Raw genomic sequence first — 57,671 nt, 5'->3', positions numbered from 1 at the left:
AAAAGCAGAAGAGATCAAAAGAGAGGCAGATCTCTTTGTCCTTGTGGGAGTAGGAGGCTCCAACCAGGCTGCCAGGGCGATGATTGATGCTCTGGCAGACGGGAAGGGACCGGAGGTCCTTTATATGGGGAATACCTTGTCTTCCCATTCTGTCAGCAAAATGCTGAAACGGCTGGAAGGCAGGAACATCTATATCAATGTAATAGCAAAAAACTTTGAAACACTGGAGCCTGGAAGCCATTTCCGCATTCTGCGCCAGTGGATGAAGAAAAGGTATGACAGGGAAGAGATGGCAAAGCGGATCATTGTGACTGGGACAAAAGGTTCCCGTCTGGAGGAGATCGCAAAGGAAAACAGTTACCTGTTTCTTTCTTTTCCTTCATCAGTGGGAGGGCGGTATTCCGCATTCTCTCCGGTGTGCTTATTTCCCATTGGGGCAGCAGGGCTTGATTTAGACAAGTACCTTGCAGGGATGGAGAGGGCCGCTGAGGACTGCCGGGCCAATCCGTCTTCCAACCCGGCGGCAATTTATGGGGCGGTCAGAAACCTGTTATATGAAAAGGGATATGACATTGAGATGCTGGTGTCCTTTGAGCCTAAGTATTCTTATCTGACAAAATGGTGGGTGCAGCTTTTTGGAGAAAGCGAGGGAAAGGAGAAAAAAGGGATATTTCCTTCCTCAGCAATTTACTCGGAGGACTTGCACTCCATGGGCCAGTATATGCAGGAGGGAAGACGCAGCCTGATAGAAACATTTGTATCGGCAGAAGATCCCGGCGCAAAGGCAGTGATTGAGCCTGATCCGGAATTTGGGGACGGATTCGATTATCTGGATGGAATGGATTTTGACCAGATGAACAAGGCGGCTGAGGAGGCCACCTTAAACGCCCATTGGAGGGGCGGAGTACCCTGTATCCGTTTCCTGACAAAAGACATTTCAGAGGAGACCTTTGGAGAATTGTTTTACTATTTTATGATGGCATGCGCAGTGTCAGGAATCATGAGGAACATCAATCCCTTTGACCAGGAAGGAGTGGAGGAATATAAGAGGAGCATGTTTGCCGCCCTGGGAAAAAAGGTATGATAAAAAATCCCCCTCCCCAGACCTCTTTTTTAGGTGTAAACTACACATATTAAAACACTATGAAAAACAGAGAGGGAAATGGTAAGCATGAGCAGTAAAAAAAAGAACAGTATGTTAAACCGCGTTCCTGTAAAGCTGTGGATGCTGCTGTCGGTCCTGGCGGCATTTCTGCTGTGGGTCTTTATCGCATCTACGGATGCAGGCGGAGTCATCTTTGCAAAGCCCTGGGAGGTAGTATCCAAACTTGTGGGAAAGCTTCAGGACGGAACCCTGTGGCCCCATATTACCATCAGCCTCTTCCGGGTGATCGCAGGTTTTCTCTGCGGCTTCATCGCATCGATTCCTATTGCATTTCTCATGGGTTGGTACGCACCGTTTCGGAACCTGGTGGCACCCTGGATCCAGTTTGTGAGAAATATTCCGCCCCTGGCCTATATCCCCCTTGTCATTGCAGGAGCAGGAGTGGGAGAAAAGGCAAAGATCATCGTAATTTTTATCGCTTCGTTTCTCGTACTGGTGGTCACCATTTACCAGGGCGTCTGCAATGTGGATGTGACATTGATCAAGGCGGCAAAGGTACTGGGGGCGAATGACCGGGATATATTCTTCCAGGTGGTCATACCGGCTTCCACGCCCTTTATTCTGGTAGGTGCCAGGCTGGGGCTTTCCGCTTCTTTGACCACTCTGGTGGCAGCGGAGCTGACAGGGGCATCTAAGGGACTGGGAATGATGATCCAGAAAGCCCAGGGTTATTACGATATGGCAACCGTACTCATGGGAATTCTGATCATAGGCATCATTGGCCTTACCTTTGAACAGATTGTACGATACTTGGAAAGGAAGTTGACCGGATGGCAGGAGACAATGCAGCAGTAAAGGTAAAAATCGATCAGGTGGTAAAGACCTATAATACCCGCAAGGGAGAGATGACGGCTTTAAACGGAGTCAGCCTTGATATTAAGGAAAATGAATTCATCTGCGTGGTAGGTCCGTCAGGCTGCGGAAAGTCCACTCTGCTTAACATCATTGCCGGGCTTTTGGAGCCCACGTCGGGAAGCGTATACGTAGACGGCAAGGCGGTGGAGGGTCCGGGTCCGGAGCGGGGAGTGGTGTTTCAGCAGTACGCCTTATTTCCCTGGCTTACGGTATTAAAAAATGTGGAATTCGGCTTAAAGCTTAAGGGGATCAAGGGGGCGCAGGCCAGGGAAGAGGCCATGAAATATTTACGAATGGTGGATTTAGAACCCTTTGCAGGTTCCTATCCAAAGGAACTGTCCGGCGGTATGAAGCAGAGGGTTGCCATAGCCAGAGCCTATGCGGTAAATCCTCAGGTGCTTCTCATGGATGAGCCTTTTGGAGCCCTGGATGCCCAAACCAGGACCCAGCTTCAGTCAGAGCTTTTAGCCACATGGGAGAAGGAACGTAAAACCTGCTTTTTCATCACCCATGATGTGGACGAAGCCATTATTCTGGCCCAAAAGGTTATTATTATGAGTGCCAGGCCAGGACGGATTAAGGAGATTGTGGATATTGGGATCCCATATCCCAGAACCCAGGAAACAAAGATGATGCCGGAGTTTTTAGAATTAAAAAATTATATATGGTCCCAAGTGTATCAGGAATACTTAGAAATCAGGAAATAGGAGGAGAAAAGAGTGAAAAAAAAGATTTCGTTACTTATGGGGATGGCAATGGCAGCAGCAGTTCTGACCGCATGTTCAGGCAAAGCACAGACGCCTGGAACAACGGCGGCGGAGACAAAGGCAGAGGAGACGAAAGGGGAGGAAACAAAGGCAGAGGAAACAAAGGCAGCAGAAACAAAGGCTTCTGAGATCAAAAAGCTCCGGGTCGCCTATATGCCCAACATGGGAAGCGCTTCTCTGGCTGTTACGGCAAGGGATAAAGGCTATTTTAAAGAAATGGGCCTGGAAGTGGAGATGGTGGAATTCCAGGGAGGGCCTGCCGAAATCGCGGCCATGGCTTCCGGAGATATTGACATTTCCCAGATAGGACACGGGGCCCATGCGCTCTGCGCATCAGGGGAAGCGTTGATCTTCCAGATCGACTGTACCAGCCTGGCCGATGCCGTCATAGGCAACAAGTCAAAAGGGATCAGCACCATTGAGGATTTAAAGGGCAAGAGAGTAGCTGTTACCAGCGGAACATCTGCAGAAATCATTTTAGACCTGGCTCTTAAGTCTAAGGGAATGACAATGGAGGACGTGGAGCTGGTGGAAATGGATGCCAACGGCACCGTATCCGCTGTAATCAGCGGAAATGTTGATGCATGTGCCACCTGGTCTCCGGGAACCGGAACCATCATGAAAGCCCTTGGAGACAACGGGATCACTCTGGCCAATAATCAGGATTTTCTGGATCAGGTCACATTCCCTTCCAGCTTTATCACCACACAGAAATTTGTTGATTCCAACCGGGATGTTCTGGTACGCTTTGCAAGAGCCCTTCAAAAAGCCGGGGATTACCGGGCAGAGAATATTGATGAAATAGCAAAGCTGGTAGCAAAACAGTGTGAGGTTGACGAAGCCACCATGCTGGCCTCCACGGAAGAAGGAAACTGGCTGACAGGGGAATTCATGGGAAAGGCCCTGGGAGACGGAACTCTTAAATCCTATTACGAGAACCAGCAGAAGGTATTCTTAGATGCAGGCCGTCTGAGCCAGCCGGTAGATGTAGACAAATATGTTCTTTTTGATATCATGCAGGAAGCATATGACGAAAACCACAAATAATATAGCTTATCAGATTATTAGAATATGAAGTTTATTCTAATAATATAGATCTATGATTTTAAATGGAGGTATCCGGAATTAAGAGGACACCTCCATTTGCGGCGCTTAAAGATTAAGAACCATTAGGAGGAAAGATCATGCTGTTTGTTGTTTTGTTCTTTATTTTATCCTCCTCTATAGCGATTTTTTTCCTTAGAAGGGATAAACAGACCAGGCTGATGCTGGGACTTTGTGTCAGCTTTGTCTGCATGTTTATCGGAATTATCATTTACCTGTCAAAGACAGGAGGACTGCAGACCGGGCAGAAGTTTTTCCTGTTTTTTGATCTCAGGGTTCAAAGGAGGCTGTCCTATATGATATTTCCCTTAAGGAAGCTGGGGTATATGATCGCTATGGGAAGAACCCTGTTCCCGGGATTTCTGCTTATGCTGGCCTTTGATTATTCCATGATTCCCTGGATCCTGCGGAGCAAATCCAGGCATATCCTGATTATGGTACTGCCCTGTATGACCCTGATCCTTTACTATCCCTCCCTGTTTTTGGGACTGGCAAAATGGGGGAAATGGCTGCAGTTTCTGGCTATCAATTTTACGATTTTGTGGATCGCCTGCTATCTGATGGCGGCACTGTGGCTGCTGCTTTATGAATACAAAAGCATTACCATCCCTTACTGTAAAAGGCAGTTCCGCTATATTATGGTGTTTCTGATTTCCATGGGGGTCATGTACTGCTTTTATTTCCGTCAGGATCCCATCCAGGTATACCAGATGTATTCCGCAGAGTATATGCGCTATGGCGGGCTTCTTTATTCCACATCGGCAAGGGGAGCCGTCAGCCGGTGGATGGTGCTGTCAGTGCTTACCACCCTGTTTGGAATTATGGGATTTTTAAGCCTTAAATCCTATTCTGTTATGGAGCATGAGGAGACCAGGGGAGATGTGATCATACAGAAGAAAATGGACATGGCCAGCAAAGGTCTTTCCGTATTTGTCCATGGCATGAAAAACCAGCTTCTGTCCAACCGGGTCATCCAGGAAAGGCTGGGGGAGGAGCTTCAAAAGGAGGATTCTGATAAAGAGAAGCTTCTGGAATACGCCTGTATGCTTGAAACCATCAATCAGAATATGATAAGCCGCATGGAGGAATTATATAAGAGCATTAAGTCCAATTATATGACCCTGGTTCCCACGGAAACGTCAGAGGTGGTCCGCAGGGTTCTGGAACGCTTTCATGAGAAATATCCGGATGCAGCGGTGGAAACGGTAATCGAAGCAAGGACGCTGATCCTGGCAGATGCCGTTCATTTAAGCGAAGCCCTGTATAACCTGGCGATCAATGGGTATGAAAGCATTTTAGAATCCGGCAGGCAGGAAAAGAGCTTAAGCATTAAGGTGCAGCATGAGCGCCTGTATGTGACCTTTGAAATCAGGGATAACGGAAAAGGAATGTCCAGGCAGGTCCAGAAAAAGATATTTGATCCGTTTTATACCAGTAAAAACACCAATAATAACTGGGGCCTGGGACTGTATTATGTGAGACAGATCGTAAAGAACCACTTTGGAATGCTGAAGCTGGAGAGCACGGAGGGAGAGGGGACGACCTTTTTTGTCGCTATCCCCAAATGCAATAGCCAGGCGGAGTAAGGAAGGGGAATTGGAATAAGATGATAAAGGTGCTGATCGCAGAGGACTTTACCATACTTTGTGAGGATTTGAAAAATCAACTGGAAAGGGATGAGGAGATAAAGGTAATAGGCTGCGCTTCCACAGGAAGGGAAATCGTGGAAATGGCCCTGGAGATGGATGCGGACGTGATTTTAATGGACATTGAGATGGAAACCATGAATGCCGGGATCCTGGCTGCCGAACGCATCCGGGATGTAAAGCATGACCAGAAGATCATCTATCTGACGGTTCACGAGACAGAGGAAATCATCATTACTGCCATGGGAACCGGGGCCGTGGATTATGTTGTGAAGGGCGGACCAGTGGAACATGTAATCCAACATGTAAAAAATGCCCATATGGGAAAGCCGGTAATGGAAGCGAGGATACAGAAAACCATTATGAACGAATACAAAAGGCTGCAGCGTTCGGAGCGGAGCCTGCTGTATTTCATTAATAATGTTTCCCAACTGACCGCAGCGGAACGGGAGCTGGTGAAGCTCCTTCTGGAGGACAGGAAGGTAAAGGAAATTGCAGGAATCCGCTGTGTGGAGGTCATAACCGTCAAGACCCAGATAAAAAGCCTTTTGAGGAAATTCGGGTGCAGCAGGTCAAAGGAGATCGTCTCCATTATCAGGGAACTGAACTTATCCCACTTATTTGAGTAGCAAACGTTTGGTTAAATAAAATGGAATCTTTTCGCGAATTATGATATGATGAAAACAGAATATGCGAAAAAGACGGCGGTCTGAAGCGGAAGAAAGGAGAATTTTGATGAAAACGTTATTCAGAAACGGGCGGTTTTACCAGAACGGCGGCTTTGTTCTTGGGGACTTGCTGACCGAGGATGGAGTGATACGGGAAACAGGGGAAAACCAGAAAGAGGAAGGCGCCGTTGTTTATGATATGAAAGGAAAGCTGGTGGTTCCTGGTTTTATTGATATTCACACTCATGGAGCTGCAGGGGTGGACGTGAACACGGCGACAGCGGAGGATTATGAAACGGTCTGCCGCTTTTTTGCCGCCCAGGGAACCACGGCTTGGCTGGGGTCGGTGCTTACGGATACAAGGGAGCAGACCCTCTGGTGCATTGATGAATATAAAAAATGGAAAAAACAGAAGCATCAGGGAGCGGAGCTTATAGGACTCCACTTAGAAGGCCCGTTCCTTTCTCCGGAATATAAGGGAGCCATGCCTGAGCATTTGCTGCGGAAGGGGGACTTAGAGCTTATAAGGGAATACCAGAAAGCGGCAGAGGGTGATATCAGATATATCACATTGTCTCCTGAGGTAGAGGGCAATATTTCCATGATCCCGGAATTAAGGAAGCTTGGCATCCAGGTGGCCATCGGCCACTCAGGCGCTGATTATGATACGGCCAATGAGGCCATTCAGGCAGGAGCCCTGGGGGCTACCCACACGGGAAACGCCATGAAGCTTCTGCACCAGCATTTCCCGGCCATCTGGGGCTCTGTGTTGGAGTCTGACGATGTATTCTGTGAGATCATCTGTGACGGACGCCATCTCCATCCGGGAACGGTCCGGCTGATCATCAAAACCAAGGGCCTGGACCGGGTGGTGGCCGTTACGGACTCCATTATGGCAGCAGGGCTTCCTGACGGGAATTATAAGCTGGGAGTGAATGATGTGGTGGTAGAGCATGGAGATGCAAGGCTGGCTTTAGGCGGAAGCCGTGCGGGAAGCACCTTGACCACGGGAATGGCTTTGAAGAATATTCTGGAATATACAGGAAGGCCTCTTAACGAGGTCCTTGGGATTTTCACGGAAAATCCGGCAAGGCTGGTAGGCGTTTATGACCGGATGGGTTCCATTTTAGTGGGAAAAGAAGCCAACCTGGTGGTGCTTGATGAAGAATGCAATGTCCTTAAGACATTTGTACAGGGAAGAGAATGCCGCTGATGCGGGCGAGGAAGGGAACTTGAAAAAATGAGCGGTTATTTGTACATATTGTTTCTATTGATCAGCTTTGGGGCTTCCATTGCAGGGGCTATCTGCGGGATTGGCGGAGGCGTTATCATAAAGCCTACACTGGACGCATTTGGTGTGCTCAGCGTATCCGCCATAAGCTTCCTGTCTGGATCTACCGTGCTTGCAATGACCTGCTATTCCGTGATCAAGGGAAAAATCAGCGGGGAGTCCCTGGTGGATATGAAAACCGGGACTCCTCTTGCCATAGGGGCGGCCCTGGGCGGAGTTGTGGGAAAGTCCATGTTCCAGGCCGTTTCCTCTCTGTTTGCAGACAAGGATACCGTAGGAGCCGTCCAGGCGGCCTGTCTTCTGGTGATTACTCTGGGAACGCTGATCTACACCATAAAAAAGGACAAGATCCATACCTATCATGTAACTAACCCTGTGATCTGCGGGGTGATCGGGCTGGTGCTTGGGATATTATCTTCGTTTTTGGGAATCGGAGGAGGCCCCATCAATCTGGTGGTGCTGTTTTTCTTTTTTTCCATGGATACGAAAACGGCTGCCCAGAATTCCCTGTACATCATCCTGTTTTCCCAGATCACAGGGATTATGAACTCTCTGGTAACGAAAACAGTTCCGGAATTCTCCTTCTGGCTGCTGGCCCTTATGGTGGCAGGAGGGATCCTGGGGGGAATGAGCGGCCGGGCCATTAATAAAAGGATCCAGGAGAAGGTAGTAGATAAACTGTTCCTGGTCTTGATGGTATTCATCATTGGGATCAATCTGTATAATATTTATCAGTTTATGTAAGCTGTGGGTGCTGTTGCGAATATGGTCCGCTACAGCCCTTTTTACGGCCCTTGATCAGGAAAGGAGATCTGATGGAACGAATATTGGTTGTAGCTTTGTCCTCCTTACTTGGAGGTTTTGCCCAGGCTGTCACAGGCTTTGGAGGGGCTATTATTATCATGATTTTTCTTCCTTTCATCCTGTCTATGAATGCGGCTCCTGCCTTAAGCGATGTGATCACCATGGTGCTGTCCTTTTCCATGTTCTGGCGGTACCGGAGGTGGGTAAGGCTAAAGCCTCTCCTCCTTCCGGCCGTGGTCTATCTGGCAGCCAGTACGGCTGCCATTCACTGGTCCACATACTTTGACGGGGGGAAACGAAAGGAAATCTTTGGCCTGTTTCTCATAGGCCTGTCTCTTTATTTTTTCTTTTTTTCAGGGAAAGCAAGGGTAAAGCCGTCGCCTCCAATGGGAGCGGCCTGCGGATTTGCGGCCGGGATATGCGGCGGTTTTTTTGGTATCAGCGGGCCGCCTGTGAGTCTTTATTATCTGGCGGTTACGGAAACAAAGGAAGAATATTTGGGAACGTTGAATGCGTTTTTCTCCATTACCGTGGTTTTTAACATCATCGCCAGGATCTCCAACGGATTTTTAACAGGGGACTTACTTCCCTATATGGGCATTGGGATCGGGACGATCCTGATTGGAAGCGCCTGGGGCAGCAGGCTGGTAATGAGGATCGACCGGAGGACCATGAGCTTTTGCGTGTATGGGATTATGGCAGTTGCCGGAATTGTGGCTTTGCTGTAGAAACATAAAAAAGTGTAAGGGGGTATATTGACAAAGTTATTATAATATGGTAAAAACATATTATACACACGAGTTTACATTTGGAAGTATTGTGCAGTATTGCGGAGTATTGGAGGGGAAAGATGAAAACAAAACTGAATGTAGGGTTTGTCACCACCTATTCCGGCAGGTGGCCCAGGGAGGTTCCGGAACAGAGAAACCGGGAATATGGGGATTGGCTGGCTGAAAATCTGCCTATGGCCCGGATCGTTAAGGCTTCTGTCTTAGGCTGCAGCCGGGAAACCGTAGAACAGGTTACAAAGGAGTTTAAAGAACAGGATGTGGATGTGATTGTGCTGGTTTATGGGGCATTTACAGGGGATGACGTGGCCTCCTATCTGGCGGAGATGGTGAAGGTACCTCTTATTTTATGGGCACCCTATGAGATCTCCTTTGAAAAGGATGACAGGCTTTATTCCAATGCACTCTGTTCCATGACCATGAACGCGGCTGCCATCAGGAAACTGGGGGCCTCCTATCATACCGCATACGGAAGCCTGGAGGATGAAAGGGCATGGGAAAAGGTCAGGAATCTGATTCTGGCCTATGGCGTGGTCAAGGCCTTAAGGCATACCAGTCTGGGGCTTTTAGGATACCGGCCAACGGCCTTTTATAACTGCAGCTTTGATGAAAGCCTGATCCGCAGGACCTTTGGGGTCAAGATGGAAGAGACGGATTTAAAGGTAGTGTTTGACCGGATGGAAGGGATACCTGAGGAGCAATGGAAGGCTGATATGGAGAAAATTTCCTCCCAATATGATACGTCCCAGTTACCTGAGGGCCACTTGGAGAACCATTCCAGGCTGTATCTGGCTCTTAAGGAGGTCATGAAAGAGCAGAAATATGATTTTGCCGCCATCAAATGCTGGCCTGAAATGGGAAATCTCAATACAACGCCCTGCGCAGTCCTTGGACGCCTGGCAGATGAGGGGATCAACATCGGCTGCGAGGGAGATGTTGATGCAGAGCTGGCTCAGATGACGGAATACTATCTTACGGGAAAGCCCAGCTTTATTACAGACTTAATCAATATTGATGAAAAGGAAAATGTGATCACCTTCTGGCATTGCGGAAACGCAGCTCCATCCTTGTGCAATACGGATTATCAGGTTCAGATCAGAAACCATCCCCTGGCCGGACAGGGCACCGCATTTTACGGAGCCTTAAAGCCCGGAGAAGTGACCATAGCAAGATTCTGCAACCTTGAGGGAGGTTATAAGCTGTTTCTCATGAGAGGAGAGGCGGTGCCCATGGACCGTTATACAAAGGGAATCATGGCAAATATAAGGTTGAAACGCCCTGTGAGGGAGGTTATAGAGGGAATCATAGCAGAGGGAATCCCCCACCATTACAGCATTGTATGGGAGGATGTGGCGGAAGCAATGAAGCAGGTATGCGCTCTGCTTGGAATTCCCGTCATTGAGATGTAACCTGGAAATAACCGTTGACACCATTTGTACCGGCCGGGTATAATGAAAAATATACATACGAGTTTATAGTAAGGAGACAGGACAATGGGTCAGAACGGCGAACGGGTGACAAGATCGGATGTGGCCAAGGCGGCAGGAGTCAGCGAGACGATTGTATCCTACGTGATCAATAACAACCGCTATGTGGCGAAGGAAAAAAGGCAGAGGGTAGAGGAAGCTATTGCAGCCCTTCACTACAGGCCCAACAATGTGGCCAGGGCCTTAAAGGGCAAACGAAGCAATCAGCTTCTTTTTATTGCGGATCAGATCACCAACGAGTATTTCAGCCGGATCGTCAGCGAGATGGACAAGTACGCCTATGAAGCCGGATTCCTGATTTCCCTGTGTGCCAACCGGAATACGCCGGAATTTGTCTCTCAGGTCATCAGCCGCCAGTATGACGGCATCATCATCAGTTCCATCAGCTTTCCCATGGAGTATGTGGAGTCCTTCAGCAAGGCGGGAATACCGGTTCTGCTGTTTGAGCACAGAACCCATGGCAGGCTTCCTGGGAATGTGGCGACCCTTGCTTCCGGGCTTTATCCGGGAGCCAGAATGGCGGTCAGCCATCTGGTGGAAAAGGGAAGGAAGCACATTATTTACATTGACCGCATCAGCAAAAAGGGAAATGTAAGCGGGCCTACAGATCTTCGTCTCAGCGGATACCTTGATGAGATGAGGGAAAGCGGGCTTCAGGCAGGAGAAGATACGGTCATTGCAGGCTGTCACTCGGAAGAGGAGCTGGCAGAGGCTGTTGTAGGTTACTTAAAGAAGCATAAGGAAACGGACGGGATCGTGGGACGGAATGATATGGTTGCCTGCATCGCCATGTACGCTGCGATAGGCTGGGGAAAGAATGTTCCTCAGGATTTGGGAGTGGTGGGATTTGATAATTCCAGCATCAGCAGGTTTTGTTTTCCAAGGCTTACGACCCTGGAAATGCAGCGGGAGGCCATAAGTGAGACAGTCATCAATATGATGGTCCAGATGATCGGAGGAAAGCAGCCGGAGAATGGGAAGTTTGAAACAAAGCTGATCGTAAGGGAAAGCACGTAAATCTTATATTTTACGGAAAAACCCAGGTTTTTCCAGGCGGTATACACACGAGTGTATCGGGGAATACGGGGAAAATGCCGCCCTGAAAAATCTGGTTTTCATAGAACTAGAAGAGTCTGAAAGAAAGAGAGGGTATTTTATGAAAAAAAGAAAACTGGCAGCATTGGCACTGGCCGGCATGATGGCGCTCACAACCGGTTGCTCCGGCGGGGGAAAGACAGACGCGGTCACATCAGGCGGGGAGACAAAAACAGAGGCAAAGGCGGGGACGGAAACAAAGGCCCCTGATGGGGGAAGCAAGGAGCCCATCACCTTAAAGATTGCCAATTATGCAGTGCTGGAAAAGGGGTATGATGAGTTTTGGAAAAACGTGAAGGAAGGCTTTGAAGCCAAGTATCCCAATGTGACCATTGAATGGGTCACGGCTCCATACGGGGAAATCCTAAACCAGGTCATTAACATGGCCGGGGGCGGAGACCGGGTGGACTGTGTTTTCAGTGAGATGATCTGGATTCCTGCGTTGGTGGATGCAGGTCTTGCAGCACCTATGAAGGATGTTCTGGATGAAGACTTTTTAAAGGATTACTATCCCAATATTCTGGAGGCCCATAAGGTGGACGGAGAGGTTTACGGGGCCCCCCTTTACGTATCCCCTTCCCTTTTGTTCTACAACAAGAACTTATTTGAAAAGGCCGGCCTAGATCCCAATAAGCCGCCTAAGACTTATGAGGAAATGCTTTCCATGGCAGAAAAGCTGTCCGGGCTTACCACGGACGACGGAAATAAGGTGTATGCCTTCGGCCAGCCAACCGCATCGGTAATTGTCATCGGATCTTCCATTCAGGCCTTTGCCGCAAACTTCGGAGGCCATGTCTTTGACGAAAGCGGAAAGCTGGATGTGGAAAACCAAGGCCTTAAGGAAGCCCTTGGAATGTTAAAGCTCCTTGATGAAAAAGGCTATAATCCTCAGAATGCAAAGCCAAAGGATTTGAGGAATTTATTTGCCCTGGGCCAGCTTGCCATGTATTACGACAATTCATGGGGCTTTAACGGCGCCAGGTCCATCAACCCGGAGGTGGTGAATTTCGCGGCAGCATCAGAGCCTTTAAAGGGCGGAAGCGGGGATGGGGCCTCCACTTTGCAGTCCCATTGCTTTGTGGCCGTTGACAACGGACCAGAGCACATGGAGGCGGTAAAAGATTTCGTCCAGTACGTGATCACTCCGGAAATTTTAAATGACTATATTGCCAACATCGCCCCGGCCCTTCCGGCGAAAAACGCTATGAAGGATATGGAAGCCGTAAAGAACAGCCCGATTTTAAACGGAGCGGGAAATTCAGTGGAAAAAGCGGAACCTGTACTCATGTTCCCCACCTTATCTGATTTTAACTTAGAGCTGTGCGCATTGGCCCAGGCGGTGACGGTTGGAGGAGAAGATGTGGACACTGCCCTGAAAAACTTCCAGAATTCAGTGCAGCCCCTGGTTCCATAAGGGAAAGACCGTGATTTGATAAAAGGAGAGAAGATGGCAGGAAAAAGACCGAACATTGTATTTATTTTAACAGATGACCAGGGGATCTGGTCCCTGGGCTGCTATGGAAATCAGGAGATCAGGACTCCAAATTTGGACCGGCTGGCTCAAGGCGGCGTCCGTTTTGATAACTTTTTCTGTACCTCCCCGGTCTGTTCTCCTGCCAGGGCCTCTCTTCTGACAGGAAGGATTCCCTCCCAGCACGGCATCCATGACTATTTAAGCGGAGGCAACGGAGGCTGCGGGCAGGAGGCCATTGAATATCTGAAGGAATACCGGGGGTATACGGATGTTCTGGCGGAAAGCGGATATACCTGCGGGTTAAGCGGGAAGTGGCATTTAGGGGATGGAAGAAAGCCTCAGAAAGGTTTTTCCCACTGGTATTCCCATCAAAAGGGCGGAGGGCCTTATTATAATGCTCCCATGTTCCGGGAGGGGGAGCCTGTGTATGAGAAGGGGTATGTTACAGATGTGATCACGGATGAAGCCCTGGCCTTTATTGACCGGGAAAAAAACAGGGAAACTCCCTTTTATTTAAGCGTCCACTATACTGCCCCTCATTCCCCCTGGATCAACAGCCATCCGGAGGAATACACAAAGCTTTATGAGGATTGCCCATTTGAAACCTGCCCTCAGCCCGATCCCCATCCCTGGGCTAAGACAGAGGTGCTTGACGGGTATCAAAATTCCAGGGAATGCCTGATCGGATATTATGGGGCGGTCACTGCCATGGATTACAATGTGGGACGGATCCTTAAGAAGCTGGAAGAAGAACGGCTGTCAGAGGATACCATGATCATTTTTACCAGCGACAATGGCTTTAACTGCGGCCATCACGGGATATGGGGAAAGGGAAATGGAACGTTTCCCCTGAATTTTTACGATTCTTCCGTGAAGGTTCCTTTCCTTGTAAGCCATAAGGATCATATTCCGGGAAACCGGGTCTGCCATGCCATGTGCAGCGGCTATGATTTCATGCCCACTCTTTTGGAGTATCTGGGCCTTGGGAATGAGGAAGGGGATAAGCTGCCGGGAAAAAGCTTTTTCAATGACCTTATGGGGACAGAAGGAAAAGAGGAAAGTCCTGTGGTGGTGTTTGACGAATACGGCCCGGCCCGGATGATACGGGACAGACGGTATAAGCTGATCCACAGGTATCCATACGGTCCTGATGAATTCTATGATCTGGAATCAGATCCGGAAGAGACATGTAACCGGATTCAGGATGAGGGCTGCATGGAAGTGATGGGCCGGATGAAAAAACAGATGGAATTGTGGTTTCTTCAGTATGCAGATCCAAGAATCGACGGTTCAAGAGAACCGGTTATGGGCGGGGGACAGAGCCGTATGGCCGGAGTACTGGGGCCTGGAATCAATGTTTACGGAGAGAATAAATAGAAAGTGGGGAAAAAACCTTGAAGGAGAAGGCATTTAAGAGGTCGTATGTTAAGACTCAGACGGGAGACAGGATATTTGCTTTTGGATTGCTGCTTCCGGCCATTATTACAACCGTAGCGTTCATATTGATTCCGGTGGCGGATTCCATTTACAGAAGCTTTTTTGATTATAAGGTAAAGAATATTATTTCGGGAAAACCGGGAATGTGGAATGATTTTGCCAACTATACGAAGCTTTTTTCCAACGGAAAGCTGGTTCCTTCCATGACTAATACCCTGTTGTTTGTATTTGGCGTAGTTGCTGCCCAGTTTGTGCTGGGAATGGCCCTGGCCCTGATTTTAAACAGCAATATAAAATTTTCCCGCCTTATCCGCAGCATCATGATGGTGCCCTGGGTGGTGCCCACCCTCATATCAGGTCTTATATGGCTGTGGATGTTCCAGCCCCAGTATGGTCTGGTAAAGTATTTTGCAGGAATATTGACCGGGGGAAGAGTAACGGATCTGGCCGTTTTAAATAATCCGGCCACGGCTATGCTGGGCGTATCCGCAGCCGCCTTGTGGAAACAGATCCCCCTTGCGGCTCTCCTCCTTTTGGCAGGCTTGGCCAATGTGCCTGAGGAGATTCTGGAGGCGGCAAAAATTGACGGGGCAAACGGGGTTCAAAGATTTTTTAACATTGTGCTGCCTTACATGAAGAGTGTGATCAAGGTCACGGTTTCCATGTCCATTATTGAGAACTTCAAGCAGTTCCCCTTATTCTGGACCATGACAGGAGGCGGACCAAATAACTCCACCACCACCATGGCCATATTAAGCTACCGGGAAGCCTTTGTTTCCAACAACTTTGGTTCCGGTGCAGCGGTCACTACGGTATGGATGCTTCTGATGATTGTGGTGGTATTTATTTATAACCGCATCTTTCGGGCAGATGACATGTAAGGAGGAGGCAGAATATGAAACGAAACCGTATCTTAAATAACATTCTGAAGTATGTGGTTTTAGGCCTCATCCTTTTGTTTTTACTGTTCCCCCTCTTATGGGTTCTGATCACATCCTTTAAAACCAATATGGAGGCATATAAATTTCCTCCCACTTTTCTGGTGAGGAACCCTACGGTTCAAAGTTACATTAATTTATTTACTGTTGATAATGACTTTTTTACTTATTATAAAAACAACTTTATTGTGGCAGGAAGCGCCGCGCTTATCACCAGCTTTATGGCGGTCATTTCCGGCTATGCCTTATCCAGATTCCAGTTTAAATGGAACAAATGGATCGTGGCTGCATTTACTTCCGCACAGATGTTTCCTGTGGTTAGCCGTTTGATTTCCCTTTATAAAATCCTTGGGGATGTTAAACTGATAAATACGCACCCGGGGCTGATTCTGGCTGTTACGGCGGGAATGCTCCCCTTTACAATCATGCTCATGTCCAGCTTCTATGACGGGATTCCCAAGGAGCTGGAGGAAGCGGCCAGAGTGGATGGAGCAGGCAGATTCGGGACCCTTTTCAGGGTCGTTGTCCCTCTTGTAAAGCCGGGGATGCTGGCAGTGGGCATTTATGCATTCCTGCTTTCCTGGGATGATTATCTGCATGCTTCCACCCTGATTCAGACAGATTCCCTGCGGACTCTGTCGGCGGGTGTGGCACTCCGCTATTTAGGCGAGCTTTCCTATGACTGGTCCCTGATCAACACCATTTCCATTGTGGGCACCATCCCTATGGTAGTGATATTCTTCTTCTTTCAGAGATATATGGTCAAGGGCCTGGTAGCGGGTGCTGTAAAAGGATAAAAAAGGAGAAAAAACATGCTTGTAACGAACAAAGAGAATTTAATGAAAGCGGCAAAGTCAGGATATGCCATCCCGGCTCTCAATACACAGGGAGGAAATTATGACATCATATGGGCTGCCTGCCGGGCGGCGGAGGAAATGAAGTCTCCCATCATACTTGCCCATTACGTATCCACAGGGGCTTATTCCGGCCACGACTGGTTTGTACAGGTATGCAAATGGTGTGCGGACAAGGTTTCCGTTCCCGTGTCCATTCATCTGGATCATGGCGCTGATTTTGATATCTGCATGGAGGCATTAAAGCTGGGATTTACTTCTTTAATGATCGACGGCTCTACAAAGCCTGCAGAGGAAAATGCGGCTATGACCAATGAGGTATTAAAGGTGGCAAGGTGCTTTGGGGTACCGGTGGAGGCCGAGATCGGAGAGCTTTTACGCCTTGACGGCCAGGGAACTGTTATGGAAAATAAGAATATTGTGGATCCTGAGGAAGTAAAAGGGTTTTTAGAGCTGTGCCGGCCGGATTCCCTGGCAATCGGCATTGGAAATGCCCACGGATATTATAGGGGAGAGCCGGACATCCATCTGGAGGTTTTGGAGGCGGTAAGGAAGTTTACGGACATCCCCCTGGTCCTTCATGGCTGCACCGGAATGAAGGAGGACATCATCAGAGAGGCCATTAAGCTGGGAGTGGCGAAGATCAATTTCGGCACGGAGATCCGTTATAAATACGTGGAATACTATGAAGAAGGCTTAAAAGCCATGGATCATCAGGGGCACTCCTGGAAGCTGTCCCAGTATGCAAATGGCAGGCTGACAGAGGATATTAAGGACATCATCCGCCTGGCAGGAGCGGAAGGAAAGGCCTGATCTGTTTTAGAGAAAAGAACCGTTTGAGAGGAGTTTTGACATGGAAAAGAGAAACAGCCAGTTGACTTATGATGAGATTTACAAACAGCCGGAATCGTTTGAAGCGATCAATGGAACATTAGAGGATATTTACAGGGTTTTGGATCAGGTTTTTTCTGAGGAATACGATGAACTGATCTTTACCGGCTGCGGCACCAGTTTTTACTTAGCCCAGGCTGCCGCCCACGCCTTTTCCACTTACAATACAATACCGGCAAAGGCCATGTGCTGTTCCGAGCTTTACTACTTCCCGGAGACCTTTGTGAAAAACAGAAGGGTCCTGGTCCTTCCTATTACCAGAAAAAGCTATACCACTGAGGTCCGCATGGCCATTGAAAAAGTGAGAAGCTTTCCAGGGGTAAAAACCCTGGCAATTACCTGTGATAAGGACAGCGCTGCTTATAATGACTATATGATCCTGTCTCCTGATACTGCTGAGGACAGCGTGATCATGACCCGCTCCTTTACCAGCATGGTTTATCTGGCTGTTGTCATGGCCATGTATGTGGGAGGGAAGAAGGATGAAGTGGCTGCAATGGCGGACTACGGCAGCAGCGCAAGAGACGCCCTTAGGAAAATGGATGATCTGGCAAAGAAAATCGTGGGCGAAAATGAAAACCTGAATCTGTTCATCACCCTGGGTCAGGGGATTTATTACGGGGTAGCCAACGAGTGCATGAACAAAATAAAAGAAATGGGGATCTCTCATTCAGAGGCCTATTACAGCCTGGAATACCGTCATGGGCCCATGAGCCTGGTGGACGGGAATACGCTGGTTCTTTTCTTAAGCCATTCCGAAACCGTGAAAGAGGATGCAAAGCTTTTGACCCAGATGAAGGAATATGGTGCGGTGACTGCTGCAATGGGAAATACCGTTTCTGTGGATATGAAAGAGGCGGATTACTGCCTGGATCTGCCCTATGGGTACAATGACATGCAGAATGCCGCACTCATAGGATTTATGGGACAGTTTATGGGTTATTATATTGCTGAGAAAAAGGGCATTGATGGGGATAATCCAAGACATTTGTCCCAGGCCATTGTGATTTCGTGATGTTACTCTTCCAGGGCCGGTTTTGGAATGCCCCAAGCCCTTTGCTGATCCCATTGGGACTGGGCAGTCCGCCTCTGATTTTCATCGGAGGTTGGCTGCCCTGGTTTTTATAGATACCTATTCTTCGTTTATCAATTGCTCCAGAAGATCTTTCGCCATAAGAATATCCTCTTTTTGCTCCTGGCCGGATATTTCCCGTTCTATGGTGATATCACCGGCATATCCAATTTCTTTCAGCTTTGCCACAAAGGCGGGGTAATTGACCTTTCCCCTGCCAAGGGGCACCTCCTGGCCCAGCATATGGCCGTCGGTGGGATAGTTCCCATCCTTTCCGTGGATCCCCATCACGTATTCCCCGAACACCTCCAGGGCGTCTATGGGGTTGGCTTTGCCGTACATGATCAGATTGGCAGGATCTAAGTTGATTCCCACATTGCCTTTTCCTGTTTCCTTTTCTATGTCCTGTATGGCCCTTTTTAATGTGACCGGAGTCTCCTGCCCTGTTTCAAAAAGGAAGTTCTGCTGACTTTTTTTACACTGTCTTACCAGTGCTTTTAAGCAGACCAGGACGCCGGGATAATTGGGATCATAGGGGTTTTCCGGCATGTATCCTACGTGGGTCACCACATCCCGTACCTGGATCATGGCTGCGAAATCGATCCCTTTTTGAAGCATCTTCATCCGTTCAAAGCGGAAAGCCTCAGGCACAAGGCCCAGGGTAAGCTGCCCGTCATAGAAATCCCACACTTTGGGACCTTCCCAGCCGCACCAGAAGGCTGTAATGTCCACTTTGTGGCGGCTTTTGGCAGCATTTACCTTATCTGCGGTGCTTTGGTTCATCAGTTCCTGATCCCAGCACACCAACTGGCAGCTTTCCATCCCCATGGAGCGCAGCTCCGCAAATTTTTCATCCACATCCGTATCCTGGAAAAGTTCAACCATAACTCCAATTCTCATGGAAAATCCCTCTCTTTCTTTTTATTAACCCTTAACAGCCCCGGCTGTAATGCCTCCTACAATGTGCTTCTGCATGATAACAAAGAACACCAGGCTTGGGGCCATGGACATAACGATTCCCGGAAGAGCGTGCTCCCAGTCCGCCGTCTGTGCGGAAAACTGCATATAAAGGGCATTTTGAATGTTCATGGCTTTGGCATTGCCTCCGACGATCAGTTGGTTGGTGATGATGTCATTCCATATGGCAAGAGTGTCCAGAACCACCACAGTGGTCAGGATGGGCTTTAGGAGCGGAAGAACAATGGCAAAATAGGTCCTCACCTTTGATGCGCCGTCAATGCAGGCGCATTCTTCCAGCTCAATAGGAACATTTTTTACAAAACCGTGGATCATATAAACCGCTAAGGGCATGCACAGCCCTGTATTCACCAATATATATCCCAACCTGCGCCCCGTCATGCCCACACTGGCCACCAGCCTTGTGAGAGTGATCATGTAGGACTGGAAAGGTACCATCATGGGCATGATAATGAGTATAAAGCATACTGCGGACAATCGTCCCTTTGTCCTTGCCAGCTTATAAGCCGCCATAGGGGCCAGCAGTGCGATCACCAGCACCGTACACGCCGTATACAGCAGGGTATTGCTGATGAGCATGGGAAAGCGGAATTTTGTCCATGTCTCAATGTACATGTTTAAGCTCCAGCTTTCAGGCAGGGCCAGGAACCGTTGAAGCATGTCGTTGTAAGGCTTAAAGGAATTGATAAATATCAGAAGCAGGGGCATCAGCCAGAACACGGAACAGATAAACACAATAGCAGAAAACACGCTGATTTTTTTCAGTTTTTTCATTACGCCTCTATCTCCTTACCCTTAGTTACCTTAAGCTGTATTGCCGTGACCATGAGCACGAACACTACAAATACCAGGGACTTTGCGGTAGCCATTCCGTACCGGTTGCTGAAAAATGCTTCCTTATAGATATTGTAGGCCACGGAAACGGTGGAATTGGCCGGTCCTCCCTTGGTAAATACCATGATGACATCAAACAGCTTGAATGAGAATGTCAGGGAGGTAAGCATGCAGATGGAGATTGCGGGCATGATCAGGGGAATGGTTATTCTTCTCAGAACCTGGAATTTGTTGGCCCCATCTATTTTGGCAGCCTCGATCAGATCCCTTGGCACGGAAATGATGCCTGCAATATAGTTTACCATATAAAACCCCAGATTCTGCCACACAGTCATGATCAGCACTACAAAGAATGCCAGCTTCGCCGAGCCCAGCCAGCTCCAGTGAAATACCTCCCAGCCCGTGGTCTGATACAGAGCCTCAAATCCCGGGCCAAGAATGAATTTCCAGATCAGACTGATAGCCGTCAGGCTTATGATATAAGGTATGTAATAAAATGCCCGCCCCACGCCTGAGCTTTTCTTCTCCTCTGCCATGACAAGAGCCACTGTCAGGGACAGGATGTTCACCACCACTACATAAAACACTGAAAACTTCAGAGTAAATGCGGCGCCTTTCCAAAACAGAGCATCATTTGAGAATATATTAACGAAGTTTTGAAGCCCTACAAACTTCATGTCCTTGCTGATCCCATTCCAGTCAAAGACAGAGTAGTACAGGTTCATCAGAAACGGTATGTCTGTGGAAAAAAGCACAAGCCCTACCGCCGGAAATACAAACAATGCGAATATCAATAAATCTTTTGTTTTCCCTTTGTCTTTCACTTTCACGCCTCCCAATTTCCCGTTCCATCAGGCCCGGCCTTTTAAACCAGAGTTTAGTTTTTCTGGACCTGCCAGCCCTTCTGGAATTCTTCTGTCACCTGCTGCGGGGTCATGTCACCGATCATGTATGCCTGCATGGCAGGGCCTACGATATCAGAATACCCGTTAGGTGCGATGGTGTGGATCCAGCCGTTAGTCTCGCCTTTTTCTACGTAGGTTGCCGCATCGTTTGCCAGGGCGCCCTTTACTTCCATGGTGGTCTTGGCTCCGGGAACGCCTCCTACGCCATCGCACATCCATTTCTGGCCTTCTTCTGAGGTGAGGATATATTCCAGATATTCCTTTGCCAGATCTAAATGCTTGGAATCCTTGTTCACAATATAGGTCCAGTTACAGGAGGAGAGAAGGGTGGCATCTTCCGGATTATCACTGACCGGACAGGGGAGGAACGCCAGTCGGGCATTGGGGTTAAAGGAATCCAGGGTGGACTGGCACCAGTCGCCCATGTGGATCATGGCAGCCTGCCCGTTTGCCAGCATATTTTCACTTGTTTCCCAATCGACTTCCAGAGGCTTGTCAGGACCGTATTTTACAGCCAGGTCCAGGAAGCGGAAGAGGTTCTGAAAATTCTTCATATCCGCGAATTTTAAATCGCCGCTGTTTAATTTATCCACAACTCCCTTGGCATCTAAGGACTTATCCATCATGAAATGGGTGGAAAGGTGATGAAGGACCCATGTTTCCTTTCCTGCCAGGGCAAATGCCGTGATCCCCGCAGCAGACAGCTTCTCACAGGCAGCTTCAAGCTCATCCATAGTATCAGGAAGCTCTGTGATCCCGGCCTTTTCAAACAGGTCCTTGTTATAGATCAGGCCTAAATTCTCATAGGTCCAGGGCAGGGACATGATGTTTCCGTTCCCGTCTTTTCCGGTATCCAGGGCAGCTTCTTTGAATTTGCCCAATACTTCTTTGTCTTCCGTCCAGTTATAGGCATATTCATAATATTTCTGGGCTGCCGTGCCTGACTCCACATCGAATACATCGGGGATATCCCCTGAATTCACACGGGACTGAAGCAGGGTGCTGCTGTCGTTTGCGGCGTGCTGCACTTCGATCTTCACGCCAGGGTGGGCTTCTTCAAATTTTTTGGCCATCTCTGCATACTCCTCCAGACCGTATGCATGAGCGTCAAATACCTTTAAGGTGATTTCCTCCGCTGTTTTTGCCTGATCCTTGGAAACGCTTCCGCTGCATGCCGTAAGGCTGGGAACCGTTAATGCCGCTGTCATCAGGATTGCCAATGCTCTTGCTCTTTTCATCATAATTTTGCCTCCTAAAATATGAAAATTTTTATAGTTGCCTTTTATTTACATATTCCTTAGCCCTATTCCATTCCCTGATGGCTTGCCGCACCGACTGGATGCCTTCCTCAAGGGGAGCTACTTCCACAGACTTTCCTTCCTGCAGACATTGGATAAAATATTTTATTTCCGTATAATAGGGACCCAGATTGGAGATGTTGATCCCTGCTGAATCATCGTTTACATCGTATTCCCGGTGAAGCTGGGGATGCTGGATGCTGCCGTCATTTCCATAGACGGTCAGAGATGGTTTTTCTCTTCCCTTAAACACCACGCTGGCTTCCTCAAAACATGCGTGAAAGCTGGCCTCAAAAGGAAGTGCGGAGCTTACATCCCATATGCCTTCCGTTATGGCAAAAACCTTGCCGAATTCATAGGCGGTGAAGATCTGATTGATCATGCCGCTGGAAAAGGCTGTGGCCTTTACATCAAAGGAATCCGGCTCTCCCAGCATATACCTGAGGAAATCCAGGTCATGGACATGAAGGTCTAATACAACAGAACCGCTTTTTCCTTCCTGGTGGAACCAGTCCTCATATCCCCAGGCGGCATCTCCGCTGACTCTCTGCATGGTGATGGATTTCAGCTCCCCAAACCTGTTGGTATCGTAGCACTCTTTTAAATACCGGTATTCGTCAAAGGATCTCACCACCTGCCCTACCATTACCTGGACTCCGTTTCTTTTCCGGGCATCCATAAGCTTTTTGGCCTCTTCCTCTGTCAGGCACACAGGCTTCTCCACAAATACATGGATCCCCCTGTCCATGGCCGCCAAGGCATGTTCCGTATGGAGGTAGCTGGGAAGGCAGATATGTACACTGTCTAAGGTTTCTGCCTCCAAAAGCTCCATGCCTGTTTGATACAGCCTTGCCTTTGGCCATTGAATGGCCGCTTTTTCCAGAAATTCCGGCCTGCAGTCTGCCAGGGCCGTTACTTCCACATTCATTTTTCCTGACAGCGCTTTTAATGACAGATTATGAGTCGTGCCCATTCCTCCGCATCCAATCAGTCCCACTTTCATTTCATCATCCTCTTTCCTTAGTTTGTGCAGTGACCTTACTAATTAATTTTAAAATTAAAAGCCTTTGGGATAAAGTCTTTAAATCCCGGCTTTTAATTCGTGCAAATCTCATTTGTTTGTTGGTTTTACAATAGCATTAAGTGACATATATGTCAATATATTTTTGGAATACATAATATTTTAATGTTATTTATGTTGTTTATAACGGTAAATGGTTGTAAAAATTATGTAATATGTATATAATATATTTATTAATACTTTGGATTTACAATTTATTTATACTAATACAGTCTGATTTGTTGGAGGTGTATCATTGGAAAATAAGATCTTCTATTATTTATTATGAATTTTTCAAGTAATACAGCTTTTTCCTGTATTTTTAAGGGGATGATTGCAACTGATCATGATTTATGATAACATTATTTAATAATATGGCTTTACTAAATAAACCGTGAGGAGGTGGGCTTGAAGCGCTTCGCCATCATCGGATCATAAGACGCGAAAGGGGAAAACATCTGTGTTTTTCCGTCTGGAGAAAGCAAAGAAGATCTCCGGACAGGAAAAGAAACTGCCCAGGATGGGGCTTCCCAAAGCTTTGTGCATCCCTGTTTCACACAGGACAGGGAATATGTCAGGCAGTTGGATGGGTATTTTATCAAAATAAGCAAAGGACAGGCAGGATATTATGAAACTTGTGAACCAGCAGTTAATTAAAGATACAAATTTAAAGCAATTATACAATTCCATATACCGGAACCCGGGGATCTCAAGAGCGCAGCTTTCCAAGGACTCCCGGTTAAGCAAGACCGCAGTTTCCTCCCTGGTGGATGAATTGATCGCGCGCAAATTTGTATATGATTCCGGCATCAGCGGAAGTACCAATGTGGGGCGCAAGCCCAACAGCCTGATGCTTCGGACGGAACAGTATTATGTGGCTGTATTCTGTCTGGAGGAGAAGGGGTTGAACGCCGCCCTGGTGGACATCACCGGTTCTACTTCCCTTTATCAGCAGATGGATGTGCCATCCCCTGATAACTACATCCCTTTGTGCCAGGAATACATTCATCAGACTGTGCTGCAGCAGATCAATAAAGAGCAGTTTTTAGGCATCTGTGTGGTGGTTCCTGCCATGATCGATCCAGACAGGCGGGAGATATTTGCCACGACCCTGAACCTTCCGGAAAAGGATTTTATAGGAGAACTCCAGGGCGCCTTTTCCGGATTTCCGGTAGCTCTTTTAAATGATACGGCCTGCTTTGCCTATGGGGAAAAGGTCTACACCCAGATCACGGAAAAGGATTTCGCTTTTATCAACTTCGGGAAAGGGATCGGTGCTACTCTTTTTATTCACAATGAGATGCTGGGCCGTGCCAGTGCCTCTTATACCCAGTTCGGCCATTACTCCATTGATCCCAAGGGAGAGCTTTGCTCCTGCGGGAACCGGGGCTGCCTGGAGCTGATGATCGGAGAAGCTTCCTTAAAGGAGCGCATTTCCAAAGCAGGAGGCAGTCCTGCTTTTAGAAAAGCAGCGGCTGTTACTTATGGGAATCTGGGGCAGGCCAGCGTATATGGTGATGTGGTCTCCTGCAAGGTGGTGCGGGATATTGCAGATGAATTTTCTATGGCTTTGTGCAACTTAATCTGCATGGTCCACCCAAAGCTGATCATCATCGGAGGCAAGGGAAAAGACCTTGGACCCTTATTCCTCCAGGAGATCCAGGAATGCCTGCGCACCATGGGGTTTCGGCGTATGGTGAACTCTGTCAGCGTCCGGTACAGCCTTCTGGATTCCAGTGCCCTGTATAACGGCGCCATGAAATATTTTTTTGATATCCATTACAAGTTTACTCAGGATATGGCCGGAAGCTTTTTTATCGGTTAAATGAGGTTTTCCGGCAATATTGTTTTCTTATGAAACGGAGGTATGCCAATGGAAAAGTTAAGAGCTGCAATTATGGGCTGCGGAAGGATCTCTGCCTGCTATGAAGACGCCTTTCTCAGACTTTCGGATTATGTGGAATTAGTATGTGCCATCGACATTGATGAGGATAAGGCAAAAGCCTTTGGGGAAAAGTTCAACTGCCATTACTGTATGGATCTGGATTCTGCGCTGCAATACCGTATTGATGTGATCCATTTATGCCTTCCCCACTATCTGCACCCGGTCATGGCTATAAAAGCCATGGAGGCAGGGATCCATGTGCTGACGGAAAAACCTATTGCCATTACCTTGCAGGATGCGGACCGGATGATGGAGGTACAGAGGCTGACAGGGAAAAAGCTGGGGGTCATTTTCCAGACAAGATATACAAAGAGCGTGGAGAAATTAAAGCGGCTGATTGGAGAAGGGTATTTTGGTAAGATTTTAACTGCCCGGTCTTATCTTACCTGGGACCGTCCCGGTTCCTATTACCAGGGAAGCGGCTGGAAAGGGACCTGGGATAAGGAGGGCGGCGGCGTTTTAATTGACCAGGCCATTCACAGCATGGACAGGGTCCGGTACATGCTGGGCAGCGATGTTGAATGGATCGAGGGAAGTGTGCACAACCACTGCCATGAAATGGTGGATGTGGAGGATACCGCAGAAGCCGCTGTAAGGTTTAAAAACGGCTGTATCTACAGCCTTTACGCCTGCAATTCTTATGCATCCGATGCGCCCATTACGATAGAATTCCAGGGAGAGAAGGGGCGCTGCGGCCTGATACAGGATATGGGGTTTTACGAGGCGGAGGGATGCTATACGGAAATCCGGAATACTTATGAAACAACAAACGTTGGACCGGATTACTGGGGAAGCAGCCACCATCTTCAGATCAGGGATTTCTATGAATCGATTTTACATGACAGGCCTGTGGTTATAGACGGGCTGGAGGGCAGGAAGACTTTGGAGATGGTTAAGGGAATCTATTTGTCTTCTTTGGAAAAAAGGCGTATTTATTTACCCTTTGAGGATGTGTATTATAGGGATTTGAATACTGAAATGGTATGAGATACATAAAGCGTTTTTTGGTTCGTGTTTATGATAATGACACCGGCAGTTGGAGGGGTAATATTACTTTTCCAACTGTTTTTTTATGTGGTTTTCATACAGGTAAGATTCATTGATTATCCACGAGTCATCAGGTGAAAATTTCAGGTGGAAAGCTTTGCGATGATACGCTCACGGGCATTTATTATTATTTTAAAATCAACTGTCCGGAAACACTGTGCTTTGATTTTACCGGTTTGATTCTTTCATTTATGAACAAATTTTTTATTTTACTAAAATTATACCAAAAACTGTCGATATACATATAAATATAAAAACAAAAACAAGGGGTGCGGCTCGTATGAAAAAACAGGAAAAACAGAATTCAATTGCTCTAAACAAAAGGCTGACAATAGGATTCGGCATAGTGAACATTGTAACAGTTTTAATTTCTTTAATAAGCCTTTTCACCATTTTCGCATTATATTCCGCAGACAGTGTTTCATCGAGTTTTTTTGCTCTTTTTTCGGCTGCAATATTGCTGCTGACCGTTGTATGCGCTGTTGCAAGTTTCATAATATGCAGGGCCTTAAACGGAAGCATTGTGCGCCCTCTTAAAATACTCAACAATATTGCACAGCAGTTGTCTGTGGGAGATGCAAGCGCAAACGTCCGGGTCCTTACAAAGGACGAGGTGGGAGAAGTGATGAAATCCTTCAAGGCGATGGTGGAAAATACCAGGAATCAGGCTCAGACAGCCGAAGCAATAGCCGGCGGGGACTTAACCGTCCCTGTGAAAATAAATTCAGAAAAAGATGTTCTGGGCATTGCCTTGAGCAGCATCGTAGAGAAAAACAACTACATTCTGTCTCGGATATGCGATACGTCGGGGCAGGTTTTAAGTGGGGCAGGCCAGATTTCGGAAGCGAGCATACGCCTTTCGGAAGGGGCAAGCTGTCAGGCAGGTTCCCTTCAGGAGCTGGCCGCGGCCGTGACAGAGGTAAAAAACCAGATCAGTTTAAGCGCGGATCATGCGGCAATGGCCAGGACATGTGCAAATGATGTCAGGTACGGAGCCGTGGACGGCAACAGGCACATGGAGGAAATGCTCAAAGCAATGGATGAAATCAACCTATCCTCATCAAATATCTCAAAGGTAATAAAAGCCATCGAGGACATTGCCTTCCAGACAAATTTACTGTCATTAAACGCCTCGGTAGAGGCCGCAAGGGCAGGCCAGTACGGAAAGGGCTTTGCGGTTGTGGCAGATGAGGTGCGGAGCCTGGCGGCCCGTTCGGCAGAAGCTGCAAAAGAAACCGCAGACATGATAGAAAGCTCCATACAGAGAGCTGAACGTGGAATGGGGATTGCAAAGACCACCGCAGATGCTTTTAACAAAATCGTGGGAGGAATAGAGCAGGTCGCCGGTTTGGCGGAAAAGATCGCCGGCGCATCGTCAGAGCAAGCTTTTGGCATAGCCCGGATAAATGACGAAATCAGCCAGGTATCAGCCGTGGTGCAGGCAAATTCCGCAGCATCCGAGGAAAGTACCGCCGCAACGGCTCAGTTGTACAGGCAGGCGGAAGCGCTGAAAGAAATGGTACAAACCTTCAAGCTGAAAACACCCTGCTAAAGAGAAGGGGTAAACGGTACCCTGATAGTAAGACACAGAAGAAAGAAGCTGTGTTGAACGATCAGGGCCCGTTTACCCCTTTTTAATTTATCCTTTCAACCAAAGGAAGAGGCCCATCCAGCCTACAGAAGAAAGATGTTATGCTTCCTGCATTCCTCCCGCATTTCCTTTGGCCAGATGCTGGCCTGGACTTCTCCCACATGGGCTCTGTCCAGCAGAAGCATGCAGAGACGGGATTGTCCGATGCCGCCTCCGATGGTGTAGGGCAGTTCTCCGTTTAAAAGCATCTTGTGGTAAGGCAGGTTTTTCCGGTCAAGGCAGCCTGCTTTTTCCAACTGCTTTGCAAGGGATTCTTCATCCACCCGGATGCCCATGCTGGAGATTTCCAGGGCGCAGTTTAAATTCTCAAACCAGAACAGGATGTCCCCGTTTAACTGCCAGTCATCGTAGTCCGGAGCTCTTCCGTCGTGGGGGATTCCGCTGTCCAGCTTGTCCCCGATCTTCATGAGAAAGACACAGCCGTGTTCTTTTGTGATCAGGTTTTCCCGTTCCTTTGGTGTCTTGTCCGGATAGAGGTCCTCCAGCTCCTGGGAGGTGATAAAGGTAATGTCCTTTGGAAGGTGTTTCACAGCCTGGGGATATTTGTACCAGACCTCGTGCTGCATGTGCTTGATGATCTTAAAGATAGTGCGGACGGTTTCCTTTAAGGTTTCTTCATTCCGCTCCTCCCTGGTAATGACCTTTTCCCAATCCCACTGGTCCACATAGCAGGAATGGAGGTTGTCCAGGTCCTCATCCCTTCGGATGGCATTCATGTTGGTGTAAAGGCCTTCTCCCGGCAGAAAGCCGTATTCATGGAGAGCCATGCGCTTCCATTTGGCAAGAGAGTGCACGACTTCAATGGCTTCACCGGGAATGCCTGCAATGTCAAACCGCACCGGGCGCTCCACGCCGTTTAAATCATCATTTAAACCGCTGCTGTGCTCAACAAACAAGGGGGCAGAGATTCGTCCCAGGTTCATTTCCTTTCCAAGCTCTTTTTGAAACGTATCTCTAATGTATTTAATGGCTTCCTGGGTCTCACGTAAGTCGAGCCTGGGGTCATAGTTTTCCGGTATGATGAGTTCCATGTGGTATTCCTCCCAAATAAAATGTTTTTATTATGGTATCACTAATATGAAAAACGTGCAACCATTGTTTTACTTAAGGAACGGAAGGAACCCTTTTGCCTGCCTGCAAAAAAGTTGCATGGAGACTGGGCCTGTGATATGATAAATGGAAGTTAAAAGAAAAGAGCAAAGTGATATGAACACAGAACGAATTATTATAGAAGATAAAGAAAATCCAAAGGCAGAGCAGTTAAAGAAGCCTGGGGAAATCTTAAGAAAGGGCGGCCTGGTGGCATTTCCCACAGAAACCGTGTACGGGCTGGGGGCCAATGCCTTAAACGAAGAGGCGGCAGGAAAAATATATGCGGCAAAGGGAAGGCCATCGGATAACCCCCTGATTGCCCATATCGGGGATTTTGAGGATCTTTTGCCCCTGGTTTCTGCAATCCCGGAGGCAGGAAAAAAGCTGATGGAAGCATTCTGGCCAGGACCTTTGACCCTGATTTTTCCCAAAAGCGGCCTGGTGCCCTATGGAACCACAGGAGGGCTTGATACGGTGGCAGTGCGCATGCCAGTGGATCCGGTGGCAAGGGCTCTCATTCGTTTGGCAGGTGTGCCGGTGGCAGCACCCAGCGCCAACATTTCCGGGCGCCCCAGCCCCACGACAGCAGACCATGTGTGGCAGGACATGAACGGAAAGATCGATATGATCGTAGACGGAGGGGCCGTAGGGATCGGTGTGGAATCCACCATCATTGATGTATCAGGGGACGAACCTGTGATCTTAAGGCCGGGAGCCATCACCCAGGAAATGATTTCTGCTGTCCTTGGACAGGAGGTTCCTCTTGATCCGGCCATTGTGTCAGGGCCTATGAAGGCGGATGTAAGGCCAAAGGCCCCTGGCATGAAATATAAGCATTATGCTCCAAAGGCGGAACTGACCCTGGTGGAAGGAGATGCAGAGGCCGTCATAGGGACCATAAACCGGCTGGCAGAAGAAAAGCTTTCCCAGGGGTTTAAGGTGGGGATCATCTGTACGGAGGAAACAAAGGAAGCGTATCATGAGGGAATGATCCGAAGCATGGGAATCCGTGCCAGGGAGGAAACCATAGCCCATAACTTATATGGAGTGCTGCGGGAATTCGATGATCTGGAAGCCGATGTTATTTTTTCTGAAAGCTTTTCCAGGGATCATCTGGGACAGGCCATTATGAACCGCCTTACAAAGGCGGCCGGATATCATGTGATAAACGTTTAAAACCGAAAAGGAGGAAAGCAAATGGCTGGAAAAAGAGAAGATTATATTACATGGGACGAATATTTTATGGGAGTAGCGGCTCTTTCCTCAAAGCGCTCCAAGGATCCCAGCACCCAGGTAGGAGCCTGCATCGTAAGCCAGGACAACAAGATTTTGTCCATGGGCTACAACGGTTTTCCTATGGGATGCTCAGATGATGAATTTCCCTGGGACAGGGAAAATGAGCAGACGGATCCTTATAATGCCAAATATTTCTATTCCACTCACAGTGAATTAAATGCTATCCTGAATTACAGGGGTGGGAGCCTGGAAGGCAGCAAGCTTTATGTGACCTTGTTCCCCTGCAACGAATGTGCCAAGGCCATCATACAGGCTGGGATCAAGACCATTGTATACGGTTCGGACAAGTATGACGGCACTCCGGCGGTGGATGCCTCCAAACGTATGCTCAATGCGGCGGGGGTAAGGTATTACCAGTATCAGCCTACCGGAAGAAAGATAGAGATCGAGGTTTAACATGAAATTTTTACTGGTGGCGCTTAACGCCAAATACATCCATTCCAATCCCGCCATTTACAGCTTAAAGGCTTATGCAGAAGCCCATGTAAAAGAGCCGGAACTGGAGGATGGAAGATTCCGGATCGAGACCCAGGAATATACCATTAACAATCAGCCCCATGAGATCTTAAAGGATATTTTCTTAAGAAAACCGGATGCAGTGGGATTTTCCTGTTACATCTGGAATGTTTCCTATGTATTAGAACTGGTCCGGGACCTTCCGAAGGTTCTCCCTCATGTGGAGATCTGGCTGGGAGGTCCCGAGGTGTCTTATGATGCTTCTCAGATCCTTAACCGGGAACGGTCGGTTTATGGGATCATGATGGGAGAAGGGGAGGAAATCTTTTCTGAAGTAGTGCGGTGTTATCTGGAACGGAGCAGGGAGAGCCTTAAGGGCGGCGCCCCTTCCTTTGAAGCCATAGACGGCACAGCCCTAAGGGATGAGAAAGGAAATGGGGTGGAAAGGCCCCTAAAGACAGTGGTGGATATGGATTCCATTCCCTTCCTGTACAAGGATATAAAGGGCTTTGAAAACCGTATCATTTACTACGAAAGCAGCCGGGGCTGTCCGTTTTCCTGCAGCTACTGCCTTTCTTCCCTGGATAAGTCCGTGCGGCTGCGGGATACAAAACTGGTGTTAAAGGAACTGGACGTTTTCCTTAAAAACCGGGTTCCTCAGGTGAAATTTGTGGACAGGACTTTTAACTGCAATCGAAAGCATACCATGGAGATCTGGCGCCATATCATAGAACATGATAACGGTGTGACCAATTTTCATTTCGAGATCTCTGCGGATCTTATAAATGAAGAGGAGTTAAAGCTCATGTCCTCCATGAGGAAGGGGCTCATCCAGCTTGAGATCGGAGTTCAGAGCACCAATCAGTCAACCATTAAGGAGATCCGCAGGGCCATGGATTTAAACCGTTTAAAAGAAACGGTTGGAAAGATCAACAGCTTTGGAAACATCCATCAGCATCTGGACCTGATTGCGGGACTGCCGTGGGAGGATTACCAGAGCTTCCGCAATTCCTTTAATGAGGTTTACGAGATGAAGCCGGAGCAGCTTCAGCTTGGATTTTTAAAGGTGTTAAAAGGCTCTTTCCTGTCGGAAAAAGCGGAGGAATACGGGGTGAGGTTTAAGGAGAAGCCGCCCTATGAGGTGCTGTCAACCAGGTGGCTGGATTACGGCGGGATTCTGAAGCTGAAGGCTTTGGAGGAAATGCTGGAGGTTTACGGAAACAGCGGACAGTTCCGGACCACCTTACATGAACTTCTTAAGGAGTTTGAAACACCTTTTGATATGTTTGAGGCATTGGCTGAATATTATGATAAACAGGGGCTGTCAGAGATCAGCCACAGCCGGATGGCCAGATATGAGATACTGGAAGGGTTTATTTACAGTCTGGTACCAAAAAAACATTCCCTATACCAGGATCTTCTGGTATATGATCTTTACTTAAGGGAGAATTTAAAGAGCCGGCCTCCTTTTGCGGCTGACCAGGAGCCTTTTAAGGACCGGGTAAGGGCATTTTTCGAGGCAGAGGCAGCTTCCTTCCGGTACTTAAAGGAAGGATATGAGGGCTATGAGGCCAGACAGCTTATAAAGATGGCTCATGTGGAGGTGTTCCGGGATGGAAGGGCAATTCTTTTTGATTACAAAAACCGGGATGTCCTGTCCCATAATGCAGCAGCTCATGAGATCGGCGTATGGAGGAAGTAATGGCAAAGAAAGAGACAAAAGCAGAGCGGCAGGCCCGGGTATTAAAAGTGCTTGAGGCCCTTGACCGGGAGTATGGAAGGTCATATGTATGCTATTTAAACCACGAAAATCCATGGCAGCTTTTAATAGCGGTCATTTTAAGTGCCCAGTGTACCGATGCCAGGGTGAATATGGTGACGCCGGATTTGTTCCGGAAATATGATTCTCCAAAGAAATTTGCCAAGGCGGATTTAAAGGAACTTGAAAAGGATATCCATTCACTTGGCTTTTATCATATGAAAGCGAAAAACATCATATCCTGCTGTCAGGATCTGGTGGAAAAATTCGGGGGCGAGGTTCCGGGGACAATGGAAGAACTGCTCTCCCTTGCCGGAGTGGGGCGCAAAACAGCCAATGTGATCCTGGGAAATATCTACAACCAACCCAGCATTGTGGTGGATACCCACGTTAAGCGGATTTCCAGAAAGCTTGGCTTTGCAAAAGAAGAGGACCCGGAGAAAATTGAGTACGAACTGATGAAGATACTTCCAAAGGATCACTGGATCTTATGGAATATCCAGATCATTACTCTTGGCAGATCCATTTGTTCTGCGAGAAATCCCAAATGCTGCCAGTGTTTTCTGCAAACCCTCTGTCCCAGTGCCCAGGTGCAGTCATGTGAAAAGAAGGAGGCTTAATTTGGTATCGTCCTATATTGCCGTGGATTTGGAAACCACCGGTCTTGATCCAAAGCTGGATAAGATCATTGAAATAGGGGCGGTGAAGGTTGTGGAAGGGCAGGTAAGAGAGCGCTTTGAAACCTTTGTCAACCCTTACAGGAAGCTGGAGTCCCGGGTGATCATTCTTACGGGCATCAGTGACCGTCAGTTGGAAGCTTCTCCGGGGATCGGAGAGGTGATTGGGGGATTTTTGGAATTTGCTGGCGGCCTGCCGGTCCTGGGACATCATGTGATTTTTGATTACAGCTTTTTAAAACGCGCGGCAATCAATAAAGGCTACGGCTTTGAACGCCAGGGGATCGATACCCTGAAACTGGCAAGAAGATTTATGCCTTCTGATGAGAAGAAAAATTTAGGGGCTGCCTGCGGATATTTTGGGATCCCACAGACCTTGAGCCACCGGGCACTTGCAGATGCAAACGCAGCTCACGGGCTGTATCAGGAGATGGCAAAGCGGTACAGGAAGGAATTTCCGGAGTCTTTCGTCTCCCAGCCTTTGATTTATAAGACAAAAAAGGAGCAGTCGGCCTCAAAAAGGCAAAAAGAACACTTGCAGGATTTATTAAAATATCATAAAATAGTTTTATCTGTGCAAACGGAGCATTTGTCCAGAAATGAAATATCGAGAATTACGGATAAAATCATAGCACAGTATGGAAGAATATAAGAGAGGTGATACGATATGATTAACTTTAACAATAAAAACAACAGAAAATTTTTATCAGTAGTTTTGATCCTGGTAGTTATTTTACTGATTGTTGCTATGGTGCTTCCTATGATGCTTCAGTTTATGTAAGCAATGGAAGAGGTGTATTGGCAGCATACAGGCACAGCAACAGAGCATGAGGAATGAATATGAAAAAGAAGACTTTGTCCATGAGCCTGGCAGCGGTTGTATTTGCAGCGGGAATTGGATTTCTCTCCCCCACCTATGTCATGGCTGATACCCTTCCAGATGGGATATATGTGGGAGAATATAATCTGGGGGGCATGACGGAAGAAGAAGCCAGCCAAAAGATCCAGGGCCTGGTAAATGAAATGGAGAATCAGAAGATAACGTTGATCGTTGACGGACAGCCGGTGGAAACTGTGGCAAAAGAGCTGGGCTTTCACTGGAGCAATCCGGAGGCAGTGGCTCAGGCCGCATCTTCCTGGCAGGGAGGCAACCTGATCAAACGGTATCTGAATAAGAAGGATATCGAGCAGAACCATGTGATCATTCCTTTGGAAACGGCTCTTGACGATGGGAGAGTGGCGGCCTTTGTTGCGGAGAAATGCTCCCAGGCAATTGTGGAACCAAAGAATGCGACCATAGTCCGGGACAAAGGGGCATTTATTGTGACTCCCTCTGCCATTGGAAAAAACGTGGATGTGATGGCCACCAAACAGGCTCTTGATGCGGCCCTTGCCAATGGGCTTGGGGAGCCGGTAACGGCCACTGCAGTGGTTTCAGAGGTAAAGCCCGGGGTCGCCACGGAAGACTTATCTACTATAAATGATGTGCTTGGAAGCTTCTCCACCAGCTTTTCTTCCAGCGGTGCCTCCAGATCCAAAAATCTGCAAGTAGGCGTGGGCAAGATCAATGGCCGGGTGCTCATGCCGGGGGAAACCCTGTCCGGTTACGAATGTATGCATCCCTTTACCCTGGCCAATGGCTATGCTACGGCAGCGGCCTATGAGAACGGCCAGGTGGTGGACAGTGTAGGCGGAGGAGTATGTCAGATCGCAACCACTCTTTACAATGCAGTGCTTCGGGCAGAGCTGGCAGTCGGCCAGAGGCAGAACCACTCCATGGTTGTAGGCTATGTAAAGCCTTCTGAGGATGCGGCCATTGCAGGTACCTACAAGGACATTAAATTTTCCAACAATTACAGCACTCCTATTTATGTTGAGGGCTATACTTCCGGAAAAACCCTTACCTTTACCATCTACGGAAAAGAAACCAGGCCTGCAAACAGGACCTTTGAGTTTGTTTCTGAGACTTTAAGCGTAACGGATCCGGGCGCACCCAAGGAAGTGGTGGATCCTGCCATGCCTCCGGGAAGCAGAAAGCAGGTACAGTCCGCACACAGGGGGATGAAGTCCAGGTTGTGGAAGGTGATTTATGTGGATGGCGTAGAACAGAGCCGGGAGATCCTTCACACGGATACTTATAACCCTTCAAAGGCCATTATAAAGATCGGTCCTGCCGCTCCTGCGGTAGCTGTGCCTGAGACTCCCGGGGTTCCGGCAGAAACACCGCCGGCAGTAACGCCCCAGGAAACAGCTCCGGCAGAAACTGTGGCCCCAGGGCCGGGAGTGGCTCAGATGCCGGAAGACATCCAGCCTGAGGCAGGGCCGGGAGTGTAGGCAGGTAAGCATATGAGACGGATCGAAAGGGAAAATGCCGGAACCCTAAGGCCGGGGCAGGATCTTGTTGCAGCCGGATATGCCGGGCTTTGGGGAACGGTAGAAACCGTAAAAAATAAAAAAGAAGAACTGTATCAATGGTTTTCCAGGGACTATATAGAACAGATTTTGGAAAACAGAAATATTGCGCCGGAAGGCGGTTTGGAGAAGTGGAAGAAGTTTGGTGCGGCCGAATGTGAACCGGCAGGAGAGGGCGGGATTTTAAAGGCTCTTTGGGACTTGTCCGGTGCTTACATGACGGGAATCCGGTTTTCTCTTCACAGGATTCCGGTGAAACAGGAAACCATTGAGATTTGTGAGCGGTACGATTTAAATCCGTACCGCCTTTTCTCAACAGGCTGCCTGGTTTTTTCAGCGGATAACGGAGGGGATCTGGTACAGGCTCTAAAAGAGCAGGGGATCCACGCCGCTGTGATCGGGAAGGTGACGGGAGACATTAAACGGATCATCGACCATGGAGAAAATGCCGGTTATCTTGACCGGCCCTCAGAGGATGAGTTGTATAAGGTCTTACCACATAATTAGGAACGCCCTGCGGGCATACCTCTATGTCCAGAAAGCGTGGACAATAATTAGGAACGCCCTGTGGGCATACCTCTATGTCCAGAAAGCGTGGACAATAATTAGGAACGCCCTGTGGGCATACCTTTATGTCCAGAAAGCGTGGACAATAATTTGGAACGCCCTGCGGGCATACCTCTATGTCCAAAAAGCATGGACAATAATTAGGAAATCAGGAGGCAGGATATGAGAGAAAAGATATTGGCAATTATTGAGAAAAACAGCAGGATTGATTTAAAGGATCTGGCGATTCTTTTAGGAGAAAGTGAGACCGCCATTGCCAATGAGATCGCCGAAATGGAAAAAGAACATATCATATGCGGTTACCACACCCTGATTAACTGGGATAATACCAGTGATGAAAAGGTTATGGCATTAATTGAAGTCAAGGTCACTCCTCAGAGAGGTATGGGATTTGATAAGATCGCTGAACGCATTTACCAGTACAGCGAGGTGAATGCCGTTTATCTCATGTCCGGCGCCTTTGATTTTACGGTTTTCATAGAGGGAAAGACCATGAGACAGGTCGCCCAGTTTGTATCGGATAAGCTGTCTCCCATGGAATCGGTGCTTAGCACGGCCACTCATTTCGTTTTAAAGAAGTATAAGGACCACGGAACCGTTCTTGCTGAAGGGACAACCGATGAAAGGATGTTGATTACGCCGTGAGAAATCCATTATCAGATCGAATCGTAGAGATTCCGCCCTCAGGGATCCGCAAGTTTTTTGATATAGTCAGTGAAATGAAGGATGCCATCTCCCTGGGTGTGGGAGAGCCTGATTTTGACACGCCCTGGCATATCAGGGAGGAGGGAATCTATTCTCTGGAAAAAGGGCGGACGTTTTATACCTCCAATGCAGGTTTAAAAGAATTAAAGACGGAAATATGCAGTTATTTAAGCCGGCGCTTTGCTGTTACATATGACCCGGACCATGAAGTCATGGTGACAGTGGGCGGCAGTGAAGCCATTGACATTGCCCTCCGGGCCATGTTAAATCCGGGGGATGAGGTGCTGATTCCACAGCCCAGCTATGTTTCCTATGTTCCCTGCACCATTCTGGCAAACGGCGTTCCGGTTATTATCGACCTGGAAGCAAAGGACCAGTTTAAGCTGACCGGTGAAAAGCTGCTGGAAAAGATCACTCCAAAGACCAAGGTGCTGGTGCTTCCGTTCCCCAATAACCCTACGGGAGCTGTTATGAAAGCGGAGGAGCTGGAGGAGATCGTTAAAATCGTAACAGAGAAGGATTTATTTGTAATATCCGATGAGATCTATGCGGAGCTCACCTACGGAAGCGACCATACTACCATTGCCGCATTTCCCGGAATGAGGGACAGAACCGTGCTCATTAACGGCTTTTCCAAATCCTATGCAATGACCGGCTGGCGTCTTGGCTATGCCGCTGCTCCCAGGGGGATCCTGGAGCAGATGTTAAAGATTCACCAGTTTGCCATCATGTGTGCGCCTACCACCAGCCAGTATGCTGCGGTAGCTGCCCTGCGTGAAGGAGATAAGGATGTTCAGATGATGCGGGAATCCTATGACCAGAGACGCCGTTATCTGATGCATGCGTTTAAGGAAATGGGAATGGAGTGCTTTGAGCCTCATGGTGCATTTTATACGTTCCCATCCATCAAGCGGTTTGGTATGACCTCCGATGAATTTGCCACCAGGCTCCTTCGGGAAGAAAAGGTGGCAGTGGTGCCGGGGACTGCCTTTGGTGACTGCGGAGAAGGGTACCTGCGCATTTCTTATGCATACTCCCTGGAGAATCTTAAGGAGGCATTAAGCCGCATGGGCCGATTTATCAAGAGACTGGAGGAAAAAGCGTAAGCATATGAATATTGTATTATTGGAACCGGAGATGCCTGCCAATACAGGAAACATCGGACGGACCTGTGTGGCAACGGGTACAAAGCTGCATTTGATCGAGCCTCTGGGCTTTAAGCTCAATGACAAGCTGATCAAGCGCGCCGGGCTGGATTACTGGGATAAGCTTGATGTGACCGTGTACAGCGATTATCAGGACTTTCTGGACCGAAATCCAGGAGCCAGGATCTATATGGCTACAACAAAAGGGCTTCATGTGTATTCAGAGGTGGAATATGAACCGGACTGCTTCCTCATGTTTGGCAAGGAGAGCGCCGGAATTCCGGAAGAGATCCTTTTAAAGAATCAGGACCGCTGTGTCAGGATCCCTATGTGGGGGGATATCAGATCCTTAAATTTATCCAATTCTGTTTCCATTGTGCTGTATGAGGCTTTAAGGCAGAACGGCTTTGAACGTATGACCATGAAGGGGGAGCTTCACAACCTTCAGTGGAAGGAATAAAAAATTACCGGGCAGTCTTTTCTTGTTTGTTCATAAGAAAAGACTGCCCGGTTTTTATTACTGCTTTTTTCTTCGCTGCAGTCAGGAAAACGGCTCTCATCATGGGGTGCCGGCCTTTGGCAGGCTGAAGATGAATTCCGATCCAACCCCTTCCGTGCTGACCACATCGATATTTTCTCCGTGGGACTGGATGATCTCTCTGACAATGGCAAGGCCAAGGCCTGTCCCCTTCTTATCCTTTCCCCTGGATAAGTCTGTTTTATAGAACCGCTCCCAGATCTTTTTCAAGCTTTCCTTTGGGATGCCGATTCCCGTGTCCTTAATGGAAATAAAAATCTTCTCATACTTTCCAGAAGCCTGTATATAGATGGTGGAATCTGCATGGCTGAACTTTAAGGCATTGTCTATGAGATTATAGAGGACCTGCTGTATTTTTCCAAGATCCCCATAAACCATCTGAATACTTTCAGAAAAAGTTAAATCAAAGGTGATGTTTTTTTCATTGCAGGTTCCTTCAAAGGAAGCAGCCGTATCCTTAATGACCCGGTTGATGTCAAAGCTGGTGCGGTTCAAATACCCCTTGCTGTCAAGGGAATTAAGGGTCAGAAGCCCCTGGGTCAGCTTATTTAAACGGTCAGTTTCTGAAATGACCCTGTTTAAATACTTCTCATGCATTTCCGGCGGTATGGTTCCGTCAAGGATGGCTTCCAGATAGCCCTTGATGGAGGTCAGAGGGGAGCGGAAGTCATGGGAAACATTGGCGATAAAGGTTTTCTGATATTCCTCCATCTTGCCAAGTTCCGTGGACATATAGTTAAGGGTTGCGGCTAAATAGCCCATTTCATCTCTCGTATGCACCTCAATGTGGTGCTTTAAATTTCCCTGAGCGTATTCGTTTGCTCCGGCCGTGATTTTTTTAAGAGGAAAATAAACATTTTTTGTAAAGACCAGGAGGATGATCAGGGAAAGGCCGAACACCGCCGCCGATGTAACATAGACGATGTTTAAAATTCCATCTCTCTCCATTCTCAAATAGGATAAGGGCAGGTGGATCACCACGTAGCCGTGGGTGGTGTAGTTTCCCGTAATAGGCGCATGGACGCTTAAGACATCATAGGAGAACTGATGATAGTAGTCGCCGATGATGTAGGATTTGTTGCCCATAAAGGTAGGGTCAAAGTTTTCAATGACCTGTCCCTGCTTGTCAGACTGAGCGCTGTCCGATACCACCTTGCCCTGCCGGTCCACGATCCATATCTGGGCGTGAAGATAATTGGCCTCCTTAACAAGCTCCGGATAGGAGGAGGACAGGCTCATATCCCTGCCATAGTACATGCCGCTGTAGGAGGAGGCGATCTGAGTGGCCTCGTCATACAGGGATTCGGAACGGCGGCCAAGGAGGTATTGGTCCGTGATCTCAGAGGAAAAGGTGGCAATGGTCACAAATCCAAGGAGACCGAACAGCAGATAGCCCAGGATGAATTTATAATAGAGAGAATGTGTCATCTAGCGCTTCACCTCAAATTTGTAACCGATCCCCCAAACCGTTGTGAGAGCCCAGCCTGTATGGTCCTTGATCTTTTCCCGAAGCCGCTTGATGTGGACGTCAACAGTTCTGGTATCACCGATGTATTCATATCCCCAGATGTGGTCTAAAAGCTGCTCCCTGGTAAACACCTGGTTTGGGGAGGAGGCCAGGAAATAAAGAAGTTCCAGCTCCTTTGGGGGCATCTCGATGGAATGGCCCATATAGATGACGGAATAATTGGTAAGGTTGACAATAAGGTCCGGATATTCCACATAATCACCCTGATGGTCCGTATGAAGGGCGGCAGGAACAGGGGTCGTCTGGTAGCGCCTTAAAACAGCCTTTACACGGGCCACCAGCTCCTTGGAATCAAAGGGTTTGATCATATAGTCGTCGGCGCCCAGCTCCAGGCCAAGGACCTTGTCAAAGACCTCTCCCTTGGCGGACAGCATGATAATGGGAACCTGGGAGGAGGAGCGCATCTCCCGGCAGACCTGATAGCCATCCATGCCGGGAAGCATCAGGTCCAGGAGCACCAGGTGAGGCCGGAATTCCGGAAAGACCCGGAGTGCCTCCTCTCCGTCGCCTACGAGTTCTGTTTCATAGCATTCTTTTAACAAGTATAGGGAAATTAATTCTGCGATATTGCTGTCATCGTCTACGATCAATATCCGCTGTTTTTCTGCCATAATGGCCCCCTTTCTCAAATGATTCACATGAAGGCAGCAACCCAGGTGGATATGTCTGCATATCCATTTGGCAGCCGCCCATAAAACACCTTACAGCCTGCAGCCGGGTATTTTACTTGAATGAAACGATGGTTACGCCGGAATCTCCTTCGCCGAAGACCCCAAGCCGGAATTCTTTTACATATTTTAACCGCTTTAAGTGCTTGTGCACCGCATTTTTTAAGGCTCCCGTTCCCCGTCCGTGTACCACCCGCACCTGAGGAAGGTGGGCCAGGTAGGCATCGTCTAAGTATTTATCCAGTTGGGGAATGGCTTCATCAGTAGTCATTCCGATCAGGTTGATTTCCGGAGAGATGGAAAAGGATTTGGATATGCGGGCAGAACTGCTTCCGCTTCCGGCTTTTCTAGAATCGCTTCCGGAAGGGGGGGAAAACGACTCTTCGTGGAGCAGTTCCAGATCCGAAAGGTTGACCAGGGAACGAAGGATGCCCATCTGCACGTAAAGATCTCCCTTGGCATTGGGAAGAGAACTGACAATCCCGTTTAAGTTCATGCTTAAAACCTTTACGCCGTCTCCCAGCTTCAGTTTTTGAGGGTCGATCTGCTTTCCGGGCTGTTTTTTCTCGTTTTTTAAAGAAAGGGAGGAATCCACATCCTGCAGTTTGTTCCTTAATTTGCTTCGCTGGACCTCCAGCTCCTTGCTGACGCCAGAGTCTGCGGCCAGCTTGTTAATGCTCCGTATGGTCTGGTCTGCCGTTTCTTTGGCATCCCGGAGAATCCTCTGGGCTTCCTCTTTGGCTTCCCGTATCATATGATCCCGCCGTTCATCAAACCGTTCTTCTTTCTGGGTCAGACGGGCCTTTAGCTGTTCCACTTCCAGCTTATAAGAAGCGATCTGGGTCCGTTCCTTTTCAATGGTAACCCGGTTTTCTTCCAGGTGGGTCAAAAGGTCTTCAAAGGTTTCATCCTTTGCTTCCAGATTGGTCTTTGCATCCTCGATAATATAATCCGGAAGTCCCAGTTTTTTGGAGATGGCAAAGGCATTGCTTTTTCCGGGCACGCCGATTAAAAGGCGGTAGGTAGGTTTAAGGGTCTCCACGTTAAACTCGCAGGAGGCATTTTCCACTCCGGGAGTTGTAAGGGCAAACACCTTTAACTCGCTGTAGTGGGTAGTTGCCATGGTGCGGCATTTCATGTTGTGAAGGAATGTCAGGATGGAGATGGCAAGGGCCGCCCCCTCCGTAGGGTCGGTTCCTGCACCCAGCTCATCAAACAGGCAGAGAGAATTGCTGTCTGCCTGGCCCAGTATATGGACAATATTGGTCATATGGGCGGAAAAGGTGCTTAAGCTCTGTTCAATGCTCTGTTCATCTCCGATATCTGCAAACACCTCGTCAAACACTGCCAGTTCAGAACCGTCAAATGCCGGGATGTGAAGGCCGGACTGCCCCATAAGGGTGAATAAGCCCACTGTCTTTAAGGAAACTGTCTTTCCTCCCGTATTAGGGCCGGTTACGATTAACAGGTCAAAATCCCGGCCAAGATGGATGCTGATAGGAACCACTTTGGAAGGGTCCAAAAGGGGATGGCGTCCATCCTTGATGTTTATGATCCTTTTTGTGTTAAATGCCGGTTCGCTGGCATTGTAGTGTCTGGATAAGGCTGCTTTTGCGAAGATAAAGTCCAGTTTCGTCAGGATTTCAAAATCCGTTTCCAGCTCCTCAAGATAAGGGGCAAGCTGGTTGCTTAAATCGGCCAGGATCATTTCGATCTCTTTCTGCTCCTGGATTTCCAGAGCCCGAAGGTCATTGTTAAGCTTTACGATTGCCATTGGTTCGATAAAAAGCGTGGAGCCGGTGGAGGACTGGTCGTGAACCATGCCGGATACCTGGGATTTGTACTCGGATTTCACCGGGAGGCAGTAACGCCCATCCCTCATGGTGATCACCGCCTCCTGAAGGTAGGTCCGGTTGGAATTTAATATGGAGTTTAGCTGGGTATGGATCTTGTCGTTGATAGAGCGCATGGAGCGCCTTACATGATGAAGCCCCGGACTGGCATCATCGCTTACATCCTCTTCGGAGAGGATGCAGCGCTTGATTTCCGTGTTGACCGGGGTCAGGGGTTCCAACAGTCGGAAGAATTCCTCCAGAGAGTCCTCCGGCAGTTCCGAGTCTTCATGGCGTCCATAGGCTTTAACCCTGGCTGAGGTGGTAAGAAGGGAGCTGATGGAAAGAATCTCCACCATTCCCAGGGCACTTCCTACATCCAGGCGCTTTAAGGAAGGCCGGATGTCCCTCACGCCTCCAAAGGAAATGCTGCCCTTCTGACGCACTCTTGTGGCCGCATCGGTGGTTTCCTTCTGGGCCCTTACGATCTCATGAAAGTCCGTTGAAGGGACCAGGTTCCTGCACAGCTCCTTGCCGGAGTCGCAGGAGGCGTACTGGGCAAGCTGTGCGATGATTTTATGATATTCTAAAGTTTTTAATGCTTTCTGATTCATATATTATACCTTATTTATTCTGCTTTCTTTACACTGTGGTCCGGTGATGATAGTATCTGTTACAGTATAGCATATTTGGGACGAAAACTGCAATCCTCAGGTTACTTTTCCTGCCGGCTTCTGTGGGCGGGGCTGCAACAGGATCAATCAGCCGCCTTGCTTTCCTTAGTATGATTCATTTGGAATTGAAATATCATAGAAGGCCAATAATACAAAAATCTTGAAAGATCATTGGGCTGATGGGCCAAAGTTCTCATGTTTTTCTTGCATTAAGGGCCGAAGGACCTTATAATAGTATTTAGGTCTTCTGCAAAGGAGGGTTTGTATGCCGGAAAATAACGGGCCAGACGATAAAAAGTCCGAGCCTCGTCAGTTTATCAATGAAAAGATAGTGAGACAGCCCATGTCAAAAAGGGATATGCTAAAAAGGGCTTTGGGCCTTTTTGCGACTGCGGTTATTTTCGGAATCGTTGCAGCGGTTACTTTTGCCGTATCCCGGCCTGTAGCTGAAAGATTTTTTGCAAAAGGATCCACCAGCGAAAGCGTTCCTGTTACCATACCAAAAGATGACCCTGAACCGGTGCCTTCTGAGCCTGAGACCGGGTCTACGGTGGCGGAGACAGAACCCATTGAAGATATTTTAAAGTCTGCCATGGAGAAATATCCATTTTCAGTGGATGATTTAAATACCCTGTATGGAAACTTAAGATCTCTGGTCCAGAAGGCGGACAAGGGAATCGTCACAGTCCATTCCGTTAAGACCCAGACAGACTGGTTTAACAACCCTGTGGAAAACTCCGGCCTGTTTTCCGGAGTGATCATCGCTTCCGCAAATCAGGAGCTTCTGGTGCTGACACCGGATGGGGCGGTGGAGGATGCAGAGGCCATCCGCGTGGTATTTTCCGACGGGACAGAGGTCCAGGGAACCATTAAGCAGACCGACAAGCATTCCGGAATGGCCATCGTAAGCATTTCCACGGCGGATCTGGGCAGAGCTTTGCTGGAGGAGATTAAGGCCATTGAGTTGGGAAATTCCTATTCCGTGAGACAGGGGGATCTGGTTGTGGCCATCGGCGGCCCTGCCGGCATGGTTCATTCTGTTGGATATGGATTTATATCCTATATAACGAAAAATGTGCAGGTTACGGATGGAATAACGCGTATCCTGTATTCCGATGTGAAGGGGAATGCCAAGACAGGCACCTTCCTCATGAACACGGCCGGTCAGATCATCGGCTGGGTGACTGATGAACATAAGAATGACGGAAACAAGGATATGACGGCAGCCATGGCCATATCCGATTATAAGAGCATTCTGGAAAAGATGAGCAATGGGGTGTCATTCCCGTACTTTGGAATCAAGGGACAGGAGGTAAGCGCTGTCATGAACAGTAACGGTATGCCTCTCGGGGTGTATGTGGTTGATGTGAATGCGGACAGTCCTGCCTACAATGCCGGGATCCAGTGCGGTGATATCATAAAAACCATGGGAGATGAAACCATCATTACCATGAAGGACTTCCAGTCAGTGCTTGAAAGTTCCAATACCGGAGATGTGATTCCTGTGAGTGTTTCCCGCAATGGAAGGGAAGAATATAAAGAGATACAGTATCAGGTAACCATTGGAGCCAGGTAATCGTCCTGGCTTCCTTGTTGCCTTAGGTTGAAGGAATAACGTCTTTTAACCTTGAGTTTATGAAGCAACTGGATATGCAGGCATATCCGTTTGCTATGTTAGTGTTTAGAATGTGGAGGAAAACAATGAGGTATGTAGAATCATTCCGTGAAGGAATGCATGTTTCAGATGTGTATTTATGCAAAAATAAGCAGATTGCCCTAACAAAGTCAGGAAAAGAATATGGGAACCTGATTCTTCAGGACAAGACAGGGACCGTGGATGCCAAGATTTGGGATCTGGGTTCTCCGGGAATCGGGAATTTTGAAACTCTGGATTATGTATACATAGATGCAGATGTAACCGTTTTCCAGAATTCCAACCAGTTGAATATCAAGCGGGTCAGAAAGGCGGAAGATGGGGAATTTATCCCTGGCGATTACCTTCCTGTTTCCGGGAAAAATATCGGACTTATGTACGAGGAATTTTTAGGTTTTATCCGGACGGTTAAGAATCCTCATTTAAGAAAGCTTCTGGAAAGCTTTTTTGCGGAGGATGCTGCGTTTGCCAAGGCCTTTCAGTTCCATTCTGCGGCAAAAAGCGTTCACCACGGCTTTGTGGGCGGACTTTTGGAGCATACCTTAAGTGTTGTAAAGCTGTGTGATTATTATGCCGGCTACTACCCCCTCATTAACCGGGATCTGCTTATAGCCGCTGCCATGTTCCATGATATCGGCAAGACCCGGGAGCTTTCCACATTTCCGGAAAATGATTATACCGACGACGGCCAGCTTTTGGGCCACATCATCATTGGAACGGAAATGGTGGGAGAGAGGATCCGGACCATCCCAGGATTTCCGGAAAAGACGGCTACCGAGTTGAAGCACTGCATTCTGGCCCATCATGGAGAGCTGGAATACGGTTCTCCCAAAAAGCCTGCTTTGATCGAAGCCCTGGCCTTAAATTTCGCGGATAACACGGATGCCAAGATGGAGACAATGATTGAGGTGTTAAAGGGAGCGGGAGACAACAACGGCTGGCTGGGATTTAACCGGCTGATGGAGAGCAATATAAGGAAAACATCGGAATAATGAAGAGTGGCGCATCAGGGATTTTTGGAATCCTGGTGCGCTTTTTTCGTTTTCATGGAAATGCCTTATAGAAAGCATAAGCAAATTTTAGAATTTCTTTCGTTTTCTTTGACATTCCATTTAAGATTGCTTTCGTATCCTTTATATTGAAGTAAAAAGTGTGAAAATGTGGTATCATAAATGGGATGTTACAGACGGCAGCCCAATTATTTGTCAGGTAAGGAGAGAGAACATGGAAGCAAACCACATCTTGTTGGTAGAGGATGATAAAGAGATCAGAGAAGGGATTGAGATATATTTAAGGAGCCAGGGATACGAGGTGTTTCAGGCGGCGGATGGTGTGGAAGGCCTTAAGGTTTTACAGCGGGAAGAAATCCATCTGGCCATCGTTGATGTGATGATGCCCCGGATGGATGGCATCACTATGACTGTGAAATTAAGGGAAACCTATGATTTTCCTGTGATCATCCTGTCGGCAAAGTCTGAGGAAGTGGATAAGATCATGGGACTTAATATCGGCGCAGATGATTATGTATCAAAGCCCTTTACCCCTATGGAGCTGTTGGCAAGGGTGAATTCCCAGCTCAGGCGTTATAAAAAATACATGGATATGCTGGAAGAAAAAGAACAGAAGGAGAAAAGCAATGTTTATTCCATTGGAGGCCTGGAGCTGAACGAGGATACGGTAGAAGTGACCGTGGATGAAAAGCCGGCAAAGCTGACTCCCATTGAATTTAAAATACTCGCCCTTCTCATGAAAAATCCGGGAAGAGTGTTTTCGGCGGAAGAGATTTATGAACGGGTCTGGAATGAGCGGGCCATTAACACGGATACGATCATGGTTCATGTAAGGAAGATCCGGGAAAAGATCGAGATCAATCCGAAAGAGCCGAAATATTTAAAGGTGGTGTGGGGAGTTGGATACAAAATTGAGAAACAGGCATAGGATCAGCGTAGTTCTGGCAATGATTGTGGTTTTGCTGGCAGCATCGGTCATGGTGGGGCTTTACCCCTTTTTTAAAAATGAGTCAGCCAGATATGAGGAGCCTGTTTACGGACAAGATGAATTCCTTAGGCATCTGGTGCTTGGCAATTACGTGCTTTATCTGGAACAAGCCCAGTATGAACAGGGCAGTGTCATCTCTCCGTTCCAGTTTTATTTCCCACAGGCGGAGGAAGAATTAAAGGACGCCATGGCTGTCCAGGCGGTTCCAGGGGAAGTAGAAGCGGAGATCGCAGCAGGCGGGGAGATCTTGGCAGATGCTGTGGAAGAGCCCAATGAACGGACTGCACAGGAAGAGCGCTATGTGTATTTAAAAGAACTGCGCCAAAGCTGTGTCATGGAATATGAATCCTGGAGCCGGTATTTTGGCGGCATGAGAAATTTCGTGGATTATCAGATCCTTGATGCTGGCGGTAAAGTTTTGGCCGATCATGCGGGAGGCCGCTCCATAGCAGGCAGCAATGAGTATATATTTAAGGCAGTGCTCCGGTATGATGATCTGGGGCGCATGGAGGCAGGGGATGTAAGCGGAGCAAATGGAGTCAGGCTTTTGAACACTTTGGTGACGTTAGGCGGCAAGGATCCCATGAGCGATTACTATTGGGATCAGTATCGTTACGAGACGGATATGAAGCTGAAAAACCCAAGAAATGTTACGTTTGCTTATGGAATGAGGCCCCAGCAGATCACCGCCTTTGAAGAGGAGAGAGAAACTGTCTGGAACGCCTATAATTACTCCGGCAGCGTTTCCAGGATATTTATCGGCCTGGTCTGTGCCGTAGTGATCGCAGCCTTTTTCTTCTCCTGTCTTGACCCGGGCCTTCCGGATGTCAGCAGGCTTTTAAGAACGCCTTTGGAAATCGTTGCAGGAGTGGGCTGCGGCGCCATATTTTTTGGAACAGGGCTTACAAATCTTGTGGCAGTGACAAACAGGGGAGATTTATATGATGCTCTTTTACGGGCCAATTTCCTGCCACTGGTTGCCAGGATCATGGTGAAGTTCTGGAATCTGATGTGGTGGTCCATCCCCTTTGCAATTATCTATTGGGCGGTCATATGCAGCCGTGACGTCATCCGGATCGGCTTAAAGCGTTACATTCATGAACGGACTCTGTGCGGCTGGTTCTGGCAATGGGTGAAGGACCTTTGCCATAAGGCTTATACATTTGTAGGGAATATCAATCTGCAGGAGCGGTCGGACCGGACCATTTTCCGGATCGTGGGAGTGAACTTCATTATCCTGGCCGTTCTTTGCAGCCTGTGGTTTTTTGGGATCGGCGCCCTGATTCTTTATTCCATAGCCCTGTTTATTATCATGAGAAAATATTACAGGGATTTAAGTGAAAAATACAGCATCCTTTTAAAGGCCACAAACCAGATTGCAGAGGGAAATTTAGAGGTTTCCATAGAAGAAGACTTAAGCGTGTTTGAACCATTTAAAAAGGAGATACAAAAGATCCAAAGGGGATTTAAGGTGGCGGTCGGTGAAGAAGTGAAAAGCCAGAAGCTTAAGACCGACTTAATCAGCAACATGTCCCATGATCTGAAAACTCCCCTGACCGCGATCATAACTTATGTAAACTTACTAAGGGATGACCGTGTGACGCCGGAGCAGAGGAAGGCTTATATTGACATACTGGAACAGAAGTCCATGCGTTTGAAATCCCTCATAGAGGACCTGTTTGAGATCAGCAAGGCCAACAGCAACAATGTGACGCTGAATCTGGAGGATGTGGACATTGTCAGCCTGTTAAAAGAGGTCAGCCTGGAGCTGAGCGATATAATAGAGGAATCCACCATTGATTTCCGGTGGAATCTGCCGGATGAGAAAATCGTCCTTCCTCTGGACAGCCAGAAAACCTACCGGATATTTGATAATTTGCTGACCAATATCATAAAGTACGCCATGCCCCATACAAGGGCATACATTGGCATGAAGAAGGAAGGAGACTATGTGGTCACCACCTTGAAGAATGTTTCGGCTGCGGAGCTTACCTTTAATCCGGATGAAATAACCGAACGGTTTGTCAGAGGAGACCAGGCCCGGAATACGGAAGGGTCCGGCCTTGGAATGGCCATTGCAAAGAGTTTTGTGGAGCTGCAAAATGGAAAGCTTCAGATCGAAGTGGAGGCAGATTTATTCCGGGTGACCATCCGCTGGCCTATTTTACAGGATTGATGTTTATGATATAAAAGAATGGAAACTGGTTTAAAACTTCTTGAAAACGGGGAGGGAACTGTTTATACTATAGATAAGCACAAGCCCATGAACAAACGGGTTTAAGAAAGAGGGAATACCCTTGGGATACCCTTTTAAACCCGGTAAGGCGGGGCTGGCTCTGCCTGCAAGGCGCGGGCAGAAAATCAGGAAAGAGAGGGTTACGGTTATGATAATACAGAGCAGACGGGTCTGGATTGCAGGACAGTTTATCCCGGCACAGCTACAGGTGGAAGATGGAAAGATTAAGCTGGTCCGTGACTACGGAGAGATGGAAGCAGACCAGGATTATGGCGATGACAGGATCGTTCCGGGGTTTATTGATATCCATACCCACGGGGCGTATGGATATGATACCAATGACGGGGAACCGGAAGGACTGCGGGAATGGATGAGGCGGATACCGGAAGAGGGGGTCACCTCCATTCTGCCAACAACTGTCACCCAGATGCCGGATGTGCTGACTAAGGCAGTTGCCAACGTGGCGGCTGTGGCGGAAAGCGGATACGAAGGGGCGGAGATCCTTGGAATCCATTTTGAAGGGCCTTATCTGGATATGAAGTATAAGGGGGCCCAGCCGCCGGAAGCAATAGCGTCCGCCTCTGTAACGCAGTTTCAGGAGTATCAGGAAGCGGCAAAGGGCATGATTAAATATATTACCCTTGCTCCGGAGCATGATGAGGATTTTACCCTGACAAGGTATTGCAGGGATACCGGAGTGGTGGTGAGCATGGGCCACTCGTCTGCTACCTATGAGCAGGCGCTTATGGGGATTGCAAATGGGGCGACTTCTATGACTCATGTGTATAATGGTATGACGGCTTACCATCACCGGAATCCGGGACTGGTAGGGACTGCATTCAGGGTGAGGGATATATACGGCGAGATCATTTGTGATGGGTGTCATTCTCATTTGGCGGCGCTTAATAATTATTATACTATAAAGGGGAGAGATCATGCCATTATGATTACGGATTCTCTTTGCCCAAAGCATTGCCCTGCGGGAAGTGATTATCAGTTAGGTGGTCATAGCATTGAGATCAGGGAAAATGGCCTGGCTTATTTGAAAGGGACGGATACGATTTCTGGTAGTACGCTGAAGGCGAATAAGGGGTTGAAGATTTTGGTGGAAGAGGCTATGGTGCCTTTTGACTCGGCACTGAATTCTTGTACGATTAATCCGGCCAGGTGTCTTGGGGTGGATGATAGGAAGGGAAGGCTGGTTGCCGGATGTGATGCGGATATGGTGGTTTTAAGGGATGATTATGAGGTGGTTCAGACTTATTGTAGAGGGAGGGGGATGTTGTAGAAGTGGTGGAGGGAGGAGATAAGATGGGGAATAAAAAAAGTTTGATGGTGTGGCCCGTGGGGGCGCAGTGCTCAAGCTCGAATCCGCTGCGCTCCTTCTCGCTTGACGGCTGTCGCCGTATGTCTATAAAATCAAAAACGGCCATAAGAATGCTTGCATTCTTATGGCCGCTTTCGTTTTTATAGACGCACTGCTCGTAGCTTTACAATATCCGTACATTTTTTAAAGCTCCTGTTTTGGAGAATTCTGTCCATTCGCATACGTTTACGGCGTGATCGCCGATACGTTCTAAATACTTTGCTACCATCAGTAAATCAATGCACTGATCTATATGCTCATTGGAGTTTTTTAACAGATCCACTACATCATTTTTTACCTTATCGAATAATTCGTCTACCACATCATCCTGTTGTTCTATTTTTTGTGCAATCTCTAGATCCTGATTGATGAAGGCTTCGATGGAGCAGCGGACCATTTCTCTGGCGGCGGAGGCCATGGAAGGGATGTGGCGGACTACGTGGTAGACGTGTTCGCCTTTAATGCGTAGGATGAGCTCGGCGATGTCGGAAGCGTGGTCGCCGATGCGCTCTAGATCTGTAACTACCTTCAGGGCGCTGGAAACTACACGTAAGTCTCCGGCAACAGGCTGCTGGCGGAGGATGATGGACAGGCAGCGGGCTTCGATGGAGCGTTCCAGATCGTTGATGGTACGGTCCCCTTTTATGATATCTTCCGCTTTTTCAAAATCCTGATCTTCAAATGCTATAAAGCACTGTTCAATGGAGGTTTCAACCATACGCCCCATTTCTTTTATGTCATAGTTTAAGAGGTTTAACTCATGTTCGTAATTAACTCTTGTTGTCATTTTCTGTTCTCCTTTTTTGTTCTATATATAAAATGGATCATCCGAAGCGTCCCGTGATATAGTCTTCGGTTCTTTTGTCCTTTGGAACCGTGAACAGCTCCGTGGTGGAAGCGTATTCCACTACCTCTCCCACAAGGAAAAAGGCGGTATAATCGGCGATTCGGGTTGCCTGCTGCATGTTGTGGGTGACGATGGCAACCGTGTATTTTTCCTTCAGTTCATCCATCAGGTCCTCGATCTTTAAGGTGGAGATTGGATCTAAGGCAGAGGTTGGTTCATCCATAAGCAGCACCTCCGGTTCAACGGCCAGGGCACGGGCGATGCAAAGGCGCTGCTGCTGGCCGCCGGAAAGGCCAAGGGCCGATTTTTTTAAACGGCTGGATACTTCATCCCAAAGGGCTGCTCCTTTCAGGCTTTTTTCCACAATTTCATCAAGCTCGGTTTTGTTTTTTATTCCATGGATTCTCGGGCCATAAGCCACATTGTCATAAATACTCATTGGAAATGGATTGGGCTGCTGGAATACCATGCCGATCTTTTTACGCAGCAAAGTGGTATCCACCCGGGGATCGTAGATGTTTTCCCCGTCTAAAAGAACTTCCCCTTCAATTTTTACGCTTGGTATCAGGTCATTCATCCGGTTTAATGTTTTTAAATAGGTGGATTTCCCGCATCCGGAAGGGCCGATAAAGGCCGTTATTTTATTCGTATAGAGATTTAAGTTCACATCCTTTAATGCGTGATTTGTCCCATAATATAAATTTAAATGGCTGGTAGTAATTTTGACTGTATTGGTATTCACGATTCTTTAACCTCCGTATTGAATTTATGAGACAGAAATTTTGCAAGTCCGTTTATTGCCAGTACGATGACCAGAAGGACAACGGCAATTGCGAAGGCCTGACCGTATTTTGCCTTTTGCATGCACAAGTAAAGCTGAATGGTCAGGGTGCCGCCTGATTCAAATACCTTTCCGAAGAAGTCCTTGGGAAGAAGATAACCGCTTCCAGCCGTAAAGAGAAGGGCGGCAGACTCTCCCACGATACGGCCGATAGCCAGGATGATCCCTGTCACAATGCCCGGCATGGCGCTGGGAAGGAGGATGGTACGGATCATGTACCATTTGGTGGCGCCGATGCCCAGAGCGCCGGAACGGTAGCTTTCCGGAACTGTTTTTAAGGCTTCCTGGGTGGTTCTGGTGATGAGAGGAAGGACCATAATGGACAAGGTCAAAGCGCCGGTGAGAATGGAATAGCCAAGGCCAAGGGTGATCCCGAAAAATACATAGCCAAAAAGACCGAAGATGATGGAAGGGATCCCTGATAAGGTCTCTGTGGTGAACTCGATCATGCGGACCACTTTTCCGCCCTTTGCATATTCGTTGAGATAAATAGCCGCGCCAACGCCTAAAGGGGTGGCGATCAGCAGGGTAATGATCACAACATACAGGGTGTTTACAATGTTTCCTATGATGCCGAAGGTGCCTCTGATGGTGCTGGGAACGGTGGTCAGGAATTCCACACTGATATAGGGAATGCCCCGGACAAAGACATAGCCCATAATTCCGATCAGTACCAGAATGGAGATGGAAGCGCATAAGTAAATGAGAACCGTTAAGACAGAATCAGAGATCCGGTTTTTCCGGTTATAAATGCTTTTTGTTGCAGCAGAATTTTTATGAACAGGGATTGCAATATCATTTGTCATGACGTTCCTCTCCTTTCTTTAACAGGTTGTTAAGGGTGATGTTAATCATCATGATGAAAGCAAACAGAATAAGACCGATGGTAAAAAGCACCTGCTTGTGAAGTCCGGCGGAATAGGACATCTCCGAAACAATGGCCGTGGTCAGAAAGCGGACCGAACTGAAGGGGAGAGGGAGATTTACTGAGCTTCCGGACACCAGGCTGATGGCCATTGCCTCACCGATGGCCCGCCCTGTTCCAAGGACGACTGCGGTGATGATACCAGATTTTGCTGCCGGCAGGACCGCGTTGAAGATGGTCTGGATCTTGGTGGCACCAAGGGCCAGGGAAGCGCTCCGCAAATGATTGGGCACAGCCCGGAGTGCAGTTTCACTGATATTGATAACCGTAGGAAGGATCATTAAGGCCAGCACTAAAACGGCGGAGATTAAATTGGCGCCTCCGGTAAACTGGTGGGTGGTGGAGCCTTCAAATATTTTTAATTCCAGTTTATACATGAAAGGGTTTAAAATCAGGATTCCAAGCAAACCATAAATAACAGAAGGAATGCCGGCTAACAGCTCCACTGCCGGACGTACCATATTGGTAAGCCTGACAGGAGCTACTTCAGCCAGGAAAACGGCAGTCATGACTCCAATGGGAACGCCGATCAAAATCGCCATGGCTGTTCCCACGATGGAGGTCAGAATGACATAGAGGATGCCAAAGCTTGGAACAGCGGCTTCCGGCTTCCATATGGTTCCGAAAAGAATATCCAGAATACCCACCTTAAAAAGTGCAGGAGTTCCGCTTATGATCATGTACAGACTGATTGAGGCCACGGCCAGAACGGCAAAGAAGCCGCAGACGGTAAAGATAACCTCTGCAGCGCGTTCTACCCCTGATTTACTTCCTTGGCCACTAAATATGGAATAAGATTTTGGTCGCATACAACAGCTCCTTTCAAAAACGGGGACGTAGCATAATCTTCTGGCCGCGTCCCCTGTAAAATATTATCCTTATGCAGTATGAGAAGAGTTCCTTTTTAATTAGTTTGCCGGGATCAAACCAACGGATTTTACTAACTCCGTTCCTTCATCAGAATGGATATAGTCAAACAATGCTTTTACCAGATCATTCTGCTCAGAGATCTCTCCCTTGGTAGCCATAACGAACGGGCGGCTTAAGAAATAGGAACCGGCCTTGATGTTTTCCGGAGTAGGCTCTGTGTCTTCCAGCTTCAGTGTCTTAACGGTATCGTCAAGAACGTCCAGGGAAACATAACCGATGGAACCTGGAGTAGAGGCGACCTTTGCCATAACTGCGCCGGTGCTGTCCAGCTCATTGCTGTATTTGCAGGCATCTTCCAGTTTTAACAGCTCTTCAAAGGCAGTTCTTGTACCGGACCCGGACTCACGTCCAATGACAACGATGGGCTGGTCCGCTCCGCCTAAATCCTTCCAGTTGGAGGTTGTACCATTGTAAATGCTGATCAGTTGGTCTTTTGTTAAGTTTGCGGTAGTGTTGGCCGGGTCAGAGATAACAGCGATACCGTCGATTGCAACGATGTTTTCAACAACGCCTTTTGCTTTTTCTTCATCTTTTAAATTACGGGAAGAATTACCGATATTGGCAGAACCATTGCTGACTGCTTCGATTCCTGCGCCGGAGCCTACGAACTCGGCCTGTACGGTAACATCCGGATATTTTTCCATAAAAATTTCACTTAAAGCGGTTGCGAACTTCTCCATAGAGGTAGAACCAACCATGCTGATAGAGCCTTTTAAATCGGCAGATGCCTCCCCCTTGGCGGTTGTGGATCCGGCAGAGGTTGTTTCATTGGAAGCGCCAGCCGCAGTGGTTGTATCAGGAGCCTGTGTTTCTGCATTTTTGCTGCCGCAGCCAGCTAAGGTTCCCATTGTCAGAACGGCCAATCCAGCAAATGCAAGTGCTTTAACAATATTTTTTTTCATAAATTACTTTCTCCTCTTTTCTTTTTAAAATTGCTTTCGCTTACATTATGGAGTATATCAGCCCTCAAATTTTTCTGATATCATGTTTTAGTATAGAAAATGTAAAGGTTGTGTAAAGGCTGTTTGCGCTCTTTTATTCTTACATTAGTATTTGCAGAATGGGAAAGCGAAATTCCCTTATTTCCGCCAGAAGACAAAGTCAGAGGGAAAAAGGCTGCCATAATTACAAAAAACAGCCTTTTTCGTGGAAAAATTAACGAAATGGACTGGACAGAATGGGAAGAAATATGGTAAATTGTAACGTGCGCTTATTTTATAGAAGAAATACAATAAATCATTCCGTAATTTGAGAACGGATACAAAGGATACAAGACAGGAGGGCGTTTTCATGGGAGCATATCAACTGAAAATCACGATCAAAGGCAGTAAGCCGCCGATTTGGAGAAGGGTTCTGGTACCGGAGGGGATGACCTTTGGAGAGCTTCACCAGACGATTCAGACAGCATTTGGCTGGTCCGATGGACACCTGTATGAATTTGAATTCCGTTCTGAAGGGATAAGGGTGGTTCCGGATAAGGAGAAACTCTCCTCCAAATTCCAATACTTTTTAAGTGATGAAACCATCGGCAGCCTGGTATCCGGTAACAACAAGTTTACATATACATACGGCCCTGACAGGAACTGGGAGCTTACGATCCAGGTGGAAGGTATGGTTGAGGATCATAAGGAAAGCTGGGGGCAGGTTGTTAAATCCAAAGGGGATGTGGTTTCCGAATCCTGCGGTAGCATTGCCGGGTATTATGAACTTTTGGAGTCAGGTTCCAAAGAACTGAAAGAAAATCATATGCCTGAGGTCAATAAACACTTGAACCAGGGTTGTGAAGCTGCTTCGGAAGAGGTCCTCATAGGAGATATTTATGACTGCTATGACAAGAACAGCATCCTTGAGATTGGAAAAAGACATGGCATGGGCGGGCTTTCTAAATTAAAAAAGGAAGAACTGGCAGAACGGACCATAGCTCATATCCTGGATCAAAAGGTAATGGGAGATTATTTCCTTTGTGCCCGTGATTCGGAAATTAAACTGTTTGAGCAGGTGGCAGAAGGTGATTTTCAGGTAACCTCCTTTGAAGTGGAAGAAATGGATTTTCTTTACGCAGGCGGCTATGTAACCGCAGGGGCTGACAATTATTTTATGGTTGCGCAAGAGGTAATAAAGGCATATAAAGAGGTGAACACTCCGGAATTTAAAGAAGAGCGTGAACGCCTCAGCAAGATCGGAGATTATCTCCGGGCAGCGAATTTCCTGTATGCCGTCACTCCGCCTCAGGTTCTCTTGGAAACTTTTAATAAATATGAAGATAAGAAGCTTACGGTAGATGAGCTTCTTAAGGCATGTGAGCTTCTTCAGTCATACCGGCCGGTGGCTGTGTACGCTGATGGAAACTTTATGACTGGGGCTTTGGCAGAGCAGAATGGCATGGAAGAATTACGGCGAAAGCAGAAGAAGGTTCCTTATTATATCCCTACCCAGCAGGAGATCCGTTTCATGGCGGACAATGGAGGCTTTTTAATGACCCAGGAATTAAGCCGGATGAGCAAATTCCTGACGGATGAAATGCACGTTCCCCATGAGAGGATCCCATATATTCTTCGTCAGGTACAGGCAGAGATCAGCATGGGCGGACAGCTTCAGGAAATTATAGATGGCATAGAGACTTTTGGGATCATTTTTGAAACGGATGAGCATATGGAAAGGTTCACAAGCATTATCACAGATGTATGGAACCATACCAGAATGGTGTTAAACAGAGGTCACAAGCCATATGAAATGGTGATGAAGGGCTTGGAAACCGTATCTGTCCAGCGCAAGAACCCTTCGAAAATCTATCCAAACGATCCTTGTTCCTGCAAAAGCGGAAAAAAATATAAGAAATGCTGTGGAAAAAGAAGGTAGATTTGTTAACCTGGGGTTCCGTCCTTTTCTAAGGGCAGAACCCCGTTATAATTATCATAAATTTTATGAAAGTTGTGTTTTTTTAAATAAATAAAAAAATTTGAAAAAATTGTTGACTTTTGTCAAAGGCTTTGGTATGATATAACTCGCCGCTGAAAACGGTGGCAAAACTTCTTCCAAAACACATCGATGATCGATGAGAAAGTTTTGAAAAAAATGGTTGACAAAAACAACCGGACATGATATACTTTAAAAGTTGCTGCTGCGACAGCGACACGAAAAAAGCACTTTGAAAACAGAAGATTGAACAGTATGTAAAACCCTGAAAATTCTAATAAAACAAGCCATGTTTGATGGCTTTGAATGAGAACAATTCAGAACAAATACAAGCAATTGTATACGAACCAAACAACAAGTAAAACGGGAAAAAATTAGCTAGTTTGTTGATTTTGACCCCGGATTGAACCGAATGGCAAGTCCAAGCGGTACGCTCATGAAGCTTTGCTTCATTCGCTGCCATTTGCTTCGCAAATGTTCGGAGATTTGCAAAAAAGTCCTTATGAAAGCTCGCTTTCAACAGACTTTTTCACCAATCACCGACCGCTTTCAAAG

At 47.7% G+C, this 57,671-nt stretch carries 51 protein-coding genes (1 of these 51 running past the window's edge); 37 read left to right on the top strand and 14 right to left on the bottom strand.

Annotated features, from left to right (window positions below; all coding sequences use genetic code 11):
• From ACYVD3_RS17940 to ACYVD3_RS17860, 17 genes are all read left to right on the top strand, one after another.
• On the top strand, positions 1-1,084 hold part of the coding region annotated (locus ACYVD3_RS17940; protein WP_460643857.1) for a glucose-6-phosphate isomerase (this coding region is incomplete at its 5' end). Its footprint begins 201 nt before the window's first position; 1,084 of 1,285 annotated nt are visible.
• Positions 1,085-1,171: 87 nt separating this feature from the next.
• Positions 1,172-1,960 carry an ABC transporter permease gene (locus ACYVD3_RS17935; RefSeq protein WP_460643856.1) on the top strand — a complete coding sequence of 263 codons (789 nt, stop codon included), beginning with the start codon at positions 1,172-1,174 and terminating at the stop codon, positions 1,958-1,960.
• Entirely contained in the window at positions 1,936-2,727 is a 792-nt protein-coding gene (locus tag ACYVD3_RS17930; protein WP_460643855.1) for an ABC transporter ATP-binding protein, read from the top strand. The genes ACYVD3_RS17935 and ACYVD3_RS17930 overlap by 25 nt, the downstream gene beginning before the upstream one ends.
• Positions 2,728-2,739: 12 nt before the next feature.
• The gene (locus ACYVD3_RS17925) at positions 2,740-3,834 is read left to right on the top strand and encodes an ABC transporter substrate-binding protein (protein WP_460643854.1); all 1,095 of its coding nucleotides are present in this window, start codon (positions 2,740-2,742) and stop codon (positions 3,832-3,834) included.
• A gap of 137 nt (positions 3,835-3,971) precedes the next feature.
• Positions 3,972-5,477, top strand: coding sequence for a sensor histidine kinase (locus tag ACYVD3_RS17920; RefSeq protein WP_460643853.1), 1,506 nt, complete (start codon positions 3,972-3,974; stop codon positions 5,475-5,477).
• 20 nt (positions 5,478-5,497) lie between these two features.
• Positions 5,498-6,166 (top strand): response regulator, encoded by a 669-nt coding sequence (locus ACYVD3_RS17915; RefSeq protein ID WP_460643852.1) that lies wholly within the window; start codon positions 5,498-5,500, stop codon positions 6,164-6,166.
• Between the two features lie 106 nt (positions 6,167-6,272).
• A complete protein-coding gene (gene nagA / locus ACYVD3_RS17910) occupies positions 6,273-7,418 on the top strand; it encodes an N-acetylglucosamine-6-phosphate deacetylase (protein WP_460643851.1) in 1,146 nt (381 codons plus the stop codon).
• Positions 7,419-7,445: 27 nt separating this feature from the next.
• On the top strand, positions 7,446-8,240 hold the full coding sequence (locus tag ACYVD3_RS17905; protein WP_460643850.1) for a sulfite exporter TauE/SafE family protein: 795 nt from the start codon (positions 7,446-7,448) through the stop codon (positions 8,238-8,240).
• Positions 8,241-8,311: 71 nt separating this feature from the next.
• Positions 8,312-9,028 (top strand): sulfite exporter TauE/SafE family protein, encoded by a 717-nt coding sequence (locus ACYVD3_RS17900; protein WP_460643849.1) that lies wholly within the window; start codon positions 8,312-8,314, stop codon positions 9,026-9,028.
• A 122-nt stretch (positions 9,029-9,150) separates the two neighbouring features.
• Complete coding sequence (locus ACYVD3_RS17895; RefSeq protein WP_460643848.1) at positions 9,151-10,497, top strand: L-fucose/L-arabinose isomerase family protein; 1,347 nt, start codon at positions 9,151-9,153, stop codon at positions 10,495-10,497.
• Between the two features lie 84 nt (positions 10,498-10,581).
• Positions 10,582-11,592 carry a LacI family DNA-binding transcriptional regulator gene (locus ACYVD3_RS17890; RefSeq protein ID WP_460643847.1) on the top strand — a complete coding sequence of 337 codons (1,011 nt, stop codon included), beginning with the start codon at positions 10,582-10,584 and terminating at the stop codon, positions 11,590-11,592.
• Between the two features lie 139 nt (positions 11,593-11,731).
• The gene (locus ACYVD3_RS17885; protein WP_460643846.1) at positions 11,732-13,084 is read left to right on the top strand and encodes an ABC transporter substrate-binding protein; all 1,353 of its coding nucleotides are present in this window, start codon (positions 11,732-11,734) and stop codon (positions 13,082-13,084) included.
• A gap of 33 nt (positions 13,085-13,117) precedes the next feature.
• A complete protein-coding gene (locus ACYVD3_RS17880) occupies positions 13,118-14,521 on the top strand; it encodes a sulfatase-like hydrolase/transferase (RefSeq protein WP_460643845.1) in 1,404 nt (467 codons plus the stop codon).
• A 17-nt stretch (positions 14,522-14,538) separates the two neighbouring features.
• Positions 14,539-15,462 (top strand): carbohydrate ABC transporter permease, encoded by a 924-nt coding sequence (locus ACYVD3_RS17875; RefSeq protein WP_460643844.1) that lies wholly within the window; start codon positions 14,539-14,541, stop codon positions 15,460-15,462.
• A gap of 14 nt (positions 15,463-15,476) precedes the next feature.
• Positions 15,477-16,316, top strand: a complete 840-nt coding sequence (locus ACYVD3_RS17870) for a carbohydrate ABC transporter permease (RefSeq protein WP_460643843.1) — start codon at positions 15,477-15,479, stop codon at positions 16,314-16,316.
• A gap of 15 nt (positions 16,317-16,331) precedes the next feature.
• Positions 16,332-17,186, top strand: coding sequence for a class II fructose-bisphosphate aldolase (locus tag ACYVD3_RS17865; RefSeq protein WP_460643842.1), 855 nt, complete (start codon positions 16,332-16,334; stop codon positions 17,184-17,186).
• Between the two features lie 40 nt (positions 17,187-17,226).
• Positions 17,227-18,279 carry an SIS domain-containing protein gene (locus tag ACYVD3_RS17860; RefSeq protein WP_460643841.1) on the top strand — a complete coding sequence of 351 codons (1,053 nt, stop codon included), beginning with the start codon at positions 17,227-17,229 and terminating at the stop codon, positions 18,277-18,279.
• A 117-nt stretch (positions 18,280-18,396) separates the two neighbouring features.
• On the opposite strand, the gene ACYVD3_RS17855 is transcribed toward ACYVD3_RS17860, so the two are convergent.
• The 5 genes from ACYVD3_RS17855 to ACYVD3_RS17835 are packed head-to-tail and all read right to left on the bottom strand — an operon-like array spanning position 18,397 to position 23,354.
• A complete protein-coding gene (locus tag ACYVD3_RS17855; RefSeq protein ID WP_460643840.1) occupies positions 18,397-19,236 on the bottom strand; it encodes a sugar phosphate isomerase/epimerase family protein in 840 nt (279 codons plus the stop codon).
• Between the two features lie 24 nt (positions 19,237-19,260).
• The gene (locus tag ACYVD3_RS17850) at positions 19,261-20,088 is read right to left on the bottom strand and encodes a carbohydrate ABC transporter permease (protein WP_460643839.1); all 828 of its coding nucleotides are present in this window, start codon (positions 20,086-20,088) and stop codon (positions 19,261-19,263) included.
• A complete protein-coding gene (locus tag ACYVD3_RS17845) occupies positions 20,088-20,972 on the bottom strand; it encodes a carbohydrate ABC transporter permease (protein ID WP_460643838.1) in 885 nt (294 codons plus the stop codon). The genes ACYVD3_RS17850 and ACYVD3_RS17845 overlap by 1 nt, the downstream gene beginning before the upstream one ends.
• Positions 20,973-21,025: 53 nt before the next feature.
• Positions 21,026-22,294, bottom strand: a complete 1,269-nt coding sequence (locus ACYVD3_RS17840; protein WP_460643837.1) for an ABC transporter substrate-binding protein — start codon at positions 22,292-22,294, stop codon at positions 21,026-21,028.
• 28 nt (positions 22,295-22,322) lie between these two features.
• The gene (locus ACYVD3_RS17835; RefSeq protein ID WP_460643836.1) at positions 22,323-23,354 is read right to left on the bottom strand and encodes a Gfo/Idh/MocA family protein; all 1,032 of its coding nucleotides are present in this window, start codon (positions 23,352-23,354) and stop codon (positions 22,323-22,325) included.
• 685 nt (positions 23,355-24,039) lie between these two features.
• Here ACYVD3_RS17835 and ACYVD3_RS17830 point away from each other — a divergent pair.
• The 3 genes from ACYVD3_RS17830 (at position 24,040) to ACYVD3_RS17820 (ending at position 27,955) form a co-directional block, all read left to right on the top strand.
• Entirely contained in the window at positions 24,040-25,236 is a 1,197-nt protein-coding gene (locus ACYVD3_RS17830) for an ROK family transcriptional regulator (RefSeq protein WP_460643835.1), read from the top strand.
• Between the two features lie 48 nt (positions 25,237-25,284).
• Positions 25,285-26,343 carry a Gfo/Idh/MocA family protein gene (locus ACYVD3_RS17825; RefSeq protein ID WP_460643834.1) on the top strand — a complete coding sequence of 353 codons (1,059 nt, stop codon included), beginning with the start codon at positions 25,285-25,287 and terminating at the stop codon, positions 26,341-26,343.
• 340 nt (positions 26,344-26,683) lie between these two features.
• Entirely contained in the window at positions 26,684-27,955 is a 1,272-nt protein-coding gene (locus tag ACYVD3_RS17820; RefSeq protein ID WP_460643833.1) for a methyl-accepting chemotaxis protein, read from the top strand.
• A gap of 122 nt (positions 27,956-28,077) precedes the next feature.
• Here the strand turns inward: ACYVD3_RS17820 and asnA are convergent, their stop codons facing one another.
• Positions 28,078-29,085: an aspartate--ammonia ligase gene (gene asnA / locus ACYVD3_RS17815; protein ID WP_460643832.1), complete on the bottom strand. Its 1,008-nt coding sequence runs from the start codon at positions 29,083-29,085 to the stop codon at positions 28,078-28,080.
• 175 nt (positions 29,086-29,260) lie between these two features.
• On the opposite strand from asnA, the gene ACYVD3_RS17810 reads away from it, so the two are divergent.
• From ACYVD3_RS17810 to trmL, 11 genes are all read left to right on the top strand, one after another.
• On the top strand, positions 29,261-30,322 hold the full coding sequence (locus ACYVD3_RS17810) for an L-threonylcarbamoyladenylate synthase (RefSeq protein ID WP_460643831.1): 1,062 nt from the start codon (positions 29,261-29,263) through the stop codon (positions 30,320-30,322).
• 21 nt (positions 30,323-30,343) lie between these two features.
• Complete coding sequence (locus tag ACYVD3_RS17805) at positions 30,344-30,838, top strand: deoxycytidylate deaminase (protein ID WP_460643830.1); 495 nt, start codon at positions 30,344-30,346, stop codon at positions 30,836-30,838.
• Between the two features lies 1 nt (position 30,839).
• The gene (locus tag ACYVD3_RS17800; RefSeq protein ID WP_460643829.1) at positions 30,840-32,600 is read left to right on the top strand and encodes a B12-binding domain-containing radical SAM protein; all 1,761 of its coding nucleotides are present in this window, start codon (positions 30,840-30,842) and stop codon (positions 32,598-32,600) included.
• The gene (gene nth, locus ACYVD3_RS17795; protein ID WP_460643828.1) at positions 32,600-33,277 is read left to right on the top strand and encodes an endonuclease III; all 678 of its coding nucleotides are present in this window, start codon (positions 32,600-32,602) and stop codon (positions 33,275-33,277) included. The genes ACYVD3_RS17800 and nth overlap by 1 nt, the downstream gene beginning before the upstream one ends.
• Position 33,278: 1 nt before the next feature.
• A complete protein-coding gene (locus ACYVD3_RS17790; RefSeq protein ID WP_460643827.1) occupies positions 33,279-33,986 on the top strand; it encodes a 3'-5' exonuclease in 708 nt (235 codons plus the stop codon).
• Between the two features lie 15 nt (positions 33,987-34,001).
• Positions 34,002-34,115 carry a hypothetical protein gene (locus tag ACYVD3_RS17785; RefSeq protein ID WP_024292187.1) on the top strand — a complete coding sequence of 38 codons (114 nt, stop codon included), beginning with the start codon at positions 34,002-34,004 and terminating at the stop codon, positions 34,113-34,115.
• 59 nt (positions 34,116-34,174) lie between these two features.
• Entirely contained in the window at positions 34,175-35,668 is a 1,494-nt protein-coding gene (locus ACYVD3_RS17780) for a VanW family protein (protein WP_460643826.1), read from the top strand.
• A gap of 12 nt (positions 35,669-35,680) precedes the next feature.
• On the top strand, positions 35,681-36,253 hold the full coding sequence (locus ACYVD3_RS17775; protein WP_460643825.1) for an AIR synthase-related protein: 573 nt from the start codon (positions 35,681-35,683) through the stop codon (positions 36,251-36,253).
• A gap of 222 nt (positions 36,254-36,475) precedes the next feature.
• Positions 36,476-36,958 carry an Lrp/AsnC family transcriptional regulator gene (locus ACYVD3_RS17770; RefSeq protein ID WP_013271088.1) on the top strand — a complete coding sequence of 161 codons (483 nt, stop codon included), beginning with the start codon at positions 36,476-36,478 and terminating at the stop codon, positions 36,956-36,958.
• Positions 36,955-38,124, top strand: coding sequence for an aminotransferase class I/II-fold pyridoxal phosphate-dependent enzyme (locus tag ACYVD3_RS17765; RefSeq protein ID WP_460643824.1), 1,170 nt, complete (start codon positions 36,955-36,957; stop codon positions 38,122-38,124). The genes ACYVD3_RS17770 and ACYVD3_RS17765 overlap by 4 nt, the downstream gene beginning before the upstream one ends.
• 4 nt (positions 38,125-38,128) lie before the next feature.
• Complete coding sequence (gene trmL / locus ACYVD3_RS17760) at positions 38,129-38,623, top strand: tRNA (uridine(34)/cytosine(34)/5-carboxymethylaminomethyluridine(34)-2'-O)-methyltransferase TrmL (protein WP_460643823.1); 495 nt, start codon at positions 38,129-38,131, stop codon at positions 38,621-38,623.
• A gap of 99 nt (positions 38,624-38,722) precedes the next feature.
• On the opposite strand, the gene ACYVD3_RS17755 is transcribed toward trmL, so the two are convergent.
• The 3 genes from ACYVD3_RS17755 to ACYVD3_RS17745 all read right to left on the bottom strand — a co-directional run bounded on the left by ACYVD3_RS17755 (position 38,723) and on the right by ACYVD3_RS17745 (position 43,343).
• Positions 38,723-40,129: a HAMP domain-containing sensor histidine kinase gene (locus tag ACYVD3_RS17755; protein WP_460643822.1), complete on the bottom strand. Its 1,407-nt coding sequence runs from the start codon at positions 40,127-40,129 to the stop codon at positions 38,723-38,725.
• On the bottom strand, positions 40,130-40,840 hold the full coding sequence (locus ACYVD3_RS17750; RefSeq protein WP_460643821.1) for a response regulator: 711 nt from the start codon (positions 40,838-40,840) through the stop codon (positions 40,130-40,132).
• 112 nt (positions 40,841-40,952) lie between these two features.
• Positions 40,953-43,343, bottom strand: a complete 2,391-nt coding sequence (locus ACYVD3_RS17745; protein ID WP_460643820.1) for an endonuclease MutS2 — start codon at positions 43,341-43,343, stop codon at positions 40,953-40,955.
• 325 nt (positions 43,344-43,668) lie between these two features.
• Between ACYVD3_RS17745 and ACYVD3_RS17740 the strand changes: the two genes are divergently transcribed.
• The 5 genes from ACYVD3_RS17740 to nagA (ACYVD3_RS17720) all read left to right on the top strand — a co-directional run bounded on the left by ACYVD3_RS17740 (position 43,669) and on the right by nagA (ACYVD3_RS17720) (position 50,579).
• Positions 43,669-44,979: a S1C family serine protease gene (locus ACYVD3_RS17740; RefSeq protein WP_460643819.1), complete on the top strand. Its 1,311-nt coding sequence runs from the start codon at positions 43,669-43,671 to the stop codon at positions 44,977-44,979.
• A gap of 125 nt (positions 44,980-45,104) precedes the next feature.
• Positions 45,105-46,049 (top strand): 3'-5' exoribonuclease YhaM family protein, encoded by a 945-nt coding sequence (locus ACYVD3_RS17735; protein WP_460643818.1) that lies wholly within the window; start codon positions 45,105-45,107, stop codon positions 46,047-46,049.
• A gap of 232 nt (positions 46,050-46,281) precedes the next feature.
• Complete coding sequence (locus ACYVD3_RS17730; protein WP_460643817.1) at positions 46,282-46,995, top strand: response regulator transcription factor; 714 nt, start codon at positions 46,282-46,284, stop codon at positions 46,993-46,995.
• Positions 46,967-49,231: a sensor histidine kinase gene (locus ACYVD3_RS17725; RefSeq protein WP_460643816.1), complete on the top strand. Its 2,265-nt coding sequence runs from the start codon at positions 46,967-46,969 to the stop codon at positions 49,229-49,231. The genes ACYVD3_RS17730 and ACYVD3_RS17725 overlap by 29 nt, the downstream gene beginning before the upstream one ends.
• Positions 49,232-49,439: 208 nt before the next feature.
• On the top strand, positions 49,440-50,579 hold the full coding sequence (gene nagA / locus ACYVD3_RS17720) for an N-acetylglucosamine-6-phosphate deacetylase (protein ID WP_460643858.1): 1,140 nt from the start codon (positions 49,440-49,442) through the stop codon (positions 50,577-50,579).
• A 202-nt stretch (positions 50,580-50,781) separates the two neighbouring features.
• On the opposite strand, the gene phoU is transcribed toward nagA (ACYVD3_RS17720), so the two are convergent.
• From phoU to ACYVD3_RS17695, 5 genes are all read right to left on the bottom strand, one after another.
• Entirely contained in the window at positions 50,782-51,444 is a 663-nt protein-coding gene (gene phoU / locus ACYVD3_RS17715; protein ID WP_460643815.1) for a phosphate signaling complex protein PhoU, read from the bottom strand.
• A gap of 37 nt (positions 51,445-51,481) precedes the next feature.
• On the bottom strand, positions 51,482-52,246 hold the full coding sequence (pstB, locus tag ACYVD3_RS17710) for a phosphate ABC transporter ATP-binding protein PstB (RefSeq protein WP_460643814.1): 765 nt from the start codon (positions 52,244-52,246) through the stop codon (positions 51,482-51,484).
• Complete coding sequence (gene pstA / locus ACYVD3_RS17705) at positions 52,243-53,151, bottom strand: phosphate ABC transporter permease PstA (protein WP_460643813.1); 909 nt, start codon at positions 53,149-53,151, stop codon at positions 52,243-52,245. The genes pstB and pstA overlap by 4 nt, the downstream gene beginning before the upstream one ends.
• Positions 53,141-54,079, bottom strand: coding sequence for a phosphate ABC transporter permease subunit PstC (gene pstC, locus ACYVD3_RS17700; RefSeq protein ID WP_460643812.1), 939 nt, complete (start codon positions 54,077-54,079; stop codon positions 53,141-53,143). The genes pstA and pstC overlap by 11 nt, the downstream gene beginning before the upstream one ends.
• A gap of 99 nt (positions 54,080-54,178) precedes the next feature.
• Positions 54,179-55,102: a phosphate ABC transporter substrate-binding protein gene (locus ACYVD3_RS17695; protein ID WP_460643811.1), complete on the bottom strand. Its 924-nt coding sequence runs from the start codon at positions 55,100-55,102 to the stop codon at positions 54,179-54,181.
• A 388-nt stretch (positions 55,103-55,490) separates the two neighbouring features.
• Between ACYVD3_RS17695 and ACYVD3_RS17690 the strand changes: the two genes are divergently transcribed.
• On the top strand, positions 55,491-57,059 hold the full coding sequence (locus tag ACYVD3_RS17690) for a plasmid pRiA4b ORF-3 family protein (protein ID WP_460643810.1): 1,569 nt from the start codon (positions 55,491-55,493) through the stop codon (positions 57,057-57,059).
• Positions 57,060-57,671: the final 612 nt, after the last annotated feature.

This window comes from Lacrimispora brassicae (assembly GCF_054772055.1).
This window is presented reverse-complemented; position numbering and strand designations above follow the sequence as displayed.

Excerpts from the sequence above, each read along its gene's own strand:
- ACYVD3_RS17935 (WP_460643856.1), top strand. The coding sequence starts at position 1,172 with ATGAGCAGTAAAAAAAAGAACAGTATGTTAAACCGCGTTCCTGTAAAG.
- ACYVD3_RS17930 (WP_460643855.1), top strand. The coding sequence starts at position 1,936 with ATGGCAGGAGACAATGCAGCAGTAAAGGTAAAAATCGATCAGGTGGTA.
- ACYVD3_RS17920 (WP_460643853.1), top strand. The coding sequence starts at position 3,972 with ATGCTGTTTGTTGTTTTGTTCTTTATTTTATCCTCCTCTATAGCGATT.
- ACYVD3_RS17915 (WP_460643852.1), top strand. The coding sequence starts at position 5,498 with ATGATAAAGGTGCTGATCGCAGAGGACTTTACCATACTTTGTGAGGAT.
- nagA (WP_460643851.1), top strand. The coding sequence starts at position 6,273 with ATGAAAACGTTATTCAGAAACGGGCGGTTTTACCAGAACGGCGGCTTT.
- ACYVD3_RS17905 (WP_460643850.1), top strand. The coding sequence starts at position 7,446 with ATGAGCGGTTATTTGTACATATTGTTTCTATTGATCAGCTTTGGGGCT.
- ACYVD3_RS17900 (WP_460643849.1), top strand. The coding sequence starts at position 8,312 with ATGGAACGAATATTGGTTGTAGCTTTGTCCTCCTTACTTGGAGGTTTT.
- ACYVD3_RS17895 (WP_460643848.1), top strand. The coding sequence starts at position 9,151 with ATGAAAACAAAACTGAATGTAGGGTTTGTCACCACCTATTCCGGCAGG.
- ACYVD3_RS17890 (WP_460643847.1), top strand. The coding sequence starts at position 10,582 with ATGGGTCAGAACGGCGAACGGGTGACAAGATCGGATGTGGCCAAGGCG.
- ACYVD3_RS17885 (WP_460643846.1), top strand. The coding sequence starts at position 11,732 with ATGAAAAAAAGAAAACTGGCAGCATTGGCACTGGCCGGCATGATGGCG.
- ACYVD3_RS17880 (WP_460643845.1), top strand. The coding sequence starts at position 13,118 with ATGGCAGGAAAAAGACCGAACATTGTATTTATTTTAACAGATGACCAG.
- ACYVD3_RS17870 (WP_460643843.1), top strand. The coding sequence starts at position 15,477 with ATGAAACGAAACCGTATCTTAAATAACATTCTGAAGTATGTGGTTTTA.
- ACYVD3_RS17865 (WP_460643842.1), top strand. The coding sequence starts at position 16,332 with ATGCTTGTAACGAACAAAGAGAATTTAATGAAAGCGGCAAAGTCAGGA.
- ACYVD3_RS17860 (WP_460643841.1), top strand. The coding sequence starts at position 17,227 with ATGGAAAAGAGAAACAGCCAGTTGACTTATGATGAGATTTACAAACAG.
- ACYVD3_RS17855 (WP_460643840.1), bottom strand. The coding sequence starts at position 19,236 with ATGAGAATTGGAGTTATGGTTGAACTTTTCCAGGATACGGATGTGGAT.
- ACYVD3_RS17850 (WP_460643839.1), bottom strand. The coding sequence starts at position 20,088 with ATGAAAAAACTGAAAAAAATCAGCGTGTTTTCTGCTATTGTGTTTATC.
- ACYVD3_RS17840 (WP_460643837.1), bottom strand. The coding sequence starts at position 22,294 with ATGATGAAAAGAGCAAGAGCATTGGCAATCCTGATGACAGCGGCATTA.
- ACYVD3_RS17835 (WP_460643836.1), bottom strand. The coding sequence starts at position 23,354 with ATGAAAGTGGGACTGATTGGATGCGGAGGAATGGGCACGACTCATAAT.
- ACYVD3_RS17830 (WP_460643835.1), top strand. The coding sequence starts at position 24,040 with ATGAAACTTGTGAACCAGCAGTTAATTAAAGATACAAATTTAAAGCAA.
- ACYVD3_RS17825 (WP_460643834.1), top strand. The coding sequence starts at position 25,285 with ATGGAAAAGTTAAGAGCTGCAATTATGGGCTGCGGAAGGATCTCTGCC.
- ACYVD3_RS17820 (WP_460643833.1), top strand. The coding sequence starts at position 26,684 with ATGAAAAAACAGGAAAAACAGAATTCAATTGCTCTAAACAAAAGGCTG.
- asnA (WP_460643832.1), bottom strand. The coding sequence starts at position 29,085 with ATGGAACTCATCATACCGGAAAACTATGACCCCAGGCTCGACTTACGT.
- ACYVD3_RS17810 (WP_460643831.1), top strand. The coding sequence starts at position 29,261 with ATGAACACAGAACGAATTATTATAGAAGATAAAGAAAATCCAAAGGCA.
- ACYVD3_RS17805 (WP_460643830.1), top strand. The coding sequence starts at position 30,344 with ATGGCTGGAAAAAGAGAAGATTATATTACATGGGACGAATATTTTATG.
- ACYVD3_RS17800 (WP_460643829.1), top strand. The coding sequence starts at position 30,840 with ATGAAATTTTTACTGGTGGCGCTTAACGCCAAATACATCCATTCCAAT.
- nth (WP_460643828.1), top strand. The coding sequence starts at position 32,600 with ATGGCAAAGAAAGAGACAAAAGCAGAGCGGCAGGCCCGGGTATTAAAA.
- ACYVD3_RS17785 (WP_024292187.1), top strand. The coding sequence starts at position 34,002 with ATGATTAACTTTAACAATAAAAACAACAGAAAATTTTTATCAGTAGTT.
- ACYVD3_RS17780 (WP_460643826.1), top strand. The coding sequence starts at position 34,175 with ATGAAAAAGAAGACTTTGTCCATGAGCCTGGCAGCGGTTGTATTTGCA.
- ACYVD3_RS17775 (WP_460643825.1), top strand. The coding sequence starts at position 35,681 with ATGAGACGGATCGAAAGGGAAAATGCCGGAACCCTAAGGCCGGGGCAG.
- ACYVD3_RS17770 (WP_013271088.1), top strand. The coding sequence starts at position 36,476 with ATGAGAGAAAAGATATTGGCAATTATTGAGAAAAACAGCAGGATTGAT.
- trmL (WP_460643823.1), top strand. The coding sequence starts at position 38,129 with ATGAATATTGTATTATTGGAACCGGAGATGCCTGCCAATACAGGAAAC.
- ACYVD3_RS17755 (WP_460643822.1), bottom strand. The coding sequence starts at position 40,129 with ATGACACATTCTCTCTATTATAAATTCATCCTGGGCTATCTGCTGTTC.
- ACYVD3_RS17750 (WP_460643821.1), bottom strand. The coding sequence starts at position 40,840 with ATGGCAGAAAAACAGCGGATATTGATCGTAGACGATGACAGCAATATC.
- ACYVD3_RS17745 (WP_460643820.1), bottom strand. The coding sequence starts at position 43,343 with ATGAATCAGAAAGCATTAAAAACTTTAGAATATCATAAAATCATCGCA.
- ACYVD3_RS17740 (WP_460643819.1), top strand. The coding sequence starts at position 43,669 with ATGCCGGAAAATAACGGGCCAGACGATAAAAAGTCCGAGCCTCGTCAG.
- ACYVD3_RS17735 (WP_460643818.1), top strand. The coding sequence starts at position 45,105 with ATGAGGTATGTAGAATCATTCCGTGAAGGAATGCATGTTTCAGATGTG.
- ACYVD3_RS17730 (WP_460643817.1), top strand. The coding sequence starts at position 46,282 with ATGGAAGCAAACCACATCTTGTTGGTAGAGGATGATAAAGAGATCAGA.
- nagA (WP_460643858.1), top strand. The coding sequence starts at position 49,440 with ATGATAATACAGAGCAGACGGGTCTGGATTGCAGGACAGTTTATCCCG.
- phoU (WP_460643815.1), bottom strand. The coding sequence starts at position 51,444 with ATGACAACAAGAGTTAATTACGAACATGAGTTAAACCTCTTAAACTAT.
- pstA (WP_460643813.1), bottom strand. The coding sequence starts at position 53,151 with ATGACAAATGATATTGCAATCCCTGTTCATAAAAATTCTGCTGCAACA.
- pstC (WP_460643812.1), bottom strand. The coding sequence starts at position 54,079 with ATGCGACCAAAATCTTATTCCATATTTAGTGGCCAAGGAAGTAAATCA.
- ACYVD3_RS17695 (WP_460643811.1), bottom strand. The coding sequence starts at position 55,102 with ATGAAAAAAAATATTGTTAAAGCACTTGCATTTGCTGGATTGGCCGTT.
- ACYVD3_RS17690 (WP_460643810.1), top strand. The coding sequence starts at position 55,491 with ATGGGAGCATATCAACTGAAAATCACGATCAAAGGCAGTAAGCCGCCG.